This is a genomic window from Niallia sp. HCP3S3_B10 (assembly GCF_052064465.1).
GTDB lineage: Bacteria > Bacillota > Bacilli > Bacillales > Cytobacillaceae > Niallia > Niallia hominis.
Window position 1 is genome coordinate 1 of sequence record NZ_JBQHVO010000042.1, and the last position, 48527, is coordinate 48527.

Sequence of the window (48527 nt, forward strand, 5' to 3'; positions counted from 1 at the left end):
AAAATCATAATAGACTAACTGGTGGTTATTTTGATAAAAAAGTGTTCAATTCTATCTGGCGGAAACTGTTGATTTTAGTTTAGCAGTTACAAGGAGTGATAAAAATGGAATGGTTATCTATTTTGCTAGTACTTGTATGCCCAATTATGATGTTATTTATGATGAAAAGTCATGGAGGACATAGTCATAATAGGAATAATAATAAATTAGATGAAAGAGTCATTAAATTAGAAAATGAAAATAGGGAATTGCATAGAAAACTAAATGAACTTTCGCCTAAATGATGATATTTGTAATATAACAAAAGAACACCTTAAGTTTTGACTCCACTTAAGGTGTTCTTTTTTGTTTTTCTCAATTATTAAGAAAAAATTGAAGGATAAAAATTCATTGTATTACATTTCAATCTCTATAAAAACTCCATTTTTATCATCTGTAATACCCATAATAAGTGGTGTTTCACTTGTTATTCCAAGTATATTTCTTATTTCCTTAGGTATAGAAATACGATTTCCACTTAAATAACATTGATTTAAATCTTTATTATCATGGTTTGCTTTTATTATGATGGATTTGTCTAGTATATATATAAATAAAAGGTCTCCGGCATTAAAGTTCAACTGTTGCTGTAATTTTTTAGGAACAGCAATTTGTCCATTATTATAAATTCTCCTTTTATACACAGTCATTTCCACACCTTTTTAATTTCTCTTGAATAATATTTTTTTCTATTATAGAAGTCATTATTGAAGAAATTGTGCAGATTTAAGATGACCTTCTTTCTCCATACTTTTTTGATGATTTGATTATAAACTTAAACTACTAAGGTATTAAGTTATTATTATTAAGTTGTTAGGAGAATAGTGATGAAACTTCAGTTTATTATCTTAATTATGATAAGTTTGTTGATTACAAGTGTTTTAATAATATTACTTGTAAAAAGAACTAATATAGTTATAATTTCTCTTACTACTTTGTATTTAATTATATTAGTTTCTTTATTTAGTATTGATAATGGCAAACTAAAGAGGATTTTACGTAAGGATGTAATTGTAGATATACCACTACCGGAATTTATGATGAAAAAGGGAGAAGAAGAGCCTAAAGAAGTTAAGGACATAATTAAGGAAGTAAATCAACCATCTAAAAAAGCTGATACAATTAAGAAGGAAATTTTACTAGATGCACCTATAATTAAGCAGTTTCCTGAGTTACCTAGGGGCTGTGAAGTGACTAGCTTAGCAATGTTCTTACAATATTATCAAGTTAAAACAGATAAAATGGAACTTGCTAAAAAAATAGAAAGAGATAAGACCCCATTATCAACTAAAAATGGAAAGATACATTGGGGAGATCCCAATGATGGATATATTGGAGATATGTATTCTTATAGTAAACCAGGCTATGGAGTTTATCACAGGCCTATAATAGAGTTGGCGGAAGAGTATTTACCAAACAAAATAGATAATCTAACAGGAAAACAGTTTGAGGAACTAAAATTATATCTTTCAAAGGACAGGCCGGTTTGGATAATAACGAATACAACCTATCAAAAATTACCTAACTCCTCCTTTGAAGAATGGGAGACACCAAATGGAAAAGTTAAAATAACGTATAAAGAACATTCGGTGTTAATTACAGGATATGATGAATCTTTTGTATATTTTAATGATCCCATTAGTGGTGAAAAAAACAAAAAAGAACCATTAGGTCCTTTTATAGATGCGTGGAAACAAATGGGGAGTCAAGCTCTTTCCTTAAAGTATGATTAAGAATAATAGATTCTTGATTTATTAATAGTGTAAAAGTTCAAGTGGAAACATGTGCCACATTTAAGAAATCTTAATAATATCGTCTTAAAGTGAATGGGAAAATATTGGAGGTAGTAAATAGATAGTTTCGTTGATAATATGATTCCTGTGGACATTAATACTAGGAGGTTTATATGAAATCGAATAAATTTTTATATTCTGTGTTTCTAGTAATATTATTGTCATCCTTTTTTGGAGTAAATACAGAAGCATCGTCTCTTTATACAGTAAAATCTGGAGACACTCTATGGAAAATAAGTCAGCAAAGTGGAGTTCCTATAGGTTCTATACAAATAGCAAATAATTTAAAAGATAATAAATTAAATGTAGGGCAACGATTAAGTTTACCAGAACCAATTACCGCAAGTGAAAGAACTTTATTAGCTCAATTGATTTTTGCCGAAGCACAAGGAGAACCTTATGCTGGAAAAGTTGCAGTAGCGACTGTAGTTTTAAATCGTGTAGATAGTGACCTTTTCCCAAAAACAATAAGAGAAGTAATTTATGAACGTTCAAATGGCTATTATGCTTTTTCTCCAGTTCAAAATGGAAAAATAAATAATAATCCAACCACTATAGATTATAGAGCAGTAGATGAGGCAGTAGCATATAGAGGAAAAGGGAGTGGATCCCTGTATTTTTACAATCCCCAAACAGCAAAAAGTGAGTGGATTCTAACAAAAGAAGTTACCGTAAGAATTGGTAATCACACGTTTGCAAAGTAATTAAAAATAAGTGTGCTTGAAACACAAAGGGAAACCCTTTAAATGCACATAAAATTCACAAATGCTTAGTAGATTGTCTTTTAAGTGGTGATATTGAAAGGATTTTTTAAGCATTAAATAACAGGAGCTTTTTAGATGTGATTTTATTTGAAAGAGAACTAAGATGATTTTAATGATTCTTAAATGGAAAAGAAAGGTATGCATAATTTAGGAGAATGTTATTTTAACCGAATATTTTATGACTAAATGGGGAGATTAAGATAGAATCTTAATCTTGAAAGCAGGGGATTATCCATGGAGAAAATATTATTGCGCATGTTAACAGCTGGTTGTGTGGCAACTGTTCCATTTTTGTTTAGAGGCAAGAGAAGAGAGAATTTCTTAATATTTTTCGCGAAAGGTGTTCTTGCAACTTTAATAGATGCTTATGTTGTAGGGACAAATAAAATTGCCTATCCAGTACGTCCTTTTCCGAAGATCTTTAAAACAAATATCATTTATGATGTATTGTTTTTTCCCTTATTAAGTGTACTTTGGGTAAAAATGACGGAGCGGGACCGCTTAGGAATGAAACTATTGAAAAGTCTTGTGTTTAGCGTTCCGATGAGCTTTGGCCAATGGTTCTTTGAGAAAAACAGCAAATTATTCAAATGGAAGAAATGGTCACCACTACATACTTTTGCAAGTGTGAATTTCACTTTATTTACAATCAGAGGATTCTTTGGGTTAATAAGATACTTAGATAAAAAGGAAACGTGGAGATAGAAGGTACAGGGAGAGTAAGGGTTGGTAAATAGAAGAACATGTTAGGGAGTTTACAATAGGATTGTTTTTCTGCCCTATTGACGAAAATTCTATTAGATGCTAGAATTATTTCGAATTAAAGATATCTTAATTAAAAATAATTTTTATATAAATATCTCAATTTCGAGATAATTTTTAGGAGGAAAAGGCGAATGAATGAACTAAAAGGACTTCATCATATTACAGCAATCACAAGTAGTGCAGAAAAAATCTATGAATTTTTCACATACGTTTTAGGACTTCGATTAGTAAAGAAAACGGTCAATCAAGATGATATTCAAACCTATCACTTATACTTTACAGATGATGTGGGAAGCCCTGGTACAGATATGACATTTTTTGATTTCCCTGGGATACCAAAAGGGGTGCATGGTACAAATGAAATCTCGAAAACATCATTCCGCGTGCCGACTGATGCTGCTCTTGAATATTGGGTCAAACGCTTTGATAAGTATGAAGTGAAGCATAAAGGAATTCAAGAACAGTTTGGCAAAAAGACATTGTCTTTCGTAGATTTTGATGATCAGCAATATCAACTGATTTCCGATGAACAGAATGAAGGGGTTGCAGCAGGTACGCCATGGCAAAATGGCCCAGTTCCATTGGAATTTGCAATCACTGGGCTAGGACCAATATTTGTACGAACTGCTTATCTTGACTATGTAAAGGAAGTATTAGAAAAGGTATTCTTGATGAATGAGGTTGCACAAGAAGGGGACTTCCATCTATTTGAAATGGGAGAAGGGGGAAATGGTGCACAAGTCATTGTGGAATTCAATACGATTCTTCCACAGGCACGACAAGGATTTGGAACAGTTCACCATGCGGCTTTCCGCGTGGAAGATCGTGCAGAATTAGATCAATGGCAAGAGCGTTTGAGCAGTTTTAAATTACCGAATTCTGGATTTGTAGAACGTTATTATTTCGGTTCTCTATACTCTAATGTTGCACCGCAAATCCTATTTGAATTAGCAACAGATGGCCCCGGCTTCATGGGGGATGAGCCTTACGAAACGCTTGGCGAAAAATTATCCTTACCACCATTCCTTGAATCTAATAGAGAAAAGATCGAACAGCTCGTTCGACCTATTGATACGGTTCGTAGTAACGTAGAAATAAAAAAAGAATACTTGTAAGAGGGATAAGGGGATGATTCTTGTGTTGTTTATACACACGAGAATCGTCCCTCTTTTTTTAGAACATTCCATTCTTATTCGGTGAATCCTTTGGGATAGGCTGGCCAATATCCCACAATTCAACAATCTGGTCGTTTTGGAAGCGAAAGATATGCACCACTGCTCCTCCTAAATCCTCTGGATGTTGCTTTATATGGGAATACACCACTACTTTATCATCCTCTTCGATAACTAGCTTGCTCTCTACTTTCTTATTAGGACTTTGCTTGGCATTTTCCTCCATGGCGATCATTAATGAATCTGCATCGCCATTAAAGAAGGGATTATGATGGCGAAAGTCAGGACCTATGTAGCTATGAAACGCTTCGCGAACTTTTCCTGTTGCTACAAGCATTAAAAAGGAAATGGCTATATCCTTTTGAGATGGAGTCGATGTTTGCTGCTTGTTCATCCAATAACATCCTTTCCTTATGAATGCTTAGAAGTTTAAGGCATGTATATGGTTATGTCAATTAAGTAAATTTTAAAGGTATGGAACATTTCTAGGCTGATAGGAAATCGTTTCAGCCGAAAATAGTTCAATGAGTAAATGATTACCTAGCATTTTAGCGCGGATTAGTATGGGTCTTTCATAGTTATTTTCAAAAACAAAATCTGGTCCATCCCAACTAACCGTTGCATCTCGTTTAGGAGGGACGTATGGAATACTTCTACTGTGTGAATAGCGTTGAATAATCTTTAATCCAGCATTGTCAACCGCATTAAATAGAGTAGAGGATACTTGGCAAATCCCACCACCAATATCTTCCGAAAACTTTCCATTTATGATGACAGGAGCTTGTAAATATCCCTTTTCTACCGTTCTTTTTCCAACAATCTGATTAAAAGAAAATTTTTCGTTTGGAAAAATAACGCTATTATTAATTGCCTCTGTAGCTAGCGAAATATTCATGCTTCGTTCTTTGTTATTACTGTTAAAGGAGGTTATATATCTGCCGATTTTTTTTCTTCGAATACTATCTAGAAGCTCACTATCTACTTTAGGATAAATTACTTGAAGGGGAAGTTCTTGTTTACTGGAAGTATCATTAAAATAATGCGCATACATTTGTCTGATAAATTTCTCCCGATGCAAGCGATAGCCAACTTGCTCAGGAACGATACTCCCATACTGATTAACAATGGCATCCTTTGGCGCAATGTAAACCTCGTTATCTAATTCATCCATAACTTTAGTGAATTCTTCTGTGTCTATCACAGGTAAACTAGGAGATTTCCACAAAAAGTCTTGTTCCTTAACCTGTTGTTGGGAAGGATGACTTTTGATTATACTAAAATAAGTACTAGGTATAAGCACGGCATGAAAGAATAGAATGAGTCCAAGTAATAGATGGGAATTCATAGATGACAAACCTCCGTTATAATCTTTGTTATTCTTAATATGTGTCCGTTCCTCCATTTAATGTATTTATTTGTAAAATCATTAGAAGAAATTAGGGAAGTACTATTTCCTGCGTCTCATGTATAAATAAATAGAATATTTACAATAATGGGAAGGAGTTCGCGGCTTTTAATAGAAGTAAATCAGAAGATTCATTAAAATAGGAGGTCCGAATAAATGGGGAGACCAATTCATTTCGAAATTCACGTAGATAACATGGAACGCGCTAAAAAGTTCTATGGAGAAGTTTTTGATTGGAAATTTGAAGATTGGAGTGATTATGCTGGTATGCCTTATTTTGGGGCAGTAACCGGCGATGAAAGCGAGATGGGAATTAATGGTGCTTTAATAAAACGCTCCGTTCCTCTCACAGATAAAAATCAAGCTGTAAATGGGTATGCTTGTACAATGGGGGTGGAAGACTATGATTCCACAGAAACAAAAATTCTTGAAAATGGAGGAACCATCGCGCTTCCTAAGCATGCACTTCCTGGTATGGCATGGCAAGGTTACTATACAGATACGGAAGGAAATATATTTGGCATTCATCAACCAGATGAAAATGCCAAATAATTGACCAATAGGGACGGTACTTGGAGGACAAGTCACTACCAGCACCGTCCCTATGTTTTCTTTAATTTTCTTTTTTCATAATCGAATAGGCTCCACCAAACATGGCCATTAATAGACCTGCTATCGGAAATATAATCCAATTTATATGCCAATTTTCGTACACAAATCCAGTGAATAAGAAAATGGCGGTGGCAAGTGGCCAGATGATTGCTGCGAAGGCACCGATTACTTTATCTTCCTGCTTCTTTTCAATGGAAAACGATTCTTCCCTTAATAGTTTTGCGTAGGCGTCCTTTTTGGCGCCACTTATAATAAAGAGGTAAGTAGCTATTGCGATAAGAAATAGTAGAACACAAACACCATAGGTTGTTGCTGATTCATTTATGGCAATCGTCACTAATAAAACGACGGGTGATAAAATACAAAGGGAAACACCAATGATTATTGAACGAAAAAAGATTGGTTGATAGGCTTCTTTTTGCATCTCAATTTTTTTAACCAAATGAAGAGGAAGGGAGAAGGTTCCCTTTTTTTCGATGAATTTGAACTTCTCTAATAGTTGACCACTATAAATGAATAAACTCACGGCAATTGCAACAAATAGAAGTAATTGCGCTACACCGATTAACGCTGCTGTGTTTTCTGTAACACCATTTAGAAAACCATTGTCATATAACTCTGTAAAGAGAACTAGTAGGGCAGAACCAAGTATGCAAAGGAAAACACCAATCCCAATCAAGTTCATCGCTTTTGCTGTTTGCTGAAAAAAATGATTCACTTCGTCTTCTGAGAGTTGTCGTTCTTGTGACTTTGCTTCGTTTAATGAAATGCCTAATTCGTTTAGTAGTTCATCAATATTTCCAAATTCTGATATTACAATTCCAATTGCTTCATTTTCTGTTTTACCTGCTTCTTTTAATTCATAGTATTTTTCCTCCATGTTTGAAAGCATTTCTTGTTTCAGCTTTTCCATTTCGGAAGTTTTCGGCAAGTTAGCAAAGACATTGTCTAAATAATTAATGATGCTATTCATTATATCCCTCCTTAATAAATAGGTTAATTACTTCCTGTGTAACGGCCCATTCTTGGCATTTTTCCTGATAATACTTTCTTCCTTCTGCAGTAATGGTGTAGTAAGTCCTTCTTTTTCCATATTCGCCTTCTTTGTAATAGGAGTTAATATAGTTATTCTTAATCAATCTGCTAAAGGCTGAGTATAGAGTTGTTTCTTTAATAATGTATTTTTCATTTGTTCGTGTTCGTATATCTTTGGAGATCTCATAACCATAAGAATCCTTTTCCAATAGGAAAAAAAGAATAATGGTGTCATTATATCCTCGTATGACATCACTGCTTATCACAAAATCCCTCCTTTCTAATACTTCACTTATCATACTATGTCTGTCGTAGTAATTTTACTTTACCATATATACTACGACAGGTGAAGTAAAATGTTAAAAAATTTTAGTTCAGCAACTGAATCTTTTTGGAGGGAAGAGGATTATTTGTTCTAGCACTAGTTGTTTTACGATTTTTTTCCAATAGAAAAGCACCTTCGTTAACCGAAGATGCCTATAATTGCACTTACCGTTGTAACCAAGATGTCTGGAAATTTATCCTTTTACACATACTTAACAAAAATTCATGTTTATTAATAGTGGCTTAAATATTCCTTAAAACAAGAACTCAATGATTCTAGTGAGTAGGAAACAGCTTGTTATTACCAACTACTTCTCCACTAATATTTATGATAAAACCCCAAAAGTAGAGTTCTTAGGTTATAGGGTAATAGGTAGATGCATAAGTCTTGTAAGATAGTCTGATGCAATCGGTAATTTATGCAGTTCCTTTATTCAACAATTACCTTCGACCAACGTTAAATTATTATGAGGCACAGGATCAAGCTTTTATCAAAGCAATCACTTATAATCAGCCTGAGTTAATCCTTTCATCCTATGAAAATGGTATTCAAACACTGGCTACTACGCTCGCGGCAAATAAATCGCAGGACACTGGGTTACCGATAGATTTAAGGGAATATTATGCTTCCATGTAATCATTATTTGATTCATAGAATATAAATGTTGTATTACTTGCAAAAAAGAGCAGATACTGATGCTATACCTCTGCTTAAAAAACATCTAGATTAGCGGTGATTGCAAGGAAGCGAACTCTTAGAAGTAAAGAAAAAATCCCGTTTTAGGATGTTATTAGGAGGAATAGTATGGCTGAATTAAACTTAAAGCATATTTACAAAATATACGATAAAGATTTGGCAGCAGTGAAAGATTTTAATTTACATATTAAAGATAAAGAATTTATCGTATTTGTAGGACCTTCTGGATGTGGTAAATCGACGACATTGAGAATGGTGGCAGGGCTAGAGGAAATCTCGAAGGGTGAATTTTATATTGATGATGAATTAGTAAATGATATTGCCCCTAAAGATCGAGATATCGCCATGGTTTTCCAAAATTATGCCTTATATCCTCATATGAATGTCTTTGATAATATGGCATTTGGACTGAAGCTTCGCAAATTTCCTAAAGAGGAGATAAAGCGACGCGTGGAGGAAGCCGCTAAGATGCTTGGATTAGAACCATATTTAAAAAGAAAGCCAAAAGCTCTCTCTGGAGGGCAGCGGCAGCGTGTTGCTTTAGGGCGGGCGATTGTCAGAGATGCCAAGGTATTTTTAATGGATGAACCACTTTCCAATCTAGACGCAAAACTCCGTGTGCAAATGCGTGCAGAAATATCAAAGCTCCATCAAAGACTGCAGACGACAACGATTTATGTAACACATGACCAAACAGAAGCGATGACGATGGCGACTCGATTAGTTGTAATGAAAGATGGCGTGATTCAACAAGTAGGGACACCAAAAGAGGTTTATGATGATCCAGTTAATGTTTTTGTTGCAGGATTTATTGGATCACCTGCAATGAATTTCTTTACAGGTAGAATCGAAGGAAATTCCTTTCTCACAGAGGGAGAGATCATTCATTTGCCAGAGGAAAAGGTAGAAAAATTAAAGGGAATAAATAAATCTGGACAGGATATTATTCTTGGTATCAGACCAGAGAATATTTATGTAAAACAAAATGATCATCAATCCTATGCACAAGTAAATGCAAAGGTTGATGTGGTGGAACTAATGGGAGCAGAAACCCTCCTTTATTCTTCCATCGGCAAAGACAATTCCTATGTAGCAAAAGTAGACGGCAGTACCAACGTAAAACCAGGAGAAACCATTCCATTTTACTTGGACATGGATAAATGCCATTTTTTCCATAAAGAAACAGATGAAAAAATATAGGGAATCGTGAGAAGGGCATTGTTTTCTTGCTTCCCTGGAATATTTGCAATAAGAAGGCATCTATACCATTAAAGGGATAGATGCCTTTATGAAGTAGGGAGGTTAGAAGTTAGAACCGTTCCTCTGCTTCCCTAACTATCATTTCGCAAATCTCATGTGTTTTTAATGAGTCGTCCATTGATGGTTCTGGGACTTTATTGTTTTGAATGCAATCAATAAAATGGTCAATGATCTGATAGAATCCGCGTTTATATAGTGTTGGTTCCCAGTCTCCAAATTTAGAAATGTGGATTTCTTTGTTATGGAAGTGGGTTGTTTCCACAAGGCTGTTTACGACATACTTATCTTTGCCTGTGGAATATTCAATGATTTCTTCGGTTACGCCACCATTTCGGTTCATTATTCCAATTGCAATACAGCCCTCCCCAATCATTTGGATAACTAAGCTATTAAGTGTTTTGCCTTCTTTCAGGCATTCAACCTTTACATCTTTTACTTCCGTATTCATTAAAAATCTAAGCGTATCTACTACATGAATAAAATCTTCGACAACAAATCTTCTTATATAGTCTGGCATAGCGTAGCGATTCTTTTGCATAAGAATGAGATTTGCCTTCCCATTTTCTTTTAATTCCTTCACTTTGGGGATAAATCTTCTGTTGAATCCAACCATCGCTATTTTGCCCGTTTGTTTTGCTAGATTGACAATTTTTTCTGTTTCCTCATAATCCATTGAAATGGGTTTATCAATATATACATGGATACCATGCGCCAATAATTCTTTCGCTATCTCAAAATGTGCTTCAGTAGCGGTGCTAACAAAAGCCGCTTCAATATTTTTGCTAATGAGTTGCTCTACTGTTTGAACCTTTTCTTCTATTCTATATTTCTTTGATAGCTTGTTTAGTGTCTCCTCATTTCTTGTACAAAGAACGAGCTCTATCCCTACTTTTTCAGATAGCACAGGTAAATACGCTTTCTTCGCAATATCTCCTAATCCAATAAGACCGATCTTCAATGTATTCACCTCTTTCATTATGTATGTAACTTATTTATTAGTATAGTATAAAGAATGTTTTGCAACCAAGGATAGGAAAGCAGAGATATTTGATGCATACTCTTTTTCGGAGGTAGTTAATGATGTTAATAAAGTAAGTAAAATCCCCGCAAATTCCAGTAAATAGTAAAAATAATCAAAAAGACTTATTTTTTTTTACTAAAAAAGGGTTATAATAATATGAATATTTATAACATTTAAAAATAAGTTAGACGAATGGAAGACGCATTTTCAGATATAATTATATTATTCATGAACCTATCATTTTTATTATCTGAAAATTGGAAAGTGAGCAGAAGAAATGGAATTCTTTTTGGATTTATTCGTGATATTGCTTATTGCTATACCAATTTACCTTTTAATAAGGATTATGTTTATTTCCTTGTATAAAAAACTTTCATGGATGGAAAAATTACATGGGAAAATAAATGATTCAGGGAAGGAAAAAGCAATATTTTCTATTGTTTTCTTCTTATGTGGAATAATAAGCTTTTTATTATCTGAAATTTACACTTTCAGTAATTTACAATTGGGAGTTGTTCTAGGGTTATTTCTTGGATTATCAAATCTTTTTGATTCTAAAATGTTAAAGGGGTAAGCCAGTAAATGATAAAGAGACATACTTATGAGGAAACTATATATTTTTAAAATTCATATATGAAAGAAGTATGACATATTTAAAAGGATGATGAGTGGAAAGCTTTTATATTCACACAGACACGATAAAGGAGATGGGTAACTCATAGATAAATGTGAAAACATGTCGAGTTCTGCTGACTATGTGTGGGATAAAACAGTTGAATATTCTTCAAGGTGGAATATCCTAATTGTTATTTTGATGATGACAATGATTATCATTGGGTCGATAGGCTACTTTTTAATGCTCCAATCTGTTTTTGGGAAGGTGGATTTTTCCATTTTTACTTTTCTTGGAAAATGTTTGATTATTTATATCTTTTCTGTTTTACTTCATGAAATGGGACATCTTTTAATGGCACGTCAATTGGCATATCCATTTAGAATTTTTAAAGCAGGTTGTATGGAAGCTTATAATAATACTTTTCGAAATTTTAGATTGCGACCATTTCAACTGCTTTCCGGCGGATTTGTTATGCTGAACTTTAATGAAGTAATCACTTCTAGAGAAAAGCTTAACCGCTTCTTCGAAAAAGATTTTTTCTATATATCATTCGGTGGAATATTTGCTAATTTATTTTCTGTTTTAATAGGAATATTATTATTGTTTCACCCTATTACAGTTGAAATTGGCTATCTTTTCTTTTTCTATAACTTCCTGATTCTTTTAGCACAATTTATCCATCCTAGTGATTTTACGAAATTTCGGTTTATCCAAAAGAATCCAATGCAAGCAGCAGGCGTATTTTCAGAGGAGTTGGTTGTTAATAAGAGAGTAAATTCTTTTCTGGAAAATCTTTTTCATTCCTATATAGGAGATACTTTATCGAATAAAGCAATTGATTCGCATACGCTCGCAATAATTCAAAGAGTAATAGAATATAATGGGAAAAATAAACAAGTGAATTCAAAGGAAATCCAACAATTTATCCCTTGGTTTATTGCGAATTTTGATTCTATCAGTACCATGCAACTACGTAATAGAATTCCTGCTGAGCGCTTATTATATACAATAATAGAGTGCAATTTAGTAAAACATACAGAATTAAAAAACTACAAAATATCCAGATATGCGAATAAACATCCACTTCATTCTTATTACTTGAAATTAAAGAAATATTGAACATAGAGGGACGGTTCTAATGAGTACTATTACATAAGAACCGTCCCTCTGTGTGTTTTCCTTTTAAGGTATAATAAAGGTAACGAAGGAGGCAGTAGCATGGGGAATTTGTTTCCATATGTATATGATTTTGGAATGAAGCCGTTAGAAAAGGGAAGATTTTACACAATAAGAAAAGAACTGCTCAGCAAAGTAAAGGGAAGAGTGTTGGAAATCGGCTCTGGTTCGGGGATAAATTTCTCGTTCTATCGAGATGTGGAGCGAGTAGATGCGATTGAACCGAATCCTTCTATGATAAAGAAATCAAAAAAACAATTAGAGAAGGCATCTGTGCCAATTTTTTGTCATGAGCAAAAGGCAGAACAGCTTCTTTTTCCTAATCAAACGTTTGATTATGTCATTTCTACTCTTGTTTTTTGTACGATTCCTAACCCTGAAGCGGCATTGAAAGAAATGATTCGCGTAAGTAAACCAAATGCAACCTTTTACTTCTTTGAGCATGTGAAAATGGAGAATGCTGTACTGGCAAAGACACAAGATCTTTTAACACCACTATGGAAAAAAATTTGTGATGGCTGCCATTTAAATAGAAATACGGTAGAAATAATCAAAAACGCTGGATTACAGATTAAAGAAATAAAGTATTATTATAAAGGACTATTTATCGTAGTAGAGTGCGTTCATTTAACGTAAACCAAAGTGATTGCTAGGCAGATGCGGGAAAAAATGTTAAAGTAATAATATTCAGAATAAACCGGTATTACCGGTAGGATGAAAATGTTCTCGTAAAAGGTGGTAAACAGCATGAACGAGGCTCTTTATAATGATATTGTAAAAACAATTGAGAATAGTATTTTAAATGGGGAATTAAAAGTTGGTTCAAAACTAATGTCCGAAAGGGAACTAGCGACTTATTACCAAGTAAGTAGAAATGTTGTAAGAGAGGCAATAAAAATATTAAAGGAAAAAGGTTACGTACAAGTACATGTTGGCAAGGGAGCCTATGTAAAGAAACCAGAAACTTCTGTTGTAGCAGATACCTTAAGTCGATTTGTCGATAAGTCTTTATCTGGTATTCGCCATATACTAGAGGTTCGTGAAGTACTAGAAATTTCTATTATTCAAAGGGCATCGATCTATGCTACACAGGAAAATATAGATAGATTGAAATCTGTTTATGAAGAAATGGAGCAAAATCGTTTTTTCGTGGATCAATATGTTCAATTAGATGCAAAATTTCATATGGAGCTAGCAAAATCGGTACCCAATGAATTATTTTATATATTAACCAAATCCTTTTCCGACTTATCTGATCAAGTTGTTTATTTGACAAAGATTAATCCGGCAAGTATTGAATTGGCGCAAAAGCAGCATTTAGAAATGATTGAAGCAATACAAACAAGGGATGAAAAGAGAGCAGTAATAGTAATGAAGCAGCATCTAAATACAGTCAAGGAAGATATTCATCTGTTAGAAAACGCAGGAAAGCAAGTGAATAGTACTTTGGAATAAACCAGTGGAACGCTATTGGTTTATTTTTTTATTGGTAAAAAATCAGAAAATTATAAAAAAGTGTGTCAGATTATATTACCGATTGATTGCAGAGGGATAAGTAGTGCTTTATATTAAGGTTATCCAACCGGTAGTACCAGTTAAAAATTGAGTTAAGGGAGTTTTGCCTAATGGAATCAAGGTCTTTATCTGAAAGAGCACAATCTGTCATTCCACCAGTGGGAAAAAGAATTACAGAATTAGGGATTGTGAAGGCAGAAGGAATGTATTTATATGATGAAAACGGGAAGAAGTATTTAGACTTTGGGAGTGGCATTGGTGTTACAAATGTAGGGCATAATCATCGCTATGTAAATGAGCAGGCAAAAAAACAAATTGATTCTTTAGTACATGGTTGCCATAACATTGTCTACTATCCCTCATATGTAGAATTAGCGGAGAAGTTAGTTGCGTTAATGGGAGGAGATTATAAAGTTTATTTTTCAAATAGTGGAGCAGAAGCAGTTGAAGGTGTGATAAAACTAGCGAAGCGGGTCACAAAGCGACCAGGTATTATTTCCTTTAAACGAAGCTTTCACGGAAGAACAATGGGCGCAACTAGTATAACAGCTTCTAGTTCCCATTATCGAAAAAACTATGAAGGTTTACTGCCAAGTGTCTATTATGCAGAATACCCTTATGCTTTACGCTCCGGTTTTTCAGAAGGCGATGAAGTAAAACGTTGTTTGAAGAGCTTAGAGGATATCTTTTCTTATTTAATTGCTCCCGATCAAGTTGCGGCAATTATATTAGAGCCTATCCAAGGGGAAGGAGGGTATATTGTTCCGCCATTGGAATTTATCAAAGAAATTCGAGCAATTTGTGACAAACATGGAATTATGCTTATTTTTGATGAAGTGCAGACAGGATTTGGACGTACTGGAAAAATGTTTGCATGGGAGCATTACGGCATAAAGCCTGACATTATGGCAGCAGCAAAAGGAATTGCTAATGGATTTCCACTGAGTGCCATGATTGCGAAAAAAGAAATAATGGATCAATGGGAAGAAGGGTCTCATGGTGGAACTTATGGAGGGAATCCTGTATCCTGTGCAGCTGCTTTAGCAGTAATCGACCTGCTAGAAGGAGGATTAATCGAAAATGCTGCTCTAATGGGAGACTACTTTATCGAGAAGCTAGAAGGACTGCGGACAGAATTTACAAGAATAGTAGATATCCGTGGAAAAGGGTTAATGATTGGTATAGAGTTTTTTGATGAAAACGGAGAGCCTGATAAAAAAGTAGCTGGTATCCTTCAAGAAAAGGCATTAGATAAAGGGTTATTGCTACTAGTATGTGGGGTGGATAAGAATGTCATTCGCTTTATTCCTCCAACTATTGTGAAAAAAGCAGAAATTGATGAAGCAATCTCGATTATTCGTACGTCATTGGATGAAGCTTATTCTGTTATTCTTCCTAAGATTAGTGGGTGAAGGAGGAGAAAAAATGAAAGCTTCTTTAGTATATATAAATGGTGAAATTATTACGGTGGATGATATGTTTTCCGTTTATGAAGCAGTGGCGGTTGTAGACAATAAAATTACTGCTGTCGGATCTAATGAAGAAATAAACAATTGGATTGGAATGGAAACCACTGTCATAGATCTTAATGGAAATTCGTTATTGCCTGGATTTATTGATGCCCATCTTCATCTTCTTAATTTTGGACTGACAAAGGTGTCAACAAATTTAAAAGCCTGTAAGTCGATTGATGAGGTGTTGGAATTGCTTAAGGCGAAGGCAGAACTAACACCTGAGGGAAGCTGGGTGAGAGGCTGGGCGTATAACGATAATAATGTTGCAGAAAATCGTATGCCTAATAAAAAAGAGTTAGATTCTGTCTCTACTGTGCATCCTATCTATATTCAAAGGTCATGTGGGCATGTAATTGCTGCGAATAGTAAGGCTTTAGAAATTGGCGGGATCACTGCTGAATCGCTGAATCCAGAAGGAGGCGAAATTGAAAGAGTCGATGGTGCAGTAACAGGCGTTTTAAAGGAAGCAGCCCGTATGCTAGTTATCGATCAAGATGTTTATACAGAACAAGAAGTTTTTTCTGGCTTACATTTGGCAGCGAAAGACTATATGCAAGCAGGTATTACAAGTGTTCATGATATGGGAGGAAAAGGAAGTGACCATCTCCTTTATTTGCAAAAAGTAGCGAAAGACGCAGACTTTAAATTACGAATATATACGTCCATTGTATCTTTTGATAACTCTTCAGATGCTATTGATAAGACATTAGATGCAAGCATTTTAACAGGTTTAGGCAATGAAAGGTTTAAAATCGGTCCTAGTAAATTGTTTTTAGATGGAAGTATCACAGGGCAAACTGCTGCTATGAGTGAGGGATATGTAACAGATCCAACTAATAAAGGCATTTTGTATAAAAGCCAAGATGATGTCAATACCATAATGGAACGCCCCCACAATGCCGGCTGTCAAATTACTGCCCATGCGATTGGCGATGGAGCAGTAGAAATGATGGTAAATTGTATCGAGCATGTGGTGAACGAATTCCCTCGAGAAAATCACCGCCATCGCATTGAACATGCCTCTGTATGTAATCCAGAACTGGTGGAACGAATAAAGAAGTTGAATGCCGTCATTGTCATAAATCCAGCTTTCTTTTATGATTTTGGGGATGAATATGTAAAATATATTGGCTCGAAGGCAGAGTGGATGTTTCCCTCCCAATCCTACCTAGAACATGGAGTAAAGGTGGCAGCTGGATCAGATAGCCCAATTACAGACTTCGAACCACTATTAGGCATACAAGAAATTGTTACTCGCAAAACAAAAAATGGAACGATTATTGGGGAAAAAGAATGTAGTTCTCTAGAAGATGCTATTCGTATCTTTACTATAAATGGAGCCTACGCATCATTTGAAGAAGAAATGAAAGGAAGCATTGAGCCAGGAAAGCTAGCGGATTTTGTCATTCTAGAGGGATCTATTCTAAATACAAAACCAGACCACATCAAAGACATCCCGATTAAACAAACCGTAATCAATGGAGAAATAGTATATGAAAATCCAGTTGCAGTGATGAAATAAGGGGGAAAAGTGACGGTTCTCGTGCTTACATCGGAGGAACCGTCACTTTACTTACTTACATTCTTCCATGCCTTTTTCGAGAATGTGCATTTGGAGCATTGTTTCTTCATCTTTTACTTGTTTGTCTGCCCCATTTATTATTACTTCATATAATTGGTCATACACTCTGCCATAGTCGCCTCGCTCGGAAACTACTTTTTCTTCATGGTATTGGTCGTTTTCATCTAAATAAGTTAATGTCCCGTAGTGTTCAGGAAGGTCGATGCCGAAATCAGGTTGATCAGGCATATAAAAAAGCTTTAAATGTTCTTCTTGTCGGTCTTTTGTATGTTTCACAAAAACACCCCTTTTTCCATAGACCACAAAGCTAGGGCGTTCCTTTAATCGGAAATAGCTCGACTTAATAGAGACCTTTAACGTATCGTAATATAAATCTAAATCAAAATAATCATTCATTCTTCCACTGCCAAGAAGCTGTCTTACATCATAATGAATTTTCTTCGGTTTGCCAAAGTAAGAGATTGCTTGGTCAATAGTATGGCAGCCATGTCCATATAAAAAGCTATTATAGTATTGAAAATCACGGCTAGATTCTGGTACTTCTGGTCTGAAATAGTCATAATGCATTTCTACTTCTAAAACCTCTCCTAGTTTTCCACTATCGATAACCTTTTGTGTCGTTAAGAAATCAGAATCAAAGCGACGATTCTGGTAACATTGTACAATTAGCCCTTTTTCTCTAGCTAAAGCGTATATTTCTTCTGCTTCCTCAGATGTCATCATAAATGGTTTTTCTACTAAAACGTGCTTATTATGATTAAGAGCCATTTTTGCATATTCATAATGAGAGGAATGAGTAGTACAAACGACAATTAGCTGTATTTCCGGATCAGTTAGTAATTCATTTAAATTGGAAGAATAATAGATTTGATCATGCTTCTTCCAAGCATCATTAGAAGGATTTCTTCTATAAATGGTTTTAACCTTTATATTTTCCCGCTGCAAAACAAAGGGCAAATGATAGCGATTGGTGCTTTTTCCATTACCGATGTAACCAATTGTCAACAAGATTATCACTCCAATTTTCTCTGTAATACTTTCATTATAGGATGGTTATATTTAGAAATCTATTGGGAAGGTAGGAAAGGCTGAATCATGTTAGTTTCTTTTTCTCTTAAATTCTCTTATTTTAAGGAGAAAAAGGTAAAAATAATAATAGCAATCATTTTCTTGAGGTACTGTCTGAATAGTGAATAGATAAATATAACGATAAAACTTTATTTGCAACTAGAGAAAAGTTTAAAATAAAAGATAAATAAATTGGGTAGCAAAAGAATTAAGCTTAAAGGAGTACCTACAATGAAAACAATCGCATACTATATTTCTGACTATGGATTTGGTCATGCTGCCCGTTCTATTGCCATTATTCGTGAACTTTTAGAGCGAGAACCTTCTTATCGCATCATTATATGTCATGCTTTTGCGATGGAGTTTTTGCAGAACTCACTTCCATATAATCAAGTTACCTTTCGAAAGATTGCTACAGATGTTGGCTATTTTTTAAAAGAAGGAAGCCTAGAGCCAGATAAGAAGAAGCTAGCGAAAGAATTTGATCGGTATGTGGAGAATTGGGAAAACAAGATTCAATTAGAGGTTCAATTTTTCCAACAAATGAAAATAGATTTGGTAGTCTCTGATATTTCTCCACTGCCTTTTGAAGCTGCTGATAAAGTAGGAATTCGGTCGATAGGTATATCTAACTTTACTTGGTATACAGCATATGAAAGCTTATTAGACCAAAAAAGATTAGAGATTTGGAAAAGTTCCTATTCGAAAATGACCTGTTTTTTTCTACTAGCTGGAAATCAGGAAAGTGATTGGCCTTGTGAAAAGCGATTGTTTCCCTTTTGTGCTCGAAAAGTACGAGCGGAAAAGATGGAGCATATTCTTGATTGGGTTAATCCGACTAGGAAGAGGACCGTTATCTTTTTTGGGCTGGGGATGAAGATAGATGGAATAGAAGTTGAAACCCTTCCTTTATGGGAAAGTGATAACTGTGTTTTTATTGTTTCTTCCAATGTAAAGGTAGATAGGGATAATGTGTTCTCCATTCCAAAAGAGGAAACGGAATCTCAAGCATATATCGCGGCGAGTGATTTAGTCATCTCAAAAGCAGGATGGGGTACGGTAAGCGAGGCAGTTGTCTATAATGTGCCGCTACTGATTTTGAATAGAGAAGGAATGAAGGAAGACCAAAATACGATTAACTATATTCGTAAGCATGGACTAGGCAAAACAATAGATTGGGAAGAAATGCTAAAATATCAGTATCATGGAGAGAAGCAAGAAAAAAAGGAGAATGGATTTAGAAATGACGCCGAGGCGATAGTGGAGGAGTTACGGAAACAGTGCTGTTTCTCTACAGACAACTAATATGGAGAGGTGAAAAAAATGAAATGGCATGTAAAGAATTTTAATGAGTTAACGAACATGGAATTATATACGCTTTTGAAAGAAAGAACGGCTGTTTTTGTGGTAGAACAAAATTGTCCATATTTAGAGGTGGATGGGAAGGATACTGAATCGTATCATTTATTTGCTGAAAAAGAGGGAGAGATTGTTGCTTATTTGAGAATTTTACCTCCAGGGGTTTCTTATCCAGAGGCTTCGCTAGGAAGAATTTTAGTGAAGAAAGAATGGAGAGGTCAAGGCTTGGCGGAAGAGCTTGTGAGTCGCGGGATTGATTACCTTAAAAAGGAATTAAATGAAGAGGTAATAAAAATACAGGCTCAGAACTATTTGCGAAAGTTTTACCAGTCCTTTGGTTTTCAATCGATCTCAAAAGTATATTTAGAAGACAATATTCCCCATATTGATATGCTGTTAAAGGGAGATAGGTTGGAAACGAAATAATACATAAGGTGTTTTCCTAATTGCATAGATTGGATAATCTCTGTATAAAAAGAACCATTAATGCCTACCCTTTAATAATGCAAGGAGTGGTGAGAATGTTCTATATGGAGATTGTTGTAGCAATTCTTTTAACGATGGCTTTTATAAAGTATTTTTGGACCAAAAAGGAAGATCAATATCAGACTTCGCTTTTGGCAAGTCATATCGAATCGAGTAATGAATTAAAAAAGACATTGGCAATGGGGCTGTATTTGCGATTTCGAAAAGAAACTGAGGAAAATTCTCCAAATTATTCTGAGATTTACATAAAACAAGACCCGATTCAATTTGAAAAGTTTGCTGCTGAAATTGTGGAGCAAACAAGAGGTGGATCGACCTGGGTAACTCCCTCAACAGGTGATTTTGGAGTTGATTTCGAACATGAAACAGAAAAAGGACTGTTTCTTGGACAAGTCAAATGTCATCAAGGAGATTTACCTTTTGATCCAATTGCACTTATTCATTCGAATATAGTAAAAAGAGGAGCTGCAGGAGGGTATGTTATTACAACAGGCGGCTTTACACCTGCAGCTTACGAATATGCCAAAGGTTTAAACGTCGAACTAATCGACGGTGTCAAGCTTGTGGAAAGCTGGTTAAGTAGTTTAAGCAAAGAGGAAAAAGAAATGAAGGAGATATTGCTCGTTTAAGGAAGTAGAGGGACGGTTCTTCTGAGGTTATGTTCTCAGAAGAACCCGTCCCCTGCTTCCTTTTTTATGTATTGGAAAAGAGGAAGCAGGCATAATAATGGGTAGGATTTTGTCATAAGTTTAATGAAAAAATGGTTAAGGGGGATTTTTATGAGGAAATTTTCTTTTGTTTTTTTTGTATTAAGTATGGTAATTCTTGCTTCTTGTTCAGCGGATAAGGATAAAAAAGAAAATGCTGATAATAACAAACAGGCAGATGAACAAAATGTAGATGTTGATAAAGGTCTTTTAAACGTTGAAATCACATTGCCAGCTTCCATGTTTGAAGGGGAAGATATTGATACGGTTATTGCGGATGTAGAAAAAGAGGGAATTAAAGTTACTAAAAATGACGATGGTTCCCTTACCTATAAAATGTCTAAGGCAAAACATAAAGAGATGATGAAGGAAATGGAAGCATCTCTAGAAGAATCCATAAAGGAAATGAAGGGGAGTGATGATTATGTGTCCATTAAGGATATTACGCATAATAAATCATTTTCTGAATTTACGTTAGTGGTTGATAAAGAGAAATACGAGGATAGTATGGATAGTTTTGCCATTTTTAGCCTCGGAATAACAGGTATGATGTATCAACTGTATAGTGGTGTGGACTCAGACGATTATCAGGTTAAGATATTTACAACAGACGAAGCCACAAAGGAAGTATTGGATGAAACCGTTTATCCTGATGATTTAGAAAAGGATTCGGAATAAAATAGTTGTTTTTCATTTAGAGAAAATAAGGAGGATAAGGATGAAAATTAATTTCCCAAATATATTTAAACTGTGTCTAACTGGTTTATTTATTGTCACTGTCCTTGGAGGATGTGGACAAGATACGAAGGATGTAACAATTAAAGATGAGGATGAAAAACAGGAAGAAGTACAAACAGAAGAGACAGAAAAGAAAGAAGAAACAAAGTCGAAGCTTGGATCTCGAACAAATCCAGTTCCGTTTAAGAAGACAGTAACAGTCGAAGATGAACTATATAATGATGAAGGGGAATCCTTCCCTATTAAGTTTGATTTAACAGTATTGGAAGTTATACGCGGGGAGGACGCCTATCAAAAATTAAAATCCATGAATGAATTCAATGAGCCTGCCCCAGAAGGATATGAATGGCTTTTAGCGAAAACGAAAGTTAAGTTTACGGAATCGGCTACAGAGGATTTGTCCTTTCATATTGATGGGATAATGAACTTCGAAATGGTTAGTAAAAACGGTGATATATATAGTGGAGATATTATCGGAACGACAGAACCTGAATTTAGTTATGAAATGTATGTAGGAAATGAAAAAGAAGGCTATATTTCTGGATTAGTAAAAACAGGAGAAAAAGCGCAGCTTCGCTATGAAGAAATGCTTGGAGGAAATGTCTTCTTGAATTTACAGTAAGGAGGGTCCTCAGAGGGACGGACTGTTTCCCTAAAATTTCCTAACAAGAACCGTCCCTTTGCTTCCCTCGACTTTAAAGATTTACGACATTATTATTTAATAGGTTTCGTCTGCGGTTCAACTCTGTATCCATTACGCTTCGTTTGGCATCGAGCTTGTAGTACAGCATGGTTATGCCGATTAGTAAGCAGATTGCTAGTGGCACCCAGATGAAGCTTACTTCAATATACGATAAAGCTTTAGGAGTTTGTGTGGCATTTGGAACATAGCCACCCAGTTGAAGAAAAACTCCGACAAGTGCACTACCAAGGCCTAGACTTATTTTTACTGCGAAACCTTGAAAGGCTGCAATCATCCCAGCGATACTCTTGTTGTTTTTATACTCGGAATAATCGATAATATCTGGTTGAATGGCAAAAGTGGTTCCAAAGATCCCGTAAATTCCAAGTCCGGTAATTGCTAAACCAGCTATGAGTAAAACAGGAGACGTTTTTCCAAAATAAATCATTAAATCTCCAACAATATAGATAACGGTACTTAATAGCAAGACATTCTTTTTTGGTAATTTCCTTTGAAGCCAAGGCAGAAGAAGAAGCATTGGCAGACCAGAGAGAATACCGAAAAGCCCAACAAACGTAAGCCAATCTGTTCGTCCAAGATTGTATGTGAAATAATAGATCACAGTAGTATTTCTGATTACAAAAAGGGCGAAATAGAGAAAATTTAAGATAAAGAAGATTAATGCATGGCCGGTTAATCCTTTTAAATCCTCTTTAAAAGTAGATTTTCCTCGTTCTACAGTTGGTGGTACGACTTCTTTTGTATTCATAAACGTAAAGACAAACACAATTACAGCTGCAACCCCGTAAATAGTCATCGTAATGAGATAGCCTTTTTGTGTATCTCCCTTTCCGAAGAAATTAACAAGGGGATTTGTAATCGTCATGACTAAAGCGGTTCCAATTAATGCGCAAATCATTCTAGTTGAGACTAGCCAGTTTCGTTCATGATTATCGGAAGTTAATCTTGGCACAATTGTATTTAAAGGAATATTTACAACAGTATAAGCAATGTTTAACAGGCAATAGGTTACATAAGCCCATACAATTTTTCCACCCATACTGAAGTCGGGTACAATAAAAGTCAAAATCGTAAAGACGGCAAAAGGAATTGCTCCAATGAGGAAATAAGGTCTTCCTTGTCCCCATCTAGTATTTGTTCTATCTACTAATAATCCCATGCCTGTATCTGCAAACGCATCAATAATCTTTGTTACAAGCATTAGCGTTCCAGCAACCGTTGCCGTAATTCCAAAGACATCTGTATAGAAAAACAGTAAATAAGAAGCCATTGTACTAAATACAAGATTACATGCGAAGTCCCCAGCTCCGTATCCAATCCTTTTTCTCCATTTCTCCATCCCAATCACCATCCATTTCGTAAAAAAATTTTACATTGCTGAAATTTTTGTTAACGTTTTCATATCTGTCTTTAAATGCTTATAGATAGATTGATAAACATGGTAAAATTCATTATATTTTTGATGATTCTCTTTGTTTGGCATAATCTTCTCATCTAGAACCTGCCATTTCTTTACCTCTTCATAAGAGAGAAGGCCAGTTCCAATTCCAGCAAGCATAACATCGCCCATATTGGCTTCAACATCATGAATCGGGCAGACAACGGGATAGCCTGTAACATCTGCAAAAATTTGGCGCCACAATTTCGATTTTGTCACACCACCTGCAAGCAAGATATATTCTCCAAGATCTTCACCAGTTGCTTCCATTGCATCACGTAAAGAGAAGGCTACTGCTTCAAGAAATGCGCGATAGATATGAGCCTTTGTATGTGCTAAAGAAAGTCCGACAATCGTTCCTTTTGCATCTGAATCCCAAATGGGACTTCTTTCGCCCATAAAATAAGGTAGGACAATCAAGCCATCACTTCCGACTGGAATGTTAGCTGCTTGTTCGTTTAAAGCATCATATGCGTTCTTTCCGCCCTCTTTTTCGACTTCCAATTCATACTGACACATTGTTTGGCGGAACCATTTAACGATCGCACCAGCAGTAGCTCCACCAGCAAAATAATAGGAAAGTCTTTTTGCATCATATAAATAAGGCCAAACGATTAAGTCCTTTCCTTTGACTGGTTTATCAGAAATCAGTGCCGCACACATGGAGGTGCCAATTGCGGCTGCATAAATGCCAGATTCCAATACTCCGAGTCCAATATTGGCTGCTCCACAGTCAATGCCACTCGCAATAACTGGCATTCCTTCAGAAAGCCCTAACTCCGCCGCTGCTGATTTCGTTAATCCGCCAATAATATCAGTTGATTCCACAATTTTTTCCGGCATTAACGAAGTAGGGATTCCCATCGCATCCATCATTTCTTTTGACCATGTTCTGGTATTCATATCAAAGATGCCGCCGATATTCCCTGCAGAAGAATAATCAATGGCAACTTCTCCGGTTAGTTTGAAAATCACATAATCATTTGGTGGGAGAAATAATTTGGTTTTGAGCCAGTTCTCTGGTTCATTGTTTTTCATCCAGAGGATTTTTGTGTATCCATAATAGGGATCAGCACCATTATGGGTAATTTCAAGAAGCTTTTCTTTTCCGATATGTTCAAGTACCCAGTTTGATTCTGCTTCTGCTCTTCGATCCATCCAAATCATACAAGGTCTAACAGGCTCCATGTTTTCGTCCAATGGAATGCCGGAACCTCCATATAAACCACTGATGGCAATCCCACGTATTTTTTCAGCTGGAATTCCTGCTTTTTGCACCGTGTTTTTAATGGAAGCTTTTGTTGCTTCAAGCCAAACATCTGGCCATTGTTCCGCCCATAAAGGCTTAGGAGTTAAAACATCGTATTCTTGTATATCTTGTGCAATCAAGTTTCCATCTGTATCCATTAATATCGTCTTTGTTCCGGAAGTTCCGATATCTGTTCCGAGTAAGTAATTCATAAATAGTCCCTCCTAAATCTATAAGTCTATTAAATTGCAGTGAAAGCACCATCTATTACAAAGTCTGATCCTGTTGTAAAGCTGCTAGTGTCTCCGGCTAGATAAACACAAATGGATTGAAGCTCTTCTGGTTTCCCCATACGATTAAGCGGTGCCATTTCATTCCATTGTTTAATTAAAGGTTGTAAGCTTGGAGAGTTTAATGTAAGCTCTGTGCCGATATATCCTGGACTAATGCAATTAACACGTACATTTCTTGATGCCCACTCGACAGCTAGTGATTTTGTTAGTTGAATCACACCAGCCTTTGAAGCATTGTAAGAGCATTGTGGTTGGGGAACGTTTACAATATGTCCTGACATTGATGCTGTATTAATAATGGAACCGCTGCCTTGTTTTAGCATGACTTTTCCTGCTGCTTGAGCTGTAAGGAATACACCTGTCAAATTAATATCAATCACTTTTTTCCATTGATCAAAAGTCATTTCTTCAGCAGGGACATTCAAGCAAATTCCAGCATTGCAAAAGGCAACATCTAATCGACCAAAAGCTTCTAATACAGTATCCATCATAGCGTTTACATCTTCAGGGTTAGTTACATCTGCTTTAATTGCAATGGACTTAATCCCATTGTTTTCTTCCAATTCCTTTGCTGTTTTTGTTGCTTCTTCTATATCTAAATCGACGATTGCAATATCAGCGCCAGCTTCAGCAAAAGCCGTGGCAACACTTTTTCCAATCCCTCTAGCGCCGCCAGTAACAAAGATTTTCTTACCATCTAATCTCATTTTTTCAATAATACCCATAATTTATCATTCCTTTTCATTAAGTTATTTTGTAAAATGATTTTATAAAATGCATTTACATAATAAAACGTTTTCTTCAAATAGTCAATAAGAATAAAATGTAAAAATGTCAATCTGTTTTTGACAAAGATAGGATAAAAATAGGTTTTATGATATATTAAAGGTGAATTTAAATAAGGAGTTTTATAAATCTTCTTTATAAAATGGGGTTTTTTTCATGGATAATAACATTACATTTCAAGATATAAAAAAAGGAAATTACTCATCGATCTATCATCTTCTTTATCAAAATGGGAAGCTTTCAAAGCAAGAGATTGCGAATCAACTGCATTTAAGTTTGCCAACTGTTACACAGAATCTTGTGCGTTTGGAAAAGGAGAATTTAATTGAAAAGAGTGGACAGTTTGAATCTTCTGTTGGAAGAAGGGCAACAGCCTATGCGATTTCTCCGCAAGCCTATATCAGTATTGGGGTGGAGATTCAGGCGAATACTGTTCAAATTTTAGCGATAGATTTACTTGGCCAGGCCATTCAGGAAGAGAAGCTTTCATTGAAATATTCAAATGAGGGAAGCTATTATAAGGAAGTGAGCGAGGCAATTCAGGTGTTTATTGCGTCTCTCGATATCACAGAGAATCAGGTTCTTGGAGTTGGCTTTGCCGTTCAGGGACTAACATCCAATGACGGGAAAAAAATTACTTATGGAAAAATTTTAATTTCTACTGGATTAGAAGTAGATGTATTTTCCCAATATCTCCCGTACCCTTGTCTGTTTTTACATGATGCTAAATGTGCAGCAACAACAGAATTATGGGTAAGAAATGATATAGGCGACGCTGTCTACCTATCAATTGGGACACATCTTGGTGGTGCAATCATCATCAATAATCAAATATATATGGGAAAAGAAGGGCATAGTGCAACAGTGGAGCATATGACGATAAATCCTGATGGACCTTTATGCTATTGTGGAAAGAAAGGGTGCATGGAAACGTATAGTTCTGTAAATGCTCTGTTAGAAACGGGAGAGACATTAGATGCTTTTTTCGAAAATGTGCGATCTGGGGTAGTTTCTTTTGTGAAAAGGTGGAACGCTTTTTTAGACCATTTAGCCTTTTCCATGAATAATTTGTATCTTGTCCTTAACAGAGAGTTTATTATTGGAGGACATATTTCTTCCTATTTAAAAGAAGAAGACATCCGTATTCTTCATGAAAAAACAAACGAAAAATCCGCCTTTCCAAGCAGCGACCGCTTTATTCATATCAGTCATTCACCTGCAAAAGGCGTTCCAATTGGAGCAGCCATTCCATTTGTGCAATCGTTTTTGGATACGATTTAGTGGAAATCTGGTGCTTAGACGCTGATTTCAAAGAGTTATATTGAAAGTTCTTAGTTTCCCTAAATTGGGATGACGCATATATTTAGGAGGCGATAGCTTATTTCCATCGGGGCCGAGCATCAAGCTTCTTTCTTTTTGGAATTATCCGCTCTGCTACAATGAAAAACGAACTATTGCCTCGCCTACTTAGCTTAACAGTTTATTTGCCTCATTAGATCCAGCATCTTCTTTTCCTCTACCTATATAATCTGGATATGCTTGCCGCACGATGGTTGGTCTGGCGAAGTATAGGCTTGTAAGAATGAGGAATAAACCAGAAAATCCAAATACCCAATATGCAGGCAGCCAATCAAAAAGAAAGCCAAAGAGAATTGTACCAATAGGAACTAAGGATTGTGCTCCTGTTCGAATAATGGAAAAAACTCTCCCTTTATATTCATCTTCGACTTCTGTTTGCAACATTACATTGATTGGTGTATTTACGAAAATTTGGATACAACCAAGGAGGAGCATTAGGATTAAATAATAAATAAGTGGAAAAATAGAAGGCAGTTGAAAAAGAACTGGTAGAGCAAAAATGATAAGAATAAGCCCCATGAAATTAGCTCCGTATTTTGTAACTAATAACGGATAATTAATTTTTGGTCGAATCGATAAATAGATAGAAGTAACAAGCATCCCAACGGCAAAAGCACTTTCTACCATTCCAAATGCTTGTGAAGACATATTCAAGTTATTAATCAGAACAAAGGAATAGCCAATGCCAAATGCTCCTCCTAGCAAATTTGCTACCATACTAAAGGAAACAATGGACATTATTACTGGTTTTGTTTTTACATAGTGTAAGCCAGCATTCATATTCTGCCAAATAGTTTCTTTCTTTTCCGTTTCATTTATGGCTCTTTCCATGGAGTATAAGTGGAAGTTCATACTTATTTGTAGAAAAATAACGATTACTGTTGTAATCATATAAATAACAAGAAAAGTAGAAATAGAAATAAATTGGTATAAAATTCCTCCTACTACAGGACTGATAATTGCTGCAATGGAGTCAACGCTTGAATTTAGAGATACTGCTCTTTGAATTCGTTCATTGTCGATTAATCCGCTAATTGAAGCATTAAAGCCGATATCTGAAAAAGTAGCAGATAAAGAAAAGAGAGCTGTTCCTAAGTATAGAAAAGGCAAGTTAAGTCCGAGGGTTAGAAATGATGTCAACATGATGAAAATAGTCATTGACGTAGCAAGATAGGAGAAAACGACAATTTTTTTTCGTGAAAATCGATCTACTAAAGATCCAGCGAACGGGGCCGTTATAATTCTTGGTAACACACCGCAAAGTAGGTTCATCGCAAAACTGGAAGCAGAACCTGTTAATTGTAAAATAGAGAAACTAACGATAAATGAATAAATTTGTGATCCAAAACTAGAAATGAAATTACTAAAGGTCATCGTCCATAGATGGAAGGTGGCCTGTTTTTTTTGAGTAATCGTATTTTTCATGTTATCAACATCCTTTTCTATTATTTAATAAAATTTTATCGTTAAATTTTATTTTAACGAGTGGATAATTTTTAGTCAATAAAAAATTCAGATATAATAAATGTAAGAATGGATAGAGAGAGGATAAAGGTAATGGAAAAACAGGACATGGAAATCGCGAAAGTCTTCTTTGATGAGAAAAAAAGATCTATTCTGCATTCGATTGAGTTTGAAGCAAAAGCAATCAAACAAATAGCGGATGAAATGAAAGAAAAACAATCAAGGCTGTACTATCATATGAAAAAACTAGAAGAACTTAGATTAGTTGAAGTGGTAAAAGAGGAAAAACTCGGAAATATTATTCAAAAGTATTACAAGGCAGCTGAATGGTCAAGAAGAGTGATAAACTTATCGCCTGAAGTTTTACACAATAATCCGGATATGCTCAGCAATCTATATCCATATATCAATCAGGCTATTGATGCATTAAAACAAACCGTTGAAGACCCATCAAAAGATAGAAAAGGGGTAGCTAATTTAATTACAGAAGTAGCAATTCCGAAAACAGAATGGAATAACCTTAATGAAGAAATAAGACAGGTATTTCTAAAGTATATTGATGCGCATAAGAACAATGAAGATAAGGATAACTTTACCTATTTGATCATGAGTTATTTAGAAGAAAAGGAGTAAGAAATATATAATTAATTCCTCTATTTTTTCTAAAATCATTTGCTGGTCACCAATATGCAACAGATATAGGATGGCCTATAAACAGGTAAACGTAATGTCTGAAGTTTACGACCTGTATCCATACATCCTGCATTTTGAAATTCCAGTATATAAAAAACCATTGTATCCACTTGAGGTACAATGGTTTTTCAATTATTGCGGAACGAAGTCGTAAATTATCAAAGCAACTGATAAGACACCAACTGTCAAAAATACTAGTAAGTTTCCAACAATAGAGATAAATTTCAATCGGTTTTTTTCCCCTTTGAATCCGAACACCAATCCGACTATAGGTAACACAAATATAATAGTGAGTAAAATATAACCAATCCAACCGTACCCTACACCTATGCTAAATCCTGTCGCATTATATATTGCACCCAAAACGTAAGCTATAATAAAAATTACAATAGCAGCTAAGAAGCAATAAAAAGATATGTTAGTGTTCTTTCTTTTCACGCCTAATCTCCCCTTTTTTGGTATGAATAAATGAAACGTCAATCAACAAAATTTGGTTAACTAGCATATACTTCGTGGGCTGTTATTTCTGGTTTTCTCTTTTATCTATTTTAGTACATAAAGCAGCCACAATTAAAAGTAAGGTGGCAACTGTATATGCTAAAACTCCTTGCTCAAATACATTAATTAATACTAAGTTAGCAACAATGGCTAATAGGATTAAACTAACTATATAACACCTCCACTTTTATTATAATCATTTCCTATAACTACCCTATCATATTTCAATTTTTGATATTATTAATTAACAAAAAATGGTGCTTTTTATTTAAAAAATATCACCCCAAAAAAAGCAACGTTAATTATTTTCTCCTAATTAGCCGTATCTTTACTGTATAGTAAGATGCCATTATACAAAGAAAAACAATCCCGCTTGAAAGCGAATGCCAATAAACATAAATTCACCAGAGAAACGGTGAAAGTGGAAAACACGTGAATACGTGGAAGAATTAGATAAAGCGATTGAGGAGAATCGGAATGCCCTCGGAAAAAAGCCTTTAAAGAAAAAGGAGGCAGTGGAGGAAACAAAGGAAAAGATACGATTAAATAAAAAAAGAGGCTGGGACAAAACTAAATAACCAATCTTTAAAGACGAACAATCTCTAATTTAGCTCTTAAATAAAGCTACTTTCTCATGATGGTTATCTATGTTTTTAAATATAGTTAAGTGTAAAAACTAAGTCGTTCCATTGCGCTACAGACGCACGATGCGCCGGGGAGGAAGCTGAGCCTCCTCGCATGCGCTGCGGGGTCTCAGCCTTTCCTCTATTTCCCGCAGGAGTCGAGCGTCCTCCGCTCCATTTCACTTCGTTTTTAAACTTTTTTCCAAACTGACAAACACGAACTTTTATGTGTATTATACAAAAGTTCGTGTTTATTATTAGTTGAAATGCTTTTGTCCCAGCCTCTTTCTGGGGAAAAGAGGAAGCGAAAATCGCTCCTCTTTTCTTATTTCTTCACAAACATCTGTACCCATTCATAACCGCCTTCATCAAAGCCAACCCCAATATGTGTATACTTATCATTTAGGATATTTGCACGGTGCCCCTCACTGTTCATCCAAGCTTTTACTACTTCTTCAGGAGAAGGCTGTCCCTGGGCGATATTCTCGCCAGCGGATTGATAAGTGATTCCAAAGTCTCTCATCATGTCAAAGGGAGAGCCATAGGTTGGACTAGTATGAGAAAAATATCCTTTGTCATTCATATCCTTCGCTTTCATATCAGCTACATTGTTTAATTCAGGATATGCTTGTAATGCTGGAAGACCTTGTTTTTTTCTTTCCGCATTTGTTAGGTCAATAACAGATGCAACAAAGTTACTTGGTTCTTTCTTATCGTCTGCATTAGTAGAAGGGGTAGTCTGTGGTGCAGGCTGAGCCCTTTGATTCGTTTGTTGTTTTGGCGTAGCTTTTTGGTTTTGTCTATTTGCTGCATTTGGTTCGTAAGTTCCTACAATTGTACGGAATTCATATTTTGCATCTTGAACCTTTATTGGCTGTGTATGTGGATATTTTTTACTATCTACATTTGTCGTTAAGCTAGAAATTGTATCCTCATTGTAACGATGGTTGGAATCCCAATCCATCGCTTCTCGATCAGTATTATTACATCCAGCAAGCACTAGAAAAGGCATACAAGCTAGGATAGAAAATATATTTTTAACCTTCATTATGATTTGCTCCTTTTTATTTATTAAGTTTTTACCTTTTTATTTTTTCAACTTTAAACAAAATTACATATGGGAATTAAAAGAAAATATGTATAGACGTATCTCTCGTTGTATTTTCCATCAATTGGCATTGGCATATCGGCAGTAGAACGGTCCCTCTGAATCCATACTAATTAAAGAGGGTGAAAAAGTGGAACTGAGAAATTTTGACCAAGTAGATATAAAAGAAGTAAATGGAGAGTATACACTTATTTTGCGAATGAAAGAGGACGAGCAACCTTCCTATGATACAGAGTTTGGAAGTGAATTTTTTTACACGACAAAGAAGAATGGGAAAACGCTAATTACTGCAACCGAACAGTTTATAAAAAAAGAATTTCCTAAGATCAAAAAAGCGACAATTGTTTTGGCGGTTGGGACAGTTATTTTGGCAAGCTTTCCTTTTCAAAAGGCAGAAGCCCATGAAGTGACCTTTAATATGTCCTATCTTTATTTTGGCAATACCAAATCGTATATTTCGCAAATTGATAAAACACAGGGGAATTTAAGCCTAGTTTCTCCAAGTAATTTTGATATAAACGCAGATGGGTCCTTAAAAATAACGACACAATATGATTCAACCTTTGTAAAGGAAATGCATAGTCGTGGGATGAAAGTTGTTCCTTTTTTAAGTAATCATTGGGATCGGAATGTAGGTCGTGCAGCATTAAATAATCGGGAGAAATTATCAACACAAATTGCAGATTTTATTATGAAAAATAATTTAGATGGTATTCAGGTAGATATCGAAAATACAACGGAAATTGACCGCGATGCATACACCGATTTAGTGAGGCTTCTTAGAGAAAAATTGCCTTCAGATAAAGAAGTATCGGTCGCGGTGGCGGCTAATCCGAATAGTTGGACGAAGGGATGGCATGGCACCTATGATTATAAAGAGTTAGCAAAGTATTCAAGCTATCTAATGGTGATGGCCTATGATGAAAGTTATGAGGGGAGCAAGGAAGGTCCAGTTGCAAGTTATGGATGGGTGGAAAAGTCCATTCAATACGCATTAAAACAAGGAATTTCTCCAGATAAAATCGTATTGGGGATTCCCTTTTACGGACGATATTGGAAAGAGGGAGAAGCAACCGGAGGAACTGGAATTTCGAATGTCCGCGTAGATGAGCTGTTATCTAGATATGGAGGAACAGTAGTATTTGATGAAGCGACAAAGTCTCCAAAAGCGACGATTACGATTAAACAAGGAGATCCAGTTACAACGATTGCTGGAAAAACACTAACACCAGGAACCTATAAAATTTGGTATGAAAACAGTGATTCCATCGCTGCAAAGTTCGAGTTGATCCATAAATATAATTTAAAAGGGTCAGGCAGCTGGAGTTTAGGACAGGAAAGCACCTCCATCTGGCAAAACTACCGTACATGGATGTCAGATAATGGCCAAGTTGCTCAACAACAGGAGCAATTACCAACTACACAAAAAAGCACCACATACACGGTTCAGTCCGGGGATTCGTTATGGAAAATAGCTACTTCCTATAGCTTGACGGTCGATCAATTAAAACAATTAAATAAGCTAACGAGCGATACTATTTTTGTCGGTCAAGTATTAAACGTTTCTTCTACGTCGGAAAATACACAAAACTCTTCTCTTGATGTGGCTACGTCTACAAATGAAGTAAGTAAACCGGCAACACAAACGACGACAAAGCCAGCGGAATCAGTCGTAGTTGTTCCTCCAGCTAAGACAACGACTACGACATCTGTGACTGCGGCGAAAAGTACAGCGACTGCAAAAGCCGTAACGTCGGCCAAACAAACGAAATATCCGACTCTTAAATCTGGCTCTAAAGGGGCAGCAGTTACGGATATGCAAAATAAGCTGAAGAAAACGAAACTATACACAGGAAAAGTTAATGGTGTTTATGATACTGCTACGAGGAAAGCGGTTATTGCTTTTCAAAAAAAATACAAGCTAAAAGCGGATGGAATTGCAGGAACTGCCACATTATCAAAATTGGATAGTGTTATAGCTGCTACTAAAACGACAACAGCAGCCGTGAAAAAATACCCTACCTTAAAACAAGGCTCTCAAGGAAAAGCTGTTAAAGATATGCAGAATAAATTAATAAAAACAAAAATCTATAAAGGAAAGGCGCTCGGTAAATATGACACAGCCACAAAGAAAGCAGTGATTGCTTTTCAAAAAAAATATAAGGTGAAAGCTGATGGAATCGCAGGACCCGTTACACTGGCTAAATTGGATAGTGTTACAAAATCTAAATAGGAGTGATTCGTATGAAAAAACAAATACTTTTAATCACATTTCTTCTATTTCTTTTCTCTTTTCCTACTTCGTTTATGGCAAGAGAAGAAGCTCCAAAGTATTTTGGGATAAATGCTACAGTAGAAAAGATTAATCAAGAGGAATACGTAGTAAAGACGAAAGGCGAGAAAAAGGAAGAGGGGTTTGTCTATACATTGCCTGGGGAATTTTCTTCTCTCCAAATTCAACCTAGCATAAATTTAAAGGGGAATGGAAAGTATCTAATAGTAATACAAGAAACAGATGCTAGAGGAACCTTTATCAATGAGAAAAAAATGCCAATAGAGCTTACCAATGACTGGCAAACATTTTCGGTTCCATACAAAATGAAAAGCACCACTTCTCAAATAGATGTAAAGGTACTTACCCCAGCAAAAACAAATACAGAACTCTTTATAAAATAAGGGAATTAGGATACTTTGAGTGAAGAGGACAGAGGTTCAAGTTATTTTATAAAAAGAAACGATTACCTGTCCTCTTGTGATCTATTGGTCTCTAGTCCTCATAATACAAAGGAGAGAAATCATGGAAGCATTTCAAAGGTATGAGTTGAAGAAGGATGACCAAAGCAATGAATATACATTAATTATTTTTGCAGACGATTATTTAGCAGAGTTTGGTGAGGAACTGGGAACCATTCATAAGGAAAAGACTTCTATTTTAGCTGCTGCAAAGAAAATGTTGCATGACCGCTATCCAAATCTAAAGGTCAAGATGATTAAAGTGGTGGTTGGGGGTATTGCGGTAACTGCCATTCCTTTTATGATGGATCCACCAAATTCTGCACAAGCAGCAGGATTAAGTACCACAACTGTTCAAACACAAACTACAAGCTCTGTTTATTATGTAGTTAAATCAAGCGATACACTTTGGAATATCTCCCAAAAGTATAATTCCACTGTGGATCAAGTGAAACAAGCAAATCAGTTATCATCAGACTCACTCAATCTTAATCAAAAGCTTATTATTCCGCAAACTTTTCATAAAGTTGGAACTGGAGATTATTTAACCGTTTTGGCCAAAAAATATAATGTGAGTGTAGATGCAATTAAAGAAGCAAATTACTTAACCAGTGATGGTACAACACTTGGGCAAGTCTTAATTATTCCGAAACTAATAACTGCCGATACAGGTACTACGAGCAATTCCAATTCCACCCCTGCCGCTTCAACGAACCAAACGAGCAAATACACTGTTGTATCAGGAGATTCACTCTTTGCAATTGCCACCCGATACGGTAAACTGTCGATAATCTTAAGAATATGAATGGATTATCTTCTAATACCATTTATGTTGGCCAAGTATTAACCGTCTCAGCAACTGATTCAACCGCTGGCAGTGTTGCAAGCCAAACATATACAGTAGTAAGCGGTGATTCTTTATCTTTAATAGCCAAAAAATACAATGTAACTGTAGACCAAATAAAAGAATCCAATAAGCTTACTAGTGACATAATCCGAGTTGGGCAAGTATTGACCATTCCGAATGGACAAGCAGTAGATACAACTACTTCAAGTACAAATTTAGCAACCGTCCAGAAAAATTTACAAACGCTTGGTTACTATGCTGTACCAGCAACAACTGGTAATCCAAGTGTGACCGCCAAAGAGGCAATTCAACATTTCCAAATGGATTATCTTCTGCCTGTAACAGGAAATGCGGATGAAGCAACAACGACAGCTATCAACCATGCCATTGTAAAAAAGCACTAATAAGTGACACCAATAACTATCTTGGAGTCCCATATGTATGGGGAGGCACAACGCCAAAAGGGTTCGACTGTTCTGGTTTTGTTTCCTATATGTTTAACCAACATGGTGTCTCTATGGCTCGCAATACTTCTGCAGGTATGTATAATACAGGAACTGCCATTCAAAGGGTTAACTTGCAGCCTGGCGACTTAGTTTTCTTTGCGGTAAACTCAACTGGAACGATTTCCCACGTAGGATTTTACATGGGTGACAATCAATTTATTTCTGCCACAAGCTCAAAAGGAATTGCTGCCTATTCCATGGATAACTCCTATTGGTCCCAGTATTATGTTGGAGCAAAGCGAGTATATTAGGGAAATGGTCTCCACAGAGAAAAAATTAATTTCTAAACTAGGAAATGAGAACGAGCAATAGTTTTTCAATGACCTGAAACGCTGTCTCTGTTTTCATTGTTTTCTCATTTTTGTATTGTAATATTATGATGTAAAGACAATTCAATAGAAAGTGAGAGCGGGAATGAGAACGAGGAAAAATAAAAAGAAAAAGATATGGATTACTTTAGGGGCAATCATTGGAATACTTGTCATTGGGTTAGGATCTTATTTGTTTTATCTATTTCATAGTGTAGAAGAGACAGCTAACAAGATGTATAATCCTCTCGAAGAAGATTCTAGTTCCGAAAAAAAAGAAAGAGAAGAAGAACTTAATAATAAACAGCCAATCTCCATTCTACTTATGGGAGTAGATGAAAGAGAGGGGGATGTCGGCAGATCAGATACACTTATTGTCATGACTTTGAATCCCAAAAAAGAAAAAATGCAAATGGTAAGTATTCCACGTGATACGAAAACAGAAATCATAGGGGATGGAAGAGTGACAAAAATTAACGCGGCATATGCATGGGGCGGTGTTAAAATGGCGAAGGATACGGTAGAAGCTTTCACTGATGTGAAGATGGATTACTATATCCAAGTTAATATGGAAGCACTAAGTGACTTGGTTGATGCCATTGGTGGAATTACCGTAAATAATGAGTTGGACTGGATTGATGAAGGGTATTATAAAAAAGGCTATCATTATAAAACCGGTAAATTAACACTAGATGGGCCCAAAACACTTGGATATGTACGAATGCGTCACTTGGATCCTCAAGGCGACTTTGGTCGGAATGAAAGACAGCGCAAAGTCATTAGTGCAATAATAGATAAAGCAACAGGAATATCTACTATTACGCATTTCGGTGAGATTCTCGATACGCTTGGAGATAATGTAAAAACCAATATTACTTTTGATCAAATGATGGATATACAGAAGAATTATCGAAGCGTCCGTAAATCTGTCGAGCAGTATGAAGTTAGCGGACAGGGCACTCCTCCTGGACAAACATACTATTTAAATGTTTCAGAGGAAGAGAAGGCTAAAGTACATGATATGTTAGTGGGGAATATGCAGTAATAAGTGAACAAAAAGGACATGAACGCTTCCAGCAATGGGTTCCGTTTTTTGTTAATAAGTGAAACAAGAGTTGGCGTATGAATTGGCATACGTCTTTTCTTTATTTATCAAGGTTTCTGTGGAACTTATTAGCTTAGTCATAGTTAATGGATATTATTTTTTCTGGACGATTCAGAAATTCACCAATTTGATCTTCATCTCAAAAAGTATCTCTTCTATCTCCTAGTTAGTGTCTTCGTTTTTGGAGTTCAAAGAGACCCTTCCGACTCTTAGTTAATTAGGAGAAAAGTCACTCATATGCCCCCTTTCATTTGAAAAATCTTCTATTGGAATTATTAGGATTTTACTATATTCTTAGTATATACAAGTGTTAATAACTGAAATTAGGACTTTATTCCTAAGGGGTGAAGAAAAATTGAGAAGTGATGATAGCATAAATATTTTATTAGTAGATGATCGACCGGAAAATTTACTGGCTTTAGAGGCGATTATTGAACAGAAAGATTACAATTTGATAAAGGCCGTTTCTGGGGAAGAGGCGTTGAAATATTTACTAAAGTATGACTTTGCAGCCATTTTATTAGATGTCCAAATGCCAGGAATGGATGGTTTTGGAACAGCGAAGATTATTAAAGCAAGAGAAAAAACAAAAAGTATCCCAATTCTGTTTATAACGGCAAATAATATGGATTCAGAGCATATTTTTACAGGTTACTCCCTTGGAGCAATCGATTATATTCTAAAACCTTTTGATCCGATTATTCTAAAAGCAAAAGTGGAAAGTCTTGTAGAAATTTATAAGATGAATCAACTGTTAAAACAGCAAGCAGAACGTTTAGAAGAAAAGAAACTAGAATTAGAGAAAGCCAATAAAGAATTAAGGAGAATTTCCTCTGAATTATTAGTTTCTGAAGCTTTGGCTAATGTAATAAGTGATACATCTATTGATTCTATGCTAGTTTTAGATAAAGATGGAATTATTTTGAAAGTGAATCCAACTGTTGAAAAGATGTTTCTTTATCAAGAGCAAGAATTGCTTAACGAAAATATTACAACGTTATTTTCTGGTGAAAAGTCGCAAAAATGTCTAGATGCTATTTTACCAGTAATACGTAGTTTAGATAGCATTTACGAAAATAGCAAAGAAATGAAGCTGACGAGAAAGGACGGAACCACTTTCCCTGCTGACATTCAATTAGGGAAAAGGTATGTACAAGAGAAATGTATAATTGCCTGTACGATTCGTGATATTACGAAGAAAAAGGAAGATGAGCACAGGATTACACATATGGCCTATCATGATGGGCTAACAGATTTACCCAATAGAAGACTGTTTAACGATCAATTACAGAAATTGGTGAATAAAGCGAAAGATAATTTTGAACCGCTGGCATTATTATATCTTGATATGGACCGTTTTAAATATATAAATGACTCCCTTGGCCACTATATTGGGGATAGAGTGCTGTGTGAAATCTCGAAAATATTAAAACAATGTATGCGCAATCATGATTTTGTTGCACGAGTTGGTGGGGATGAATTTAATATCATTCTTCCAAATACGAATAGAGAAACGGCCTTAGAAAAAGCAGAATATATTTTAAAAGCATTTAAGAAGCCAATACATATAGATAATTACGAATTATTTATTACGACTAGTATTGGTATCAGTATTTTTCCCTATGATGGAGGGGAAACTTCTATATTAACAAAAAATGCTGATGCTGCTTTGTATCGAGCGAAGGAAGCAGGAAAAAACCAATATAATGTTTTTCATTCAGGAATGAATCTACAAACTTATCGGAAATTTATCATGCAAAATGACTTGCGTAAGGCAGTGGAAAGAAATGAGCTAAAACTCGTTTATCAGCCAAAGATGGATTTAAAGACAAACCAAATTAATGGTGCTGAGGCATTAATCCGCTGGGAGCATCCAAATTGGGGAATCATTATGCCTAGTGAATTTATCCCACTAGCTGAGGAAATAGGAACCATCATTGAAATTGGAGAATGGGTATTTCGGTCAGCATGTGAACAAATTAAATTATGGGAAAAGAAAGGTATTTTTCCAATAAGAGTGGCAGTCAATTTCTCAGCACGACAGTTTCTGCAGAAGGATTTATTAACAAAAATGAAAGATATTTTAATGGAAACAGACACGAATCCGAACCTTATCGAGATAGAGATCACAGAGTCTGTTCTATTAGGAAACGAAACCAATATCGGCAAGCTATTTCATCATTTTAGAAAAATGGGGATTCATCTAACGATTGATGACTTTGGGACAGGCTATTCTTCCTTAAATTATTTAAGACGCTTCCCGTTTCAGACAATTAAAATTGATAAAACATTTATTCAAGATTTATCTAACAAAAATACAGAAGGCATTGCTTTAATCCAGTCGATTATTTCTTTGGCAAAGGCTTTGCGTATGTCTGTCATCGCAGAAGGAGTGGAAACAGAAGAACAATTAAATCTATTAAAAGAATTTCATTGCCAAGAAGTCCAAGGATACTTATTTAGCCCTCCTATTCCTTCAGAGAAACTTGAATATTTATTAACAGTAAATCGAGAAAAGGTACTTCTCAAAAAAGGGTCTTTATTAGAGAGTGAACTCCTATGGGTACAAAATAAAATACCATATACAAGTCCTTCTCTTCTGAATGAAAGTTTTGATGAAAATCAGGAAATCTTAACTGCTACTTTAAATAAAACAAAAGAGCTCTATTCTCTTTCCAAGAGAGAAATGGATGTGTTTGAGTTGATTGTACAAGGCTTAAGTAATAAGGAGATTTCAGACAAATTATTTATTAGTGAGCATACGGTTAAAAATCATATTACAAGAATTTTTCAAAAGCTGATGGTAACGGACCGCTTACAAGCTATGGCAAAGGTATACAATGCCTGTATGGAAGAAGGGAAATTTCGACAAGCGTAAAATCTGACTATTATCTAGAAATATAGACTTATAGGAGCCTATTTTATGAAAATAAAATCAAAATTAATCTTACTGCTTAGCATATTGCCTGTTTTATTTTTTCTATTGATTGCGATTGCATGGTATCAACTTTCCTCTATCAGTAAAATAAAAACCTCATCACAATCGAATTATGAGCTATCCTTTTTAGCAGAGCATATTCATAGAGAGGTAAAGAATGAGGCAATCAGTATAAGAAATTTACTTATTTTAAGTGATAAAGCTGCAATCGAGAAGGAACTATCACAATTGGACACAGAAAGTAATTCGATTTCACAGGATATTGCTACCCTGAATGCAAAAGTGACCACAGCGGAACAACAAAAACTGATGGAAGAATTAAAAACGATTAATCAAGAGTTTAATATATATAAAGATCAGATAGTGCAAATGGTAGAGTCGGGAAACATAGCGGGTGCTAGCACATTAATGAACAGCAAATCGAATTCGATACATGAGGATTTTTTTCAAGTAATTTCCACTATCACCGATCATTTTGAAACGAATTTACTAACTTCTTTTGAAGAGGTTTCAAGCAACACATTTAAGCGGATTTTAATTGGCAGTATTTTTATTATGGTCTCTCTTCTAATTATTACTGGATTTGTCTTTAAAAATGTATGGTCTATATCTACACGCTTAAATAAAGTCTCAAGTATTATGGCAAATGTTGCTAACGGAAAGGAAGATCTATCTAAAAAAGTGGAGGATACTGCTAAAGATGAGATTGGCGATGTTGCAAAATCATTTAATCGCATGACCCAGTCTTTAGAAGAACAAATGGAGAGAGAACAGAAATTACTATGGAATAAATCCAATATGGCTGAAATCACAACAAGCTTAAGTGGGAAACATGATTTAGAATCATTATCTCGTACATTCCTTTCCAAAATAGTGCCTTTAGTGGAGGCATGTCATGCAGTGTTTTATATAAAATCATCTACTCCACAAGCTAGTAAACAAAAGTATAATCTGCTTTCGTCCTATGCATATAAAGAGAGAAAGCATATGACAACTGAATTTGAAGGCGGAGAAGGTTTGATTGGGCAAGCAGTTCTTGAAAAGACACCTATTCTTCTTACAAACGTTCCTGCTGATTATGTAAGTGTAAAGTCTGGACTTGGTGAAGCAACTCCACTGAATCTATATGTCATTCCAATTCTTTTTGAAGGGGATGTAAAAGCGGTTTTAGAAATGGCATCCTTCCGACCATTTAGCACACAGCAACAGGAATTTGTAGAAGAAGTGGTCAAGGGATTAGGTATTATCATTGATAGTGTGATGGGAAGAATCCAATTGGCGAGGCTATTAGAAGAATCCCAAGCATTAACAGAAGAAGTACAAGCTCAAAGTGAAGAATTGCAATCTCAGCAGGAGGAATTAAGAGCTTCCAATGAAGAATTGGAAGAACAAACACAGGCGCTGAGACAATCTGAGAAAAAGCTGCAAGCACAGCAAGAAGAGCTTGAACAAACAAATGCAGAGTTAAAAGAAAAAGCGCTTATTTTAGAAAATCAGAATAGACAATTTGAAAAATCAAATCGAGAGGTAGAACATGCCCGTGCAGAGTTAGAAAACAAAGCCAGGGAGTTAGCACTTAGTTCAAAGTATAAATCTGAATTTCTAGCAAATATGTCTCACGAACTTCGAACACCGTTAAATAGTCTATTGATATTATCACAGCTTCTATCCGACAATCATGAAGGTAATTTATCAGAAAAACAAATAGAATATGCGAAAACTATCTATTCTTCAGGAAATGATTTATTAACCTTGATTAATGATATTTTAGACTTAGCAAAGGTTGAATCAGGAAAAATGGATGTGAACCCAAGTCATATCCAGATGGATGAATTAGTAGAATTTATTGAAAATAATTTTAGACCAATAGCAATTCAAAAGAACATACGATTTGATATTGTATTAAAGGATAATCAGGCTTCCTATTTATTTAATGATGAACAGCGATTGAAACAGCTTTTAAAGAATTTATTATCTAATGCGTTTAAATTTACCCAGCAAGGTGGAATCGTATTCGAGATTGAAGCGAATCATAATGATGAATTTAGATTTTCTATTAGAGATACAGGAATTGGCATTCCGAAAGAAAAACAAGAATTAATCTTCCAAGCATTTCAGCAGGCTGATGGCACAACAAACAGGAAATTTGGAGGTACTGGATTAGGTCTGTCTATTTGCCGAGAGCTTTCTGAGCTTTTAGGTGGTCGTATTGAGGTGGAAAGTGAGGAAGGGAAGGGAAGCACGTTTACCTTTATTGTCGGCGATTATCAGGAAGAGAAGAAGGATATTTCCACCTTTGTGATGGAGGAGGAAATAGCTGCTACGAAGGAAGAAGCATATAGTGTAGAGGTTCCGTATAAGCAATATAGCGTTGTGCAAGAAACTGATATTAAAAGACTATTAATTGTGGATGATGATAGCATTCAACGAAATTATTTAATGGAATATATAGGCGATAAAAATGTAATAATTAAAGCGGTATCAACTGGCTTTGAAGCGATAGAAGAGTTAAAAGTAAATCAATTTGACTGTATCATCCTTGATTTGGGCTTAACAGATACAAGTGGGTTTACTTTATTAGAAGAAATCAAAAAAGTTCATACAAATAAAGATTTAAAGGTATTTATATATACTGCTCGTTCCCTTACCTCTAAAGAGGAGTTATTTTTAAATAAATATGCTGATACTATCATTATTAAAGATTCACATGCACCACATCGCTTAAAGGAGGAATTGGAGTTATATTTAAGCGTAAACCAAGAATATTATATAGAAGAAAACCAAGATTCCGATAAATTCCAGAAAACGAAAGCGTTAGAGGGAAAGCAGATTCTTCTTGTGGATGATGATGTTCGGAATGTCTATGCATTATCAAGTGTATTAGAAATGCATGGGATGAAAATACTATTTGCAGAGAATGGTAGAGAGGCACTTGAAATGCTAGATAAAAAGGAAGAAATTGATTTAGTGTTAATGGATATTATGATGCCTGAAATAGATGGGTATGAAGCAATAAGACGAATACGACTGGATGATAAATTAAAAGAAATTCCTGTAATTGCGCTAACAGCAAAAGCGATGAAAGAGGATCGTGAAAAATGTTTGAAAGCTGGAGCATCTGATTATATTACGAAACCAATCCAATCTGATCAACTTCTTTCTTTAATCAGTGTGTGGCTCTACCCAGTTGAAGGAAGAGAATAATGGATAATGGGCGGACCATGAGATGATGAAAGAATATCAACAAGTAACTGGAAAAGATAAGGAAAAAATTGAAATTGAATTACTATTACAGGGCTTATACGCCTGGTGTGGATATGACTATCGGAATTATGCATATAATTCGATTCGAAGAAGAATATGGCATCGTGTGCATGCAGAGAAATTAGGAAGTATCACTGGTTTATTAGAAAAAATTCTGCATGATTCGGACTGCCTTAAAAGATTGATTCAAGATTTTTCTATCCATGTGACAGAGATGTTTAGTGATCCAGCTTTTTTCTTAGCATTTCGAGAAAAGATAGTTCCTGTTTTACGGACATATCCCTCGATTCGAATTTGGCATGCAGGCTGTTCAACGGGGGAAGAAGTATATTCTATGGCAATTCTCCTCCAAGAAGAAGGTATTTATGAGAAAACGAAAATATATGCAACGGATATTAGTGCAGATGTTTTAAAGGTTGCAAAAACGGGCGTATTTTCGATCGCAAATATGAGAAAGTTTACGACCAATTATTTAAAAGCGGGAGGTGCCAAAGCATTTTCTGATTATTACGATGTAAAAGGCGATACAGTAAAGTTTGATATAAATTTAACAAAAAATATTGTGTTTGCTCAGCATAATTTAGTAACAGATCGCTCTTTTAATGAGTTTCATGTTATTTTTTGCAGAAATGTATTAATCTATTTTGATAAAGCCCTTCAAAATAAAGTACATCAGCTTTTTTATGATAGTTTAGGGATGTTTGGATTTTTAGGACTTGGTGATCGAGAATCCATTTTATTTACCGATATAGCAGGTTGTTATGAAGAAATAAGCAGACAGGAAAAGCTGTATAGAAAGATAAAATAGCTTTGGTGAAACTCCTTGCTATAAATAGGAGTAAATAAAAAAGAAATTAGGAATATGTTCCTAATTTCTTTTTTTTGAAAAATAGGAAGGAGAGCTAATACAACCCCCTTCGTATATTTAGTAAGATGGAAAGGAATAGGTAAAAAGTAATAGTTGGTCCAATTCTAAACTTCAATTAGACCAAACCAGATCAACTATCCATAATGATTCGATGAACTAGCCATCAGTAAAGGCATGAATGAAAATTTTCACTTTAATGAAATGGAAAGATAAAGATTGGAGGATGGTTTTGGGATGGCGAGATTTAATTTTTTAAAAGATAAAAAAATAGAATTAGAGGAGCACCCTATAAAATTAGGCAACTTAGAATATTTATTAAACAAGGAAACGTTTTATGCCATATTTGAAAAACATCCGGATATTGTATTTACATTGGATATCCATGGAAAAGTATTGCATTATAATCCATCGTTTAAACAAATACTTGGTTATGAAAAAAAGGACTTGGATAAAAACGTTAGTAAAATTTATATAAAAAAGCATCAACATCTTAGAAAAAGTTATATAAATAAGGCATTAAGTGGAGAAAGTCAAAATTTCAAAGCTAAAATAATCCATAGGAATGGTCAAACACTAAACTTTGAAATTACATATATTCCAATTATGGGAGAAAAAGAGCAAGTCCTTGGCATTTATGGAATTGCAAAAGATATAACCTTGTTGACAAAGAATAGACAAGAGTTATTGAAAGTTAAAGAGAATCTTGAATTAGCCCAACAAGTAGCAAAGATCGGAAGTTGGGAATATGACATTGTCAAAGATCAAGTTTATTGGTCAAAGCAGATTTATGAAATATATGGAATTGATCAGAAAATGTTTACTCCTACCTATAAGAAAATAGTGGCCTTCGTTCATCCAGAAGATCGTCTATATTTCGATTCCATCTACGAAACTGCACTTAAGAATAGAGAAAGCTGCACAATGGAATATAGAATTAGAAGAATGGATGGTAATACTATTTATGTGTTTGTTCAAGCAGAATTGATTTTGGATGAAAATTCCCGTCCGATAAAATATGTAGGAGTTATTCAAGATATAACAAAAAGAAAAGTTGCAGAAAATAAGTTAGTAGAAGCTGAAGAGAGATTTAGAAATATTTATGATAATTTAGAGGTTGGCATTTGGTCTTTTGATGTTGTAAAAAATAAATTTCTGCTAACTTCCCCAGGTGTTAAATTTGTTACGGGATATAACACAGAAGAGATGAGGGAAATGGAATGGGAGTCTATTATTCATCCAGATGATTTATCAGACTATAGACAATTAAGGGGAAAATTATCGCATGGTGAATCCCTTACTCATACCTATCGAATTATCTCCAAACAAGGAGAAATAAAATGGGTGCAAGATCAAACGATACCTGTTTTAGATAAGGCAGGAGATGTAAAAAGATTAGATGGAATTGTTTCAGACATCACTTTTTTAAAGAAAAGTAAGGAAAAAATAACGCATTTAGCCTATCACGATTATTTAACTGATTTGTCTAATAAACGAATGTTTGATGAAAAGATGGAAGAAATAATTCAGACTTCCCAACGAAATAATCAAAATTTTTCTGTTCTATATTTGAATCTAGACAGATTTAAACAGATTAATGAGAGACTAGGTCATGTTATTGGCGATAAGCTATTACAACAATTTACAACAAGGTTGGATCGGAAGCTGAAAATGACTAATTATTTATTTGCAAGACTTGGTGGAGATGAATTCGGGATTCTGCTTTGGGATTTTGAGCAACCAGACTTTCCAGTAACGATTGCAAAGAGAATTATCGATTCCATGAAACTGTCTTTTATAATCGATGAATATGAATTGTTTGTAACGACAAGTGTTGGTATCAGTACTTTTCCAATTGATGGACAAACAAAAGAAGAACTAGTAAAAAAAGCAGACGCTGCTTTGCATAGAGCAAAGGAAATGGGCAAAAACAATTATCAAATTTATTCTACTTTGTTAAATATATCTTCCTTCAAGCAATTTCAGCTAGAAAGAGATTTATATAAAGCACTAGATCAAAAAGAATTTTTTCTTCAGTTTCAGCCTAGAGTAGAGGCGTCTTCTGGTAAAATGGTAAGTGCAGAAGCGCTTGTACGATGGGCAAATCCAGAATGGGGATATGTTTCTCCAAGAGAATTTATTCCCATTGCCGAAGAAAATGGGTTGATTCTACCTATTGGTGATTGGGTTTTTCGAGAGGTTTGTAACAGAATCTCCATTTGGAGAAGCATGAACCTACCTATTGTACCTATCTCTATTAATATTTCAGCGCAAAGATTATTGAAAAGTGATTTTATTCCAAATGTTATTCACACCTTAAGAGAAACGAATACAGATCCTTCCTTAATCGAATTTGAGATAACAGAGACTACTTTAATACAATATGAAGAAATTGTCACATTAGCTGTTCAACAATTGAAAAAAATTGGAATTCGTATTGCATTAGACGACTTTGGAACGGGTTATTCTTCGTTAACTTATTTAAAACAATATCCAATTGATACGATCAAGTTAGATCGGTCTTTTGTAAGGAACATAACTGATTCCAAAAAGGATGCAATGATTGTCAAATCGATGATCTTTTTAGCAAAAGGATTGGATATGAAAATTGTCGCAGAGGGCGTAGAAACAAAGGAGCAATTATCTTTATTAAAGCAACAAGAATGTGATGAAATACAAGGATTTTTATTTAGTAAATCAGTTGGAGAAGAAGTATTTCAATCCTTTTTGCAAAACAAGATTTTAAAACCAATAGATCCACAATGGGAGAGGGAAGATATGACAAATAGAAGGAATTTCTATCGGATTAATTTACTGCGTCCCTTACAGGCAACGATGTCTTTAGTATCCATTAAAGGGAAAAAAGTTAAGTTAGGGAAAACTGAAATTCTTATTGAAGATATAGGAATTGGTGGATTAAGAATTCTCTCGCATATAGATTTACCTGTTAGACCAGATATTGACTTACAATTTGAAACATTTATATTAAATGAGCATGTAGAATTGTCTGGACATATTGTCTGGAAACATGAAGTAAATGATATTTACCAATATGGTATCCAATTTGTAATGAAGAATAAAGAAAGAGATTATTTTGCCAAACTATTAAATAAATTTTCAGTGCAATATCGTAAAAATCCTTTATTAACCAATTGTAGTTTTATAAATGAGGAAAAAATAAGCTATCTTAAAAAGCTTCAATAATTAGGAAATTTTTCTTATATTATTATAGAGAAACTATGTGCAATCAATAAGAATTCAAGGAAATCTTTATGATTAATCAAATGGAGAAATTCTAAAGGGAAATCCAGCCTTTGAGGAGATGCTTGGGTGGAAAGTAGAAGAAATGATTATGCTATCTACATCCCCTATTTATCCAGAATTTCATCTAAAACAAGTAAATTACTTTCTAGAGGATTTAAGGAGTGGGCAAAGAATTCCGAGTTTTCAAACACAGTGAATGCGTAAAGATGGTGCTCTTATTGACGTAGTTGCTACGTATAGACCTGTTAATAAAGGAACTATTTTAGCTGTTGGCACTTACAAGGATGTAACGGAATATACACAAGTTTTGAAAAAACAAGAGGAAAGCGAGGAAAAGTTTGAACGTGTGGTAGAAGCTGCCCCTGAAGCCATCGTCATACTTACTGACGAAAAAATAAGCTTTATTAATCAAACTGGTTTAGAACTTCTAAAGGCGAAAAATAAGAATCAATTTACGATTGTCTTGCCGGAATTAAGTAAACTCGAGGATGTTTTCGATAGCTGGTAGAATTCTCAGAATAGTGAATGAAAAAATGTTGATAAGTGGAAATGAATTGGAGATTTCGACAAGTATAGGAATTTCCTTTTATGCCCCCCATACCCCTTGTAAAAAGAGGACTTATTTAAACAGGCGGATAAAGAATTATATAAAGTGAAAGAAAAAGGTGGAAATAGTTTTTCTTATAAACAAGAGTCTACTTTATAGAGCTTTTTTCATTATATTAAAAAATACCACAAAACAAAGAGGCCACTGAAAAAGTCCTCCAAATGTTCATAATCTAAAAGGTATAGTCCTTCATTATTTGAAGGAACTATCCTTTTTTTATTGTATAAT

45 protein-coding genes and 1 pseudogene are annotated in these 48527 nt (G+C 35.1%); 33 read left to right on the top strand and 13 right to left on the bottom strand.

The genetic code is table 11. The features are described 5' to 3' along the window. Positions 1 to 104 precede the first annotated feature (104 nt). The gene (locus ACTNDN_RS16790; protein WP_031537463.1) at positions 105 to 284 is read left to right on the top strand and encodes a DUF2933 domain-containing protein; all 180 of its coding nucleotides are present in this window, start codon (positions 105 to 107) and stop codon (positions 282 to 284) included. 111 nt (positions 285 to 395) lie between these two features. On the opposite strand, the gene ACTNDN_RS16795 is transcribed toward ACTNDN_RS16790, so the two are convergent. Beyond that, the gene (locus ACTNDN_RS16795) at positions 396 to 689 is read right to left on the bottom strand and encodes an AbrB/MazE/SpoVT family DNA-binding domain-containing protein (RefSeq protein WP_441131596.1); all 294 of its coding nucleotides are present in this window, start codon (positions 687 to 689) and stop codon (positions 396 to 398) included. A gap of 177 nt (positions 690 to 866) precedes the next feature. On the opposite strand from ACTNDN_RS16795, the gene ACTNDN_RS16800 reads away from it, so the two are divergent. From ACTNDN_RS16800 to ACTNDN_RS16815, 4 genes are all read left to right on the top strand, one after another. Beyond that, on the top strand, positions 867 to 1772 hold the full coding sequence (locus tag ACTNDN_RS16800) for a C39 family peptidase (RefSeq protein WP_031537466.1): 906 nt from the start codon (positions 867 to 869) through the stop codon (positions 1770 to 1772). Positions 1773 to 1945: 173 nt separating this feature from the next. Further along, a complete protein-coding gene (locus ACTNDN_RS16805; protein WP_235251501.1) occupies positions 1946 to 2536 on the top strand; it encodes a cell wall hydrolase in 591 nt (196 codons plus the stop codon). Positions 2537 to 2830: 294 nt separating this feature from the next. Next, positions 2831 to 3301 (top strand): CBO0543 family protein, encoded by a 471-nt coding sequence (locus ACTNDN_RS16810; protein ID WP_441131597.1) that lies wholly within the window; start codon positions 2831 to 2833, stop codon positions 3299 to 3301. Between the two features lie 191 nt (positions 3302 to 3492). Next, the gene (locus tag ACTNDN_RS16815) at positions 3493 to 4476 is read left to right on the top strand and encodes a ring-cleaving dioxygenase (RefSeq protein ID WP_441131598.1); all 984 of its coding nucleotides are present in this window, start codon (positions 3493 to 3495) and stop codon (positions 4474 to 4476) included. Between the two features lie 58 nt (positions 4477 to 4534). On the opposite strand, the gene ACTNDN_RS16820 is transcribed toward ACTNDN_RS16815, so the two are convergent. Then, positions 4535 to 4927: a nuclear transport factor 2 family protein gene (locus ACTNDN_RS16820; RefSeq protein ID WP_441131599.1), complete on the bottom strand. Its 393-nt coding sequence runs from the start codon at positions 4925 to 4927 to the stop codon at positions 4535 to 4537. 72 nt (positions 4928 to 4999) lie between these two features. Beyond that, positions 5000 to 5878, bottom strand: coding sequence for a VanW family protein (locus tag ACTNDN_RS16825; protein ID WP_053094383.1), 879 nt, complete (start codon positions 5876 to 5878; stop codon positions 5000 to 5002). Between the two features lie 216 nt (positions 5879 to 6094). On the opposite strand from ACTNDN_RS16825, the gene ACTNDN_RS16830 reads away from it, so the two are divergent. Next, the gene (locus ACTNDN_RS16830; protein ID WP_031537473.1) at positions 6095 to 6490 is read left to right on the top strand and encodes a VOC family protein; all 396 of its coding nucleotides are present in this window, start codon (positions 6095 to 6097) and stop codon (positions 6488 to 6490) included. Between the two features lie 61 nt (positions 6491 to 6551). Here ACTNDN_RS16830 and ACTNDN_RS16835 read toward each other — a convergent pair whose 3' ends face one another. Beyond that, positions 6552 to 7523 (bottom strand): permease prefix domain 1-containing protein, encoded by a 972-nt coding sequence (locus ACTNDN_RS16835; RefSeq protein ID WP_441131600.1) that lies wholly within the window; start codon positions 7521 to 7523, stop codon positions 6552 to 6554. After that, positions 7516 to 7851 carry a PadR family transcriptional regulator gene (locus ACTNDN_RS16840; protein ID WP_441131601.1) on the bottom strand — a complete coding sequence of 112 codons (336 nt, stop codon included), beginning with the start codon at positions 7849 to 7851 and terminating at the stop codon, positions 7516 to 7518. The genes ACTNDN_RS16835 and ACTNDN_RS16840 overlap by 8 nt, the downstream gene beginning before the upstream one ends. Before the next feature lie 461 nt (positions 7852 to 8312). Between ACTNDN_RS16840 and ACTNDN_RS16845 the strand changes: the two genes are divergently transcribed. Next, positions 8313 to 8546 (top strand): hypothetical protein, encoded by a 234-nt coding sequence (locus ACTNDN_RS16845; protein ID WP_441131602.1) that lies wholly within the window; start codon positions 8313 to 8315, stop codon positions 8544 to 8546. A gap of 168 nt (positions 8547 to 8714) precedes the next feature. Next, a complete protein-coding gene (locus tag ACTNDN_RS16850; RefSeq protein ID WP_441131603.1) occupies positions 8715 to 9806 on the top strand; it encodes an ABC transporter ATP-binding protein in 1092 nt (363 codons plus the stop codon). Between the two features lie 109 nt (positions 9807 to 9915). On the opposite strand, the gene ACTNDN_RS16855 is transcribed toward ACTNDN_RS16850, so the two are convergent. Then, on the bottom strand, positions 9916 to 10824 hold the full coding sequence (locus ACTNDN_RS16855) for a Gfo/Idh/MocA family protein (protein ID WP_441131604.1): 909 nt from the start codon (positions 10822 to 10824) through the stop codon (positions 9916 to 9918). A 799-nt stretch (positions 10825 to 11623) separates the two neighbouring features. Here ACTNDN_RS16855 and ACTNDN_RS16860 point away from each other — a divergent pair. The 5 genes from ACTNDN_RS16860 (at position 11624) to ACTNDN_RS16880 (ending at position 17230) form a co-directional block, all read left to right on the top strand. Further along, positions 11624 to 12622, top strand: coding sequence for a site-2 protease family protein (locus tag ACTNDN_RS16860; protein ID WP_441131605.1), 999 nt, complete (start codon positions 11624 to 11626; stop codon positions 12620 to 12622). 99 nt (positions 12623 to 12721) lie between these two features. Continuing rightward, positions 12722 to 13315, top strand: coding sequence for a class I SAM-dependent methyltransferase (locus ACTNDN_RS16865; protein WP_031537485.1), 594 nt, complete (start codon positions 12722 to 12724; stop codon positions 13313 to 13315). 111 nt (positions 13316 to 13426) lie between these two features. Further along, entirely contained in the window at positions 13427 to 14134 is a 708-nt protein-coding gene (locus tag ACTNDN_RS16870) for a FadR/GntR family transcriptional regulator (protein ID WP_051640951.1), read from the top strand. 170 nt (positions 14135 to 14304) lie between these two features. Further along, the gene (locus ACTNDN_RS16875; protein WP_441131606.1) at positions 14305 to 15606 is read left to right on the top strand and encodes an aspartate aminotransferase family protein; all 1302 of its coding nucleotides are present in this window, start codon (positions 14305 to 14307) and stop codon (positions 15604 to 15606) included. Positions 15607 to 15619: 13 nt separating this feature from the next. After that, the gene (locus ACTNDN_RS16880; protein WP_441131607.1) at positions 15620 to 17230 is read left to right on the top strand and encodes an amidohydrolase; all 1611 of its coding nucleotides are present in this window, start codon (positions 15620 to 15622) and stop codon (positions 17228 to 17230) included. Between the two features lie 51 nt (positions 17231 to 17281). Here the strand turns inward: ACTNDN_RS16880 and ACTNDN_RS16885 are convergent, their stop codons facing one another. Further along, complete coding sequence (locus ACTNDN_RS16885; RefSeq protein ID WP_441131608.1) at positions 17282 to 18298, bottom strand: Gfo/Idh/MocA family oxidoreductase; 1017 nt, start codon at positions 18296 to 18298, stop codon at positions 17282 to 17284. A gap of 291 nt (positions 18299 to 18589) precedes the next feature. Here ACTNDN_RS16885 and ACTNDN_RS16890 point away from each other — a divergent pair, with 291 nt between their 5' ends. The 5 genes from ACTNDN_RS16890 (at position 18590) to ACTNDN_RS16910 (ending at position 22270) form a co-directional block, all read left to right on the top strand. Further along, complete coding sequence (locus ACTNDN_RS16890; RefSeq protein ID WP_048718805.1) at positions 18590 to 19663, top strand: glycosyltransferase; 1074 nt, start codon at positions 18590 to 18592, stop codon at positions 19661 to 19663. Between the two features lie 18 nt (positions 19664 to 19681). Next, positions 19682 to 20143 (top strand): GNAT family N-acetyltransferase, encoded by a 462-nt coding sequence (locus ACTNDN_RS16895; protein WP_109768980.1) that lies wholly within the window; start codon positions 19682 to 19684, stop codon positions 20141 to 20143. A 95-nt stretch (positions 20144 to 20238) separates the two neighbouring features. After that, positions 20239 to 20832: a restriction endonuclease gene (locus ACTNDN_RS16900; protein ID WP_031537501.1), complete on the top strand. Its 594-nt coding sequence runs from the start codon at positions 20239 to 20241 to the stop codon at positions 20830 to 20832. A 150-nt stretch (positions 20833 to 20982) separates the two neighbouring features. Continuing rightward, on the top strand, positions 20983 to 21588 hold the full coding sequence (locus ACTNDN_RS16905) for a hypothetical protein (RefSeq protein WP_035416428.1): 606 nt from the start codon (positions 20983 to 20985) through the stop codon (positions 21586 to 21588). Between the two features lie 40 nt (positions 21589 to 21628). Beyond that, complete coding sequence (locus tag ACTNDN_RS16910) at positions 21629 to 22270, top strand: hypothetical protein (protein ID WP_031537504.1); 642 nt, start codon at positions 21629 to 21631, stop codon at positions 22268 to 22270. Positions 22271 to 22343: 73 nt separating this feature from the next. Here the strand turns inward: ACTNDN_RS16910 and ACTNDN_RS16915 are convergent, their stop codons facing one another. From ACTNDN_RS16915 to ACTNDN_RS16925, 3 genes are read right to left on the bottom strand one after another with little or no spacing between them, the layout of a single operon-like run. Continuing rightward, positions 22344 to 23690: an MFS transporter gene (locus ACTNDN_RS16915; protein WP_031537506.1), complete on the bottom strand. Its 1347-nt coding sequence runs from the start codon at positions 23688 to 23690 to the stop codon at positions 22344 to 22346. A 30-nt stretch (positions 23691 to 23720) separates the two neighbouring features. Continuing rightward, positions 23721 to 25250 carry an FGGY-family carbohydrate kinase gene (locus ACTNDN_RS16920; protein WP_031537507.1) on the bottom strand — a complete coding sequence of 510 codons (1530 nt, stop codon included), beginning with the start codon at positions 25248 to 25250 and terminating at the stop codon, positions 23721 to 23723. Between the two features lie 29 nt (positions 25251 to 25279). Further along, entirely contained in the window at positions 25280 to 26056 is a 777-nt protein-coding gene (locus ACTNDN_RS16925; protein ID WP_031537508.1) for an SDR family oxidoreductase, read from the bottom strand. Between the two features lie 217 nt (positions 26057 to 26273). Here ACTNDN_RS16925 and ACTNDN_RS16930 point away from each other — a divergent pair, with 217 nt between their 5' ends. Further along, positions 26274 to 27398: an ROK family transcriptional regulator gene (locus ACTNDN_RS16930; RefSeq protein WP_441131609.1), complete on the top strand. Its 1125-nt coding sequence runs from the start codon at positions 26274 to 26276 to the stop codon at positions 27396 to 27398. 186 nt (positions 27399 to 27584) lie between these two features. Here the strand turns inward: ACTNDN_RS16930 and ACTNDN_RS16935 are convergent, their stop codons facing one another. Further along, positions 27585 to 28901: an MFS transporter gene (locus tag ACTNDN_RS16935; protein ID WP_441131610.1), complete on the bottom strand. Its 1317-nt coding sequence runs from the start codon at positions 28899 to 28901 to the stop codon at positions 27585 to 27587. Positions 28902 to 29033: 132 nt separating this feature from the next. Between ACTNDN_RS16935 and ACTNDN_RS16940 the strand changes: the two genes are divergently transcribed. After that, a complete protein-coding gene (locus ACTNDN_RS16940; RefSeq protein WP_441131611.1) occupies positions 29034 to 29573 on the top strand; it encodes a helix-turn-helix domain-containing protein in 540 nt (179 codons plus the stop codon). 192 nt (positions 29574 to 29765) lie between these two features. Here the strand turns inward: ACTNDN_RS16940 and ACTNDN_RS16945 are convergent, their stop codons facing one another. Beyond that, positions 29766 to 30071: a hypothetical protein gene (locus ACTNDN_RS16945; RefSeq protein ID WP_441131612.1), complete on the bottom strand. Its 306-nt coding sequence runs from the start codon at positions 30069 to 30071 to the stop codon at positions 29766 to 29768. Between the two features lie 427 nt (positions 30072 to 30498). Here ACTNDN_RS16945 and ACTNDN_RS16950 point away from each other — a divergent pair. Then, positions 30499 to 30664 (top strand): annotated as a pseudogene (locus ACTNDN_RS16950) (IS5/IS1182 family transposase); the annotation flags it as partial. A gap of 415 nt (positions 30665 to 31079) precedes the next feature. Here ACTNDN_RS16950 and ACTNDN_RS16955 read toward each other — a convergent pair. Then, a complete protein-coding gene (locus ACTNDN_RS16955; protein WP_235251485.1) occupies positions 31080 to 31802 on the bottom strand; it encodes a CAP domain-containing protein in 723 nt (240 codons plus the stop codon). Between the two features lie 190 nt (positions 31803 to 31992). Here ACTNDN_RS16955 and ACTNDN_RS16960 point away from each other — a divergent pair, with 190 nt between their 5' ends. The 12 genes from ACTNDN_RS16960 (at position 31993) to ACTNDN_RS17015 (ending at position 48200) form a co-directional block, all read left to right on the top strand. Beyond that, the gene (locus tag ACTNDN_RS16960) at positions 31993 to 34095 is read left to right on the top strand and encodes a glycosyl hydrolase family 18 protein (protein ID WP_441131613.1); all 2103 of its coding nucleotides are present in this window, start codon (positions 31993 to 31995) and stop codon (positions 34093 to 34095) included. 11 nt (positions 34096 to 34106) lie between these two features. Then, the gene (locus tag ACTNDN_RS16965) at positions 34107 to 34538 is read left to right on the top strand and encodes a hypothetical protein (RefSeq protein WP_235251483.1); all 432 of its coding nucleotides are present in this window, start codon (positions 34107 to 34109) and stop codon (positions 34536 to 34538) included. Between the two features lie 121 nt (positions 34539 to 34659). Continuing rightward, complete coding sequence (locus ACTNDN_RS16970; protein ID WP_441131614.1) at positions 34660 to 35400, top strand: LysM peptidoglycan-binding domain-containing protein; 741 nt, start codon at positions 34660 to 34662, stop codon at positions 35398 to 35400. After that, entirely contained in the window at positions 35397 to 35846 is a 450-nt protein-coding gene (locus ACTNDN_RS16975; RefSeq protein ID WP_051640986.1) for a LysM peptidoglycan-binding domain-containing protein, read from the top strand. Before ACTNDN_RS16970 ends, ACTNDN_RS16975 begins: the two co-directional genes overlap by 4 nt. Then, on the top strand, positions 35846 to 36199 hold the full coding sequence (locus ACTNDN_RS16980) for a C40 family peptidase (protein ID WP_081836668.1): 354 nt from the start codon (positions 35846 to 35848) through the stop codon (positions 36197 to 36199). The genes ACTNDN_RS16975 and ACTNDN_RS16980 overlap by 1 nt, the downstream gene beginning before the upstream one ends. 163 nt (positions 36200 to 36362) lie before the next feature. Further along, positions 36363 to 37301, top strand: a complete 939-nt coding sequence (locus tag ACTNDN_RS16985) for an LCP family glycopolymer transferase (protein ID WP_031538477.1) — start codon at positions 36363 to 36365, stop codon at positions 37299 to 37301. 415 nt (positions 37302 to 37716) lie between these two features. Beyond that, complete coding sequence (locus ACTNDN_RS16990; RefSeq protein WP_051640988.1) at positions 37717 to 40239, top strand: EAL domain-containing protein; 2523 nt, start codon at positions 37717 to 37719, stop codon at positions 40237 to 40239. A 45-nt stretch (positions 40240 to 40284) separates the two neighbouring features. Beyond that, positions 40285 to 43503 carry a response regulator gene (locus tag ACTNDN_RS16995; protein ID WP_051640989.1) on the top strand — a complete coding sequence of 1073 codons (3219 nt, stop codon included), beginning with the start codon at positions 40285 to 40287 and terminating at the stop codon, positions 43501 to 43503. Between the two features lie 22 nt (positions 43504 to 43525). Further along, on the top strand, positions 43526 to 44371 hold the full coding sequence (locus ACTNDN_RS17000) for a CheR family methyltransferase (protein WP_035416560.1): 846 nt from the start codon (positions 43526 to 43528) through the stop codon (positions 44369 to 44371). A gap of 294 nt (positions 44372 to 44665) precedes the next feature. Then, positions 44666 to 47632: an EAL domain-containing protein gene (locus ACTNDN_RS17005; protein ID WP_051640990.1), complete on the top strand. Its 2967-nt coding sequence runs from the start codon at positions 44666 to 44668 to the stop codon at positions 47630 to 47632. Positions 47633 to 47750: 118 nt separating this feature from the next. Further along, positions 47751 to 47888, top strand: a complete 138-nt coding sequence (locus tag ACTNDN_RS17010; RefSeq protein ID WP_109769103.1) for a hypothetical protein — start codon at positions 47751 to 47753, stop codon at positions 47886 to 47888. Then, positions 47889 to 48200 carry a PAS domain-containing protein gene (locus tag ACTNDN_RS17015; protein ID WP_031538484.1) on the top strand — a complete coding sequence of 104 codons (312 nt, stop codon included), beginning with the start codon at positions 47889 to 47891 and terminating at the stop codon, positions 48198 to 48200. It abuts the gene before it with no gap. Positions 48201 to 48527 lie beyond the last annotated feature (327 nt).

Coding starts and splice junctions, on each gene's coding strand:
- ACTNDN_RS16860 (WP_441131605.1), top strand. CDS start 11,624: ATGTCGAGTTCTGCTGACTATGTGTGGGATAAAACAGTTGAATATTCT.
- ACTNDN_RS16790 (WP_031537463.1), top strand. CDS start 105: ATGGAATGGTTATCTATTTTGCTAGTACTTGTATGCCCAATTATGATG.
- ACTNDN_RS16925 (WP_031537508.1), bottom strand. CDS start 26,056: ATGGGTATTATTGAAAAAATGAGATTAGATGGTAAGAAAATCTTTGTT.
- ACTNDN_RS16905 (WP_035416428.1), top strand. CDS start 20,983: ATGAGGAAATTTTCTTTTGTTTTTTTTGTATTAAGTATGGTAATTCTT.
- ACTNDN_RS16920 (WP_031537507.1), bottom strand. CDS start 25,250: ATGAATTACTTACTCGGAACAGATATCGGAACTTCCGGAACAAAGACG.
- ACTNDN_RS16895 (WP_109768980.1), top strand. CDS start 19,682: ATGAAATGGCATGTAAAGAATTTTAATGAGTTAACGAACATGGAATTA.
- ACTNDN_RS16880 (WP_441131607.1), top strand. CDS start 15,620: ATGAAAGCTTCTTTAGTATATATAAATGGTGAAATTATTACGGTGGAT.
- ACTNDN_RS16815 (WP_441131598.1), top strand. CDS start 3,493: ATGAATGAACTAAAAGGACTTCATCATATTACAGCAATCACAAGTAGT.
- ACTNDN_RS16875 (WP_441131606.1), top strand. CDS start 14,305: ATGGAATCAAGGTCTTTATCTGAAAGAGCACAATCTGTCATTCCACCA.
- ACTNDN_RS16965 (WP_235251483.1), top strand. CDS start 34,107: ATGAAAAAACAAATACTTTTAATCACATTTCTTCTATTTCTTTTCTCT.
- ACTNDN_RS16890 (WP_048718805.1), top strand. CDS start 18,590: ATGAAAACAATCGCATACTATATTTCTGACTATGGATTTGGTCATGCT.
- ACTNDN_RS16865 (WP_031537485.1), top strand. CDS start 12,722: ATGGGGAATTTGTTTCCATATGTATATGATTTTGGAATGAAGCCGTTA.
- ACTNDN_RS16850 (WP_441131603.1), top strand. CDS start 8,715: ATGGCTGAATTAAACTTAAAGCATATTTACAAAATATACGATAAAGAT.
- ACTNDN_RS16795 (WP_441131596.1), bottom strand. CDS start 689: ATGACTGTGTATAAAAGGAGAATTTATAATAATGGACAAATTGCTGTT.
- ACTNDN_RS17010 (WP_109769103.1), top strand. CDS start 47,751: ATGCTTGGGTGGAAAGTAGAAGAAATGATTATGCTATCTACATCCCCT.
- ACTNDN_RS16995 (WP_051640989.1), top strand. CDS start 40,285: ATGAAAATAAAATCAAAATTAATCTTACTGCTTAGCATATTGCCTGTT.
- ACTNDN_RS16955 (WP_235251485.1), bottom strand. CDS start 31,802: ATGAAGGTTAAAAATATATTTTCTATCCTAGCTTGTATGCCTTTTCTA.
- ACTNDN_RS16835 (WP_441131600.1), bottom strand. CDS start 7,523: ATGAATAGCATCATTAATTATTTAGACAATGTCTTTGCTAACTTGCCG.
- ACTNDN_RS17000 (WP_035416560.1), top strand. CDS start 43,526: ATGATGAAAGAATATCAACAAGTAACTGGAAAAGATAAGGAAAAAATT.
- ACTNDN_RS16810 (WP_441131597.1), top strand. CDS start 2,831: ATGGAGAAAATATTATTGCGCATGTTAACAGCTGGTTGTGTGGCAACT.
- ACTNDN_RS17005 (WP_051640990.1), top strand. CDS start 44,666: ATGGCGAGATTTAATTTTTTAAAAGATAAAAAAATAGAATTAGAGGAG.
- ACTNDN_RS16910 (WP_031537504.1), top strand. CDS start 21,629: ATGAAAATTAATTTCCCAAATATATTTAAACTGTGTCTAACTGGTTTA.
- ACTNDN_RS16845 (WP_441131602.1), top strand. CDS start 8,313: ATGCAATCGGTAATTTATGCAGTTCCTTTATTCAACAATTACCTTCGA.
- ACTNDN_RS16975 (WP_051640986.1), top strand. CDS start 35,397: ATGAATGGATTATCTTCTAATACCATTTATGTTGGCCAAGTATTAACC.
- ACTNDN_RS16830 (WP_031537473.1), top strand. CDS start 6,095: ATGGGGAGACCAATTCATTTCGAAATTCACGTAGATAACATGGAACGC.
- ACTNDN_RS16825 (WP_053094383.1), bottom strand. CDS start 5,878: ATGAATTCCCATCTATTACTTGGACTCATTCTATTCTTTCATGCCGTG.
- ACTNDN_RS16940 (WP_441131611.1), top strand. CDS start 29,034: ATGGAAAAACAGGACATGGAAATCGCGAAAGTCTTCTTTGATGAGAAA.
- ACTNDN_RS17015 (WP_031538484.1), top strand. CDS start 47,889: ATGCGTAAAGATGGTGCTCTTATTGACGTAGTTGCTACGTATAGACCT.
- ACTNDN_RS16805 (WP_235251501.1), top strand. CDS start 1,946: ATGAAATCGAATAAATTTTTATATTCTGTGTTTCTAGTAATATTATTG.
- ACTNDN_RS16930 (WP_441131609.1), top strand. CDS start 26,274: ATGGATAATAACATTACATTTCAAGATATAAAAAAAGGAAATTACTCA.
- ACTNDN_RS16800 (WP_031537466.1), top strand. CDS start 867: ATGAAACTTCAGTTTATTATCTTAATTATGATAAGTTTGTTGATTACA.
- ACTNDN_RS16870 (WP_051640951.1), top strand. CDS start 13,427: ATGAACGAGGCTCTTTATAATGATATTGTAAAAACAATTGAGAATAGT.
- ACTNDN_RS16915 (WP_031537506.1), bottom strand. CDS start 23,690: ATGGAGAAATGGAGAAAAAGGATTGGATACGGAGCTGGGGACTTCGCA.
- ACTNDN_RS16985 (WP_031538477.1), top strand. CDS start 36,363: ATGAGAACGAGGAAAAATAAAAAGAAAAAGATATGGATTACTTTAGGG.
- ACTNDN_RS16970 (WP_441131614.1), top strand. CDS start 34,660: ATGGAAGCATTTCAAAGGTATGAGTTGAAGAAGGATGACCAAAGCAAT.
- ACTNDN_RS16900 (WP_031537501.1), top strand. CDS start 20,239: ATGTTCTATATGGAGATTGTTGTAGCAATTCTTTTAACGATGGCTTTT.
- ACTNDN_RS16820 (WP_441131599.1), bottom strand. CDS start 4,927: ATGAACAAGCAGCAAACATCGACTCCATCTCAAAAGGATATAGCCATT.
- ACTNDN_RS16935 (WP_441131610.1), bottom strand. CDS start 28,901: ATGAAAAATACGATTACTCAAAAAAAACAGGCCACCTTCCATCTATGG.